The organism is Rhodococcus sp. IC4_135, assembly GCF_011602025.1.
GTDB classification, from domain to species: Bacteria; Actinomycetota; Actinomycetes; order Mycobacteriales; family Mycobacteriaceae; genus Rhodococcus_F; species Rhodococcus_F baikonurensis.
Genome location: NZ_JAAOLG010000005.1, coordinates 1 through 56,117 on the forward strand (window position 1 = coordinate 1; position 56,117 = coordinate 56,117).

Annotated in this window: 58 protein-coding genes (1 of these 58 running past the window's edge); 30 read left to right on the forward strand and 28 right to left on the reverse strand. The window is 62.7% G+C overall.

The genetic code is table 11. The annotated features are described in order from the left end of the window. Position 1 precedes the first annotated feature (1 nt). From G8767_RS11965 to G8767_RS11975, 3 genes are all read left to right on the forward strand, one after another. Entirely contained in the window at positions 2 to 1,222 is a 1,221-nt protein-coding gene (locus G8767_RS11965) for an LCP family protein (RefSeq protein ID WP_172436508.1), read from the forward strand. Positions 1,223 to 1,321: 99 nt separating this feature from the next. Next, on the forward strand, positions 1,322 to 1,792 hold the full coding sequence (locus tag G8767_RS11970; protein ID WP_166810264.1) for a hypothetical protein: 471 nt from the start codon (positions 1,322 to 1,324) through the stop codon (positions 1,790 to 1,792). Between the two features lie 37 nt (positions 1,793 to 1,829). After that, a complete protein-coding gene (locus G8767_RS11975; RefSeq protein ID WP_095969459.1) occupies positions 1,830 to 2,378 on the forward strand; it encodes a ferritin in 549 nt (182 codons plus the stop codon). 19 nt (positions 2,379 to 2,397) lie between these two features. Here G8767_RS11975 and G8767_RS11980 read toward each other — a convergent pair whose 3' ends face one another. Next, positions 2,398 to 3,339, reverse strand: coding sequence for a cytochrome c oxidase assembly protein (locus G8767_RS11980; protein ID WP_166810265.1), 942 nt, complete (start codon positions 3,337 to 3,339; stop codon positions 2,398 to 2,400). A gap of 126 nt (positions 3,340 to 3,465) precedes the next feature. Between G8767_RS11980 and G8767_RS11985 the strand changes: the two genes are divergently transcribed. Beyond that, a complete protein-coding gene (locus G8767_RS11985) occupies positions 3,466 to 4,110 on the forward strand; it encodes a thioredoxin domain-containing protein (protein ID WP_166810435.1) in 645 nt (214 codons plus the stop codon). On the opposite strand, the gene G8767_RS11990 is transcribed toward G8767_RS11985, so the two are convergent. The 3 genes from G8767_RS11990 to G8767_RS12000 are packed head-to-tail and all read right to left on the reverse strand — an operon-like array spanning position 4,111 to position 6,066. Next, positions 4,111 to 5,058 carry a M56 family metallopeptidase gene (locus G8767_RS11990; protein WP_166810266.1) on the reverse strand — a complete coding sequence of 316 codons (948 nt, stop codon included), beginning with the start codon at positions 5,056 to 5,058 and terminating at the stop codon, positions 4,111 to 4,113. Beyond that, positions 5,055 to 5,414 (reverse strand): BlaI/MecI/CopY family transcriptional regulator, encoded by a 360-nt coding sequence (locus G8767_RS11995; RefSeq protein WP_019746375.1) that lies wholly within the window; start codon positions 5,412 to 5,414, stop codon positions 5,055 to 5,057. The genes G8767_RS11990 and G8767_RS11995 overlap by 4 nt, the downstream gene beginning before the upstream one ends. Before the next feature lie 28 nt (positions 5,415 to 5,442). After that, entirely contained in the window at positions 5,443 to 6,066 is a 624-nt protein-coding gene (locus G8767_RS12000) for a M23 family metallopeptidase (RefSeq protein ID WP_095969456.1), read from the reverse strand. Positions 6,067 to 6,245: 179 nt separating this feature from the next. Between G8767_RS12000 and G8767_RS12005 the strand changes: the two genes are divergently transcribed. Together G8767_RS12005 and G8767_RS12010 are read left to right on the forward strand one after the other, a co-directional pair. Further along, positions 6,246 to 7,172 (forward strand): cation diffusion facilitator family transporter, encoded by a 927-nt coding sequence (locus G8767_RS12005; RefSeq protein WP_095969455.1) that lies wholly within the window; start codon positions 6,246 to 6,248, stop codon positions 7,170 to 7,172. Positions 7,173 to 7,326: 154 nt separating this feature from the next. Then, positions 7,327 to 7,872, forward strand: a complete 546-nt coding sequence (locus tag G8767_RS12010) for a ferritin (protein ID WP_024487904.1) — start codon at positions 7,327 to 7,329, stop codon at positions 7,870 to 7,872. Here the strand turns inward: G8767_RS12010 and G8767_RS12015 are convergent. Genes G8767_RS12015 through G8767_RS35785 form a run of 4 tightly spaced genes read right to left on the reverse strand, consistent with a single transcriptional unit; the run spans position 7,869 to position 11,414 of the window. Next, positions 7,869 to 8,687, reverse strand: a complete 819-nt coding sequence (locus G8767_RS12015) for an alpha/beta fold hydrolase (RefSeq protein ID WP_095969454.1) — start codon at positions 8,685 to 8,687, stop codon at positions 7,869 to 7,871. The two genes, G8767_RS12010 and G8767_RS12015, sit on opposite strands and share 4 nt — an antisense overlap. A 53-nt stretch (positions 8,688 to 8,740) precedes the next feature. Beyond that, positions 8,741 to 9,655: a DUF5926 family protein gene (locus tag G8767_RS12020; RefSeq protein ID WP_166810267.1), complete on the reverse strand. Its 915-nt coding sequence runs from the start codon at positions 9,653 to 9,655 to the stop codon at positions 8,741 to 8,743. An 11-nt stretch (positions 9,656 to 9,666) separates the two neighbouring features. Then, the gene (locus G8767_RS12025) at positions 9,667 to 10,431 is read right to left on the reverse strand and encodes a glycerophosphodiester phosphodiesterase (RefSeq protein ID WP_095969452.1); all 765 of its coding nucleotides are present in this window, start codon (positions 10,429 to 10,431) and stop codon (positions 9,667 to 9,669) included. Next, positions 10,428 to 11,414, reverse strand: coding sequence for a DUF4328 domain-containing protein (locus G8767_RS35785; RefSeq protein ID WP_166810268.1), 987 nt, complete (start codon positions 11,412 to 11,414; stop codon positions 10,428 to 10,430). The genes G8767_RS12025 and G8767_RS35785 overlap by 4 nt, the downstream gene beginning before the upstream one ends. A 415-nt stretch (positions 11,415 to 11,829) precedes the next feature. Here G8767_RS35785 and G8767_RS12035 point away from each other — a divergent pair, with 415 nt between their 5' ends. Together G8767_RS12035 and G8767_RS12040 are read left to right on the forward strand one after the other, a co-directional pair. Further along, a complete protein-coding gene (locus G8767_RS12035) occupies positions 11,830 to 13,605 on the forward strand; it encodes a hypothetical protein (protein ID WP_166810269.1) in 1,776 nt (591 codons plus the stop codon). Between the two features lie 21 nt (positions 13,606 to 13,626). Further along, positions 13,627 to 14,556 (forward strand): LLM class F420-dependent oxidoreductase, encoded by a 930-nt coding sequence (locus G8767_RS12040; protein ID WP_166810270.1) that lies wholly within the window; start codon positions 13,627 to 13,629, stop codon positions 14,554 to 14,556. 15 nt (positions 14,557 to 14,571) lie between these two features. Here the strand turns inward: G8767_RS12040 and G8767_RS12045 are convergent, their stop codons facing one another. From G8767_RS12045 to G8767_RS12055, 3 genes are all read right to left on the reverse strand, one after another. Then, on the reverse strand, positions 14,572 to 15,168 hold the full coding sequence (locus tag G8767_RS12045; RefSeq protein WP_235171010.1) for a hypothetical protein: 597 nt from the start codon (positions 15,166 to 15,168) through the stop codon (positions 14,572 to 14,574). 112 nt (positions 15,169 to 15,280) lie between these two features. Next, a complete protein-coding gene (gene msrA / locus G8767_RS12050; RefSeq protein ID WP_166810271.1) occupies positions 15,281 to 15,994 on the reverse strand; it encodes a peptide-methionine (S)-S-oxide reductase MsrA in 714 nt (237 codons plus the stop codon). Continuing rightward, positions 15,933 to 17,111 carry an acyltransferase gene (locus G8767_RS12055; protein WP_166810272.1) on the reverse strand — a complete coding sequence of 393 codons (1,179 nt, stop codon included), beginning with the start codon at positions 17,109 to 17,111 and terminating at the stop codon, positions 15,933 to 15,935. The genes msrA and G8767_RS12055 overlap by 62 nt, the downstream gene beginning before the upstream one ends. Positions 17,112 to 17,371: 260 nt before the next feature. Between G8767_RS12055 and G8767_RS12060 the strand changes: the two genes are divergently transcribed. Beyond that, positions 17,372 to 17,995: a superoxide dismutase gene (locus G8767_RS12060; protein WP_003944189.1), complete on the forward strand. Its 624-nt coding sequence runs from the start codon at positions 17,372 to 17,374 to the stop codon at positions 17,993 to 17,995. 5 nt (positions 17,996 to 18,000) lie between these two features. Here G8767_RS12060 and G8767_RS12065 read toward each other — a convergent pair whose 3' ends face one another. The 4 genes from G8767_RS12065 to G8767_RS12080 all read right to left on the reverse strand — a co-directional run bounded on the left by G8767_RS12065 (position 18,001) and on the right by G8767_RS12080 (position 22,601). Then, positions 18,001 to 19,341, reverse strand: a complete 1,341-nt coding sequence (locus G8767_RS12065; RefSeq protein ID WP_166810273.1) for a hypothetical protein — start codon at positions 19,339 to 19,341, stop codon at positions 18,001 to 18,003. Positions 19,342 to 19,384: 43 nt separating this feature from the next. Beyond that, positions 19,385 to 20,533, reverse strand: a complete 1,149-nt coding sequence (locus G8767_RS12070) for an AI-2E family transporter (protein ID WP_095969445.1) — start codon at positions 20,531 to 20,533, stop codon at positions 19,385 to 19,387. Next, positions 20,523 to 21,095, reverse strand: coding sequence for an HdeD family acid-resistance protein (locus G8767_RS12075; RefSeq protein WP_095969444.1), 573 nt, complete (start codon positions 21,093 to 21,095; stop codon positions 20,523 to 20,525). The genes G8767_RS12070 and G8767_RS12075 overlap by 11 nt, the downstream gene beginning before the upstream one ends. 156 nt (positions 21,096 to 21,251) lie before the next feature. After that, complete coding sequence (locus G8767_RS12080) at positions 21,252 to 22,601, reverse strand: DUF1254 domain-containing protein (protein ID WP_166810274.1); 1,350 nt, start codon at positions 22,599 to 22,601, stop codon at positions 21,252 to 21,254. Positions 22,602 to 22,766: 165 nt separating this feature from the next. On the opposite strand from G8767_RS12080, the gene G8767_RS12085 reads away from it, so the two are divergent. Both G8767_RS12085 and G8767_RS12090 read left to right on the forward strand, forming a co-directional pair. Continuing rightward, on the forward strand, positions 22,767 to 23,294 hold the full coding sequence (locus G8767_RS12085) for a hypothetical protein (RefSeq protein ID WP_003944138.1): 528 nt from the start codon (positions 22,767 to 22,769) through the stop codon (positions 23,292 to 23,294). Positions 23,295 to 23,588: 294 nt separating this feature from the next. After that, positions 23,589 to 24,302: a TMEM165/GDT1 family protein gene (locus G8767_RS12090; RefSeq protein ID WP_166810275.1), complete on the forward strand. Its 714-nt coding sequence runs from the start codon at positions 23,589 to 23,591 to the stop codon at positions 24,300 to 24,302. A gap of 3 nt (positions 24,303 to 24,305) precedes the next feature. Here the strand turns inward: G8767_RS12090 and G8767_RS12095 are convergent, their stop codons facing one another. Next, positions 24,306 to 25,331, reverse strand: a complete 1,026-nt coding sequence (locus G8767_RS12095; protein WP_166810276.1) for an Lrp/AsnC family transcriptional regulator — start codon at positions 25,329 to 25,331, stop codon at positions 24,306 to 24,308. Between the two features lie 98 nt (positions 25,332 to 25,429). Between G8767_RS12095 and G8767_RS12100 the strand changes: the two genes are divergently transcribed. From G8767_RS12100 to G8767_RS12110, 3 genes are read left to right on the forward strand one after another with little or no spacing between them, the layout of a single operon-like run. Beyond that, positions 25,430 to 26,638 carry an MFS transporter gene (locus G8767_RS12100; RefSeq protein ID WP_095969440.1) on the forward strand — a complete coding sequence of 403 codons (1,209 nt, stop codon included), beginning with the start codon at positions 25,430 to 25,432 and terminating at the stop codon, positions 26,636 to 26,638. Positions 26,639 to 26,664: 26 nt separating this feature from the next. Then, positions 26,665 to 27,927 (forward strand): amidohydrolase, encoded by a 1,263-nt coding sequence (locus G8767_RS12105; protein WP_166810277.1) that lies wholly within the window; start codon positions 26,665 to 26,667, stop codon positions 27,925 to 27,927. 33 nt (positions 27,928 to 27,960) lie between these two features. Further along, positions 27,961 to 29,412 (forward strand): amidase, encoded by a 1,452-nt coding sequence (locus G8767_RS12110; protein ID WP_166810278.1) that lies wholly within the window; start codon positions 27,961 to 27,963, stop codon positions 29,410 to 29,412. 12 nt (positions 29,413 to 29,424) lie between these two features. Here G8767_RS12110 and G8767_RS12115 read toward each other — a convergent pair whose 3' ends face one another. Both G8767_RS12115 and G8767_RS12120 read right to left on the reverse strand, forming a co-directional pair. Then, a complete protein-coding gene (locus G8767_RS12115) occupies positions 29,425 to 30,438 on the reverse strand; it encodes an ABC transporter substrate-binding protein (RefSeq protein WP_166810279.1) in 1,014 nt (337 codons plus the stop codon). Continuing rightward, a complete protein-coding gene (locus G8767_RS12120) occupies positions 30,435 to 31,457 on the reverse strand; it encodes an ABC transporter substrate-binding protein (protein ID WP_166810280.1) in 1,023 nt (340 codons plus the stop codon). The genes G8767_RS12115 and G8767_RS12120 overlap by 4 nt, the downstream gene beginning before the upstream one ends. A 153-nt stretch (positions 31,458 to 31,610) precedes the next feature. On the opposite strand from G8767_RS12120, the gene G8767_RS12125 reads away from it, so the two are divergent. The 6 genes from G8767_RS12125 (at position 31,611) to G8767_RS12150 (ending at position 36,756) form a co-directional block, all read left to right on the forward strand. Beyond that, complete coding sequence (locus G8767_RS12125) at positions 31,611 to 32,501, forward strand: AraC family transcriptional regulator (RefSeq protein WP_253252804.1); 891 nt, start codon at positions 31,611 to 31,613, stop codon at positions 32,499 to 32,501. 53 nt (positions 32,502 to 32,554) lie between these two features. Beyond that, the gene (locus G8767_RS12130; protein ID WP_166810281.1) at positions 32,555 to 33,526 is read left to right on the forward strand and encodes an ABC transporter substrate-binding protein; all 972 of its coding nucleotides are present in this window, start codon (positions 32,555 to 32,557) and stop codon (positions 33,524 to 33,526) included. Positions 33,527 to 33,580: 54 nt separating this feature from the next. After that, positions 33,581 to 34,303: a GntR family transcriptional regulator gene (locus tag G8767_RS12135; protein ID WP_166810282.1), complete on the forward strand. Its 723-nt coding sequence runs from the start codon at positions 33,581 to 33,583 to the stop codon at positions 34,301 to 34,303. Next, the gene (locus G8767_RS12140; protein WP_095969432.1) at positions 34,300 to 34,950 is read left to right on the forward strand and encodes a sterol desaturase family protein; all 651 of its coding nucleotides are present in this window, start codon (positions 34,300 to 34,302) and stop codon (positions 34,948 to 34,950) included. Before G8767_RS12135 ends, G8767_RS12140 begins: the two co-directional genes overlap by 4 nt. 144 nt (positions 34,951 to 35,094) lie before the next feature. Further along, complete coding sequence (locus tag G8767_RS12145) at positions 35,095 to 35,253, forward strand: hypothetical protein (RefSeq protein WP_003944172.1); 159 nt, start codon at positions 35,095 to 35,097, stop codon at positions 35,251 to 35,253. A gap of 90 nt (positions 35,254 to 35,343) precedes the next feature. Continuing rightward, positions 35,344 to 36,756: an amidase gene (locus G8767_RS12150; protein WP_166810283.1), complete on the forward strand. Its 1,413-nt coding sequence runs from the start codon at positions 35,344 to 35,346 to the stop codon at positions 36,754 to 36,756. Between the two features lie 20 nt (positions 36,757 to 36,776). On the opposite strand, the gene G8767_RS12155 is transcribed toward G8767_RS12150, so the two are convergent. Genes G8767_RS12155 through G8767_RS12175 form a run of 5 tightly spaced genes read right to left on the reverse strand, consistent with a single transcriptional unit; the run spans position 36,777 to position 42,434 of the window. After that, positions 36,777 to 38,975, reverse strand: coding sequence for an acyl-CoA dehydrogenase (locus tag G8767_RS12155; protein ID WP_166810284.1), 2,199 nt, complete (start codon positions 38,973 to 38,975; stop codon positions 36,777 to 36,779). A 4-nt stretch (positions 38,976 to 38,979) separates the two neighbouring features. Next, entirely contained in the window at positions 38,980 to 39,846 is an 867-nt protein-coding gene (locus tag G8767_RS12160) for an SDR family oxidoreductase (RefSeq protein ID WP_007735961.1), read from the reverse strand. A gap of 41 nt (positions 39,847 to 39,887) precedes the next feature. Beyond that, positions 39,888 to 40,763, reverse strand: coding sequence for a MaoC/PaaZ C-terminal domain-containing protein (locus G8767_RS12165; protein WP_166810285.1), 876 nt, complete (start codon positions 40,761 to 40,763; stop codon positions 39,888 to 39,890). A 6-nt stretch (positions 40,764 to 40,769) separates the two neighbouring features. Continuing rightward, positions 40,770 to 41,201, reverse strand: a complete 432-nt coding sequence (locus G8767_RS12170) for an SRPBCC family protein (RefSeq protein WP_095969428.1) — start codon at positions 41,199 to 41,201, stop codon at positions 40,770 to 40,772. Between the two features lie 42 nt (positions 41,202 to 41,243). Continuing rightward, positions 41,244 to 42,434 carry a lipid-transfer protein gene (locus tag G8767_RS12175; RefSeq protein ID WP_007735955.1) on the reverse strand — a complete coding sequence of 397 codons (1,191 nt, stop codon included), beginning with the start codon at positions 42,432 to 42,434 and terminating at the stop codon, positions 41,244 to 41,246. Between the two features lie 102 nt (positions 42,435 to 42,536). On the opposite strand from G8767_RS12175, the gene G8767_RS12180 reads away from it, so the two are divergent. Continuing rightward, on the forward strand, positions 42,537 to 43,220 hold the full coding sequence (locus G8767_RS12180) for a TetR/AcrR family transcriptional regulator (protein ID WP_095969427.1): 684 nt from the start codon (positions 42,537 to 42,539) through the stop codon (positions 43,218 to 43,220). Continuing rightward, complete coding sequence (locus tag G8767_RS12185; protein ID WP_166810286.1) at positions 43,217 to 43,768, forward strand: GNAT family N-acetyltransferase; 552 nt, start codon at positions 43,217 to 43,219, stop codon at positions 43,766 to 43,768. Before G8767_RS12180 ends, G8767_RS12185 begins: the two co-directional genes overlap by 4 nt. Here G8767_RS12185 and G8767_RS12190 read toward each other — a convergent pair. The 3 genes from G8767_RS12190 to G8767_RS12200 are packed head-to-tail and all read right to left on the reverse strand — an operon-like array spanning position 43,746 to position 46,470. Beyond that, positions 43,746 to 45,203 carry an HNH endonuclease signature motif containing protein gene (locus G8767_RS12190; protein ID WP_166810287.1) on the reverse strand — a complete coding sequence of 486 codons (1,458 nt, stop codon included), beginning with the start codon at positions 45,201 to 45,203 and terminating at the stop codon, positions 43,746 to 43,748. The genes G8767_RS12185 and G8767_RS12190 overlap by 23 nt on opposite strands. Before the next feature lie 33 nt (positions 45,204 to 45,236). Then, entirely contained in the window at positions 45,237 to 45,887 is a 651-nt protein-coding gene (locus G8767_RS12195) for a DUF6308 family protein (RefSeq protein WP_166810288.1), read from the reverse strand. Further along, positions 45,880 to 46,470, reverse strand: a complete 591-nt coding sequence (locus tag G8767_RS12200; protein WP_166810289.1) for a hypothetical protein — start codon at positions 46,468 to 46,470, stop codon at positions 45,880 to 45,882. Before G8767_RS12200 ends, G8767_RS12195 begins: the two co-directional genes overlap by 8 nt. A 158-nt stretch (positions 46,471 to 46,628) precedes the next feature. Between G8767_RS12200 and G8767_RS12205 the strand changes: the two genes are divergently transcribed. After that, positions 46,629 to 47,396, forward strand: coding sequence for an SDR family NAD(P)-dependent oxidoreductase (locus G8767_RS12205; RefSeq protein ID WP_003944195.1), 768 nt, complete (start codon positions 46,629 to 46,631; stop codon positions 47,394 to 47,396). 55 nt (positions 47,397 to 47,451) lie between these two features. On the opposite strand, the gene G8767_RS12210 is transcribed toward G8767_RS12205, so the two are convergent. Continuing rightward, positions 47,452 to 49,779: a bifunctional diguanylate cyclase/phosphodiesterase gene (locus G8767_RS12210; RefSeq protein ID WP_166810290.1), complete on the reverse strand. Its 2,328-nt coding sequence runs from the start codon at positions 49,777 to 49,779 to the stop codon at positions 47,452 to 47,454. A 135-nt stretch (positions 49,780 to 49,914) separates the two neighbouring features. After that, positions 49,915 to 51,471, reverse strand: a complete 1,557-nt coding sequence (locus G8767_RS12215) for a TM0106 family RecB-like putative nuclease (protein WP_166810436.1) — start codon at positions 51,469 to 51,471, stop codon at positions 49,915 to 49,917. Positions 51,472 to 51,595: 124 nt separating this feature from the next. Between G8767_RS12215 and G8767_RS12220 the strand changes: the two genes are divergently transcribed. From G8767_RS12220 to cysD, 7 genes are all read left to right on the forward strand, one after another. Next, on the forward strand, positions 51,596 to 52,249 hold the full coding sequence (locus G8767_RS12220) for a DUF6474 family protein (protein WP_003944178.1): 654 nt from the start codon (positions 51,596 to 51,598) through the stop codon (positions 52,247 to 52,249). 14 nt (positions 52,250 to 52,263) lie between these two features. Continuing rightward, positions 52,264 to 52,779 carry a hypothetical protein gene (locus G8767_RS12225; RefSeq protein ID WP_095969421.1) on the forward strand — a complete coding sequence of 172 codons (516 nt, stop codon included), beginning with the start codon at positions 52,264 to 52,266 and terminating at the stop codon, positions 52,777 to 52,779. A gap of 52 nt (positions 52,780 to 52,831) precedes the next feature. Next, positions 52,832 to 53,500 carry a YcnI family protein gene (locus G8767_RS12230; RefSeq protein ID WP_095969420.1) on the forward strand — a complete coding sequence of 223 codons (669 nt, stop codon included), beginning with the start codon at positions 52,832 to 52,834 and terminating at the stop codon, positions 53,498 to 53,500. After that, the gene (locus G8767_RS12235) at positions 53,500 to 54,018 is read left to right on the forward strand and encodes a copper resistance CopC family protein (protein ID WP_003944137.1); all 519 of its coding nucleotides are present in this window, start codon (positions 53,500 to 53,502) and stop codon (positions 54,016 to 54,018) included. The genes G8767_RS12230 and G8767_RS12235 overlap by 1 nt, the downstream gene beginning before the upstream one ends. A 4-nt stretch (positions 54,019 to 54,022) precedes the next feature. Then, the gene (locus G8767_RS12240) at positions 54,023 to 54,964 is read left to right on the forward strand and encodes a CopD family protein (RefSeq protein ID WP_166810291.1); all 942 of its coding nucleotides are present in this window, start codon (positions 54,023 to 54,025) and stop codon (positions 54,962 to 54,964) included. Between the two features lie 122 nt (positions 54,965 to 55,086). Further along, positions 55,087 to 55,896, forward strand: a complete 810-nt coding sequence (locus G8767_RS12245; protein WP_166810292.1) for a Stf0 family sulfotransferase — start codon at positions 55,087 to 55,089, stop codon at positions 55,894 to 55,896. Continuing rightward, positions 55,893 to 56,117 carry the start of a sulfate adenylyltransferase subunit CysD gene (cysD, locus tag G8767_RS12250; RefSeq protein WP_095969417.1) on the forward strand. 690 nt of this gene lie beyond the right edge of the window, so the window shows 225 of its 915 coding nt (coding positions 1–225); it begins with the start codon at positions 55,893 to 55,895; its stop codon lies beyond the right edge, outside the window. Before G8767_RS12245 ends, cysD begins: the two co-directional genes overlap by 4 nt.

Consider the following 56,117-nt stretch of genomic DNA (forward strand, 5'->3'; position numbering starts at 1 on the left):
GATGCCGCCGGAGGGGCCGACGGTCATTCGCCGCGACGGACGTCCACCGCAGCAGAATCCGGCCAATCAGGCCTGGTCACAGGTCCCACCACAAGCGCCGCAGCAACCCAGGCGTGAGGACTGGGCGCCGACCCAACGCCCGCAGCCGTTCCAGGACGACCCCCGCCGTCGGGATCCGCAGCGCCAGGCCAAGTACGCACCCGCGCCGCCGCGTCGAACCCCGCCGAATGCCCCACCGCGCCCGCCTGAACCCCCGAAGCAGCGACGCCCGCGTAAGCGTCGTAGCTGGGGTAAACGTATCGGCATCACGTTGTTGGTGTTGCTGCTCGCGCTGGCCGGTGCGATCTATTACGTCGACAGTTCGCTCAATCGAATCGACGCGCTGCCCGACTACGCGGGACGCGTCGCCGATACTCCGGGCACGAACTGGTTGATCGTCGGCTCCGACAGTCGGGAGGGGCTCACCCCCGAGCAGGAGCAAGCTCTCGCGACGGGCGGTGACACCGGCCCCAAGCGCACTGACACGGTCATCCTGGTCCACGTCCCCAAGAGTGGGAAGACGACCATGGTCAGCATCCCCCGCGACTCGTACGTTCCGATTCCCGGCTACGGCTCCGACAAGATCAACGCCGCCTTCGCTTTCGGTGGTGCCCCCTTGTTGGTGCAGACCGTCGAGGAAGCAACGGGACTTCGCATCGACCACTACGCCGAGATCGGATTCAGCGGGTTCGCCGGCATCGTCGACGCCGTCGGTGGCGTCAACGTGTGCCTCGCACAGCCGATCGACGATCCGCTGGCCGGGATCAACCTCCCCGCCGGATGCCAGGACTTGAAGGGTTCGGACGCACTCGGGTTCGTGCGAACTCGAGCGACGGCACTCGCCGACCTCGACCGCATGAACAACCAGCGCCAGTTCATGTCGGCGTTGCTGTCGAAGGCGACAAGTCCGAGTACATTCCTCAATCCGTTCCGGTTGTGGCCGCTCGTCTCCGATACCGCAAAGTCCCTGCAGGTCGACGAGGGCGATCACATCTGGAATCTGGCCTCACTCGCCTGGGCGCTTCGCGGCGGGATGACCACCACGACGGTTCCGGTCGCCGGTTTCGAGGACGTGGACGGGTCGGGCAACGTGTTGTTGTGGGACAAGGCGCGCGCTTCGCAGTTCTTCGACGCCCTGGCCGACGATCAGCAGATTCCGCAGGATCTGATCACCACCGGGTGATCGCCCTGAGTTTCGGTAGTACCCCGGGAGGACGGGCCGAGCGAACAAATCGCTTTCCGGCAGGACGCGAAAGCTGCGGCCGAAAAATACCGTGAAGGTATGAATAAAGCGCACCGCCGATTCCGCACTGTCGCCGTCATCGCCGCCTCGGCCGGAGCGGCACTACTGGCAACGTCCTGCTCCGCAACCTTCGACAAGTTCGACGATTCCAAGGCATACAAGAAGACCGAAACCTTCTCTTTTGCACGGACATCCAACGGAATCGACACACTGCCGAGTTGGGTTCCCGCCGGCGCGACGGGTATCGACGAGGTCATCCGCACCACCGGCAACGAACGTATCCTGCGCATGACTGCGAACATCGCAGAGATAGATCACAACGTCTGCACAGCACTACCTGCTGTCGAAGCTCGTCCGGCGTCGCTGTCCGCACAGTGGTGGCCGGCGGGGGTCGAGAAGAGCAGCTCGTTCCAGTGCGGCGACTGGTACGTCGGCGAAACGGACTCGTTCGTCTACGGGTACCGACCGGAAACTCTCGGCTTCATCATCGATCAGCTCGACAAGAAGTAGCTCCCGCTCAGCGGCGACGACCCAGTAACCTGTTGGGATGACACAGGCGAAGAACTCGAGCGAATTCACCACTCTGCTGCGTCAGCAGATCCGTAACGAGTTCACTGCATCACAGCAGTACATCGCGGTAGCGGTGTACTTCGATGCTCACGATCTTCCGCAGATGGCCGCGCGCTTCTACAGCCAGGCCACCGAGGAGCGCGGTCACGCGATGATGATGATCCAGTACCTGCTCGACAACGACCTCGACGTGGACGTGCCCGGCATCGACGACGTCGTGACGAAGTTCGACAGTGTCCGGGCACCGGTCGAACTGGCGCTCGAGCAGGAGAAGACGGTCACCGAGCAGATCACGCAGTTGGCGCGCACCGCGCGCGATACCGGCGACTACCTGGGTGAGCAGTTCATGCAGTGGTTCCTCAAGGAGCAGGTCGAGGAAGTTGCAAGCATGACAACACTTCTCACCATCGTCGACCGCGCCGGCGACAACCTCTTCCACCTCGAAACGTTTGTCGCACGCGAGATGAACACCCCGGCCGCTGCCGACGCAATGGCGCCGACGCCCGCCGGCGGCGTCGGCGTCTGAGGACCACCGGGCTACCGGGCTACCGAGTCTCTGGCCGCTCGACGGCGCTCAGTGATCTGAGGAAATTGTTGTACGCCTCCAGATCACTGTCGCCGTCGATCTCGGCGCGACGGTCCAAGGCGGCATTCATCCGTTTGTCGTCGCGGTTCCAGCGCATCGCGAAGATCACGACCACCACCAGCGCGACGGGCTCACCGTACGACCACGCGAGGGCTCCGGCCAACTGCTGGTCCTGCATCACGTCCACGCCCCACTCCGGAGGCGGATCCACGAACGTGGTCAGCAGCGGCTTTGTCGCCATCATGAGTACGACGCCGATGAACACGTGCAGCGGCATCTCCACGAACAGGTCGAAACACCGGCCGAGGTAGCTCTGTCGCACCGGCAGTGGGCCGGTGGCGAGCACCGGCATGATGAAGAGCAGACCGCTGGCGAGAAAGAAGATCTCGAGCGAGACGTGTCCGGCCGGTAACGCCGAGACGGTGTCGAAGATCGGCGACAGGTAGATCCCGTAGTAACTGAACAGAAATACCGGGATCGTGAACCCGGGGTGCAGCATCCACCGCGCCGGCGGGCTACGCAATGCCGAGAGGGCAAGCGCAAGAACGCCTCTCCCTATCCCTCGGTGCGGCGTCGAACGCAGTAGCAGCAGTCCCGGCGAGCCCAGTACCCAGAGCGGCGGGATCGCCATCGAGAGCGTCAGGTGTTGGAACATCCAGACGCTGAAGAGTTCGTAGCCGTAGCTCTCGACCTTCAGTCCGGTTACCGCGATCAGCAGCAGGCATCCACCCAGGAAACACGCTGTCCGATGCCACGGCCATGGTCGCCCACTCGCGCGAACTCGCTGAGCCCCGGTCCAATACCAGAGTGCAAGAACAACTCCCAGCACAGGAAGAAGCGGGAGGGCCGAAGTATCCCACTCCAGCATCTGCCCGATCGACGGCGGCGGCGTGTCATTCACGAACGCTTCACCAGCGGGCCCTCCTTCGTCTCCATGCGGGTACCGTCGACTCTACACCTAACTACTATGTTGGATAGTATTTAGGAATTCGACGGAAGGTCCAGGTGCACAGCAGTGTCCAGAAGTATGAAGATATCCGCCGCCCCGATCGCGGTGTTCGCGGTAGCACTGATCACGTTCATCACCATCGATCCGATCAGGGCGGACAACGAGAGCACCGATCGGGCGGCACAATCCACCGCCGTCCTCACCGACGACGCGTACCGGTTGACCTCGGCCGCCGACGGCAAGGTGAATCTTGTCGAGTTCCTCGACTTCGAATGCGAAGCCTGCCGCGCGCTGTACCCGACGATGGAGCGAATCAGAGCCGAGTACGAGGATCGAATCACCTTCGGCATCAGATACTTTCCGATTCCGAGTCACACCAACAGCGCTCTCGCGGCGCAGGTCGTCGAATCCGCGTCTCGCCAGGGCAAGTTCGTCGAGATGTATCAACGGATGTACGAGACTCAGTCGCAGTGGGGTGAATCCGCCGAATCGCAGGAGGCACTGTTCCGCTCCTACGCACAAGATCTCGGCCTGGACATGACCCGATTCGAATCCGACCTCAGCAGCCGCGGAGTCCGCGAGCGGGTCGAGCGCGACTTCGAGGAAGGTCGACGCCTCGGCGTCCAGGGCACGCCGACCCTCTTTCTCAACGACGTGAAGCTGGACCAGATGCCGACCTACGAAGATCTGAAAGCCCAGATCGACTCGGCTTTGGGAGAATGATCAGGTCAGAACAGCGCAGATACCCGCGGAGACGGCCACCGTCACGGCTGCGGCAACGGCCGTCGTGACAGCGGCCGGCACACACGCCGCCACGGCGCAGGTCAGTCGCCGGGGCGACGCCACCTCGCCGTTGTCGAGGGAACGCAATCGCACCGCGGTCGCACCGCCGCGATCGCCCAAACTCCAGTCCGGCTGAGGAAGCGGCGATTTCGACACCACGGCAAGGGCGGAACGCACTGCAGCCGGACTGGTGACGCGGGCAGCGTGCCGGTCGGCCGACAGTTCCACGATCGCACCGACGGCAGCGGGCGCCGCCGCGAACAACGGCACGCGTGGCAGAACAGCGGCCAAGACTTCACACGCACCGACGATTCGGTGATGACCGCCGCTCAGGTGCGCACGCTCGTGCGCGAGGACCGCGTCACGCTCGCCCCCGGTAAGAGCGGATGACAAGCCTTGTGTCGCAACAACAAATCCAGGCTTTCCGGCGACACTGTAGGCCATCGGCAGCGGATGATCCAACCACAACACGTCGGACTCCGAGTTGTCGCGGCGCGCGACGATCGAGAGAACATCACGATGGAAATCCCGGACCCTCGCGTGCTCACGCGCTTGTTTACGTCCGGCGAGCACGATCCGAACACCGATCGAACCGACCACGCCAACGGCTGTGCCGGCGATCAGTTCACCCACCCACGAGCTCGTGCCGTGCGCGAAGGCGCTGAAACACCTAGCGATACCGTCGACCAGGCCCTCGACCGGCGCGTGGCTCGGCCACACCAGGACCAAGACCGCGGAGAGAGCGAGATACAGCGCCGACGCCATACTGCCGAGCCATGCCGCGAGCAGCACTGTCGGTGACAACGCCGAGGAGACCGCTCGCAGCACTCTCGGAACCAGGAATCCCACGAACACCGCACCGAGAAGCATCGGCAACGCCAATGTCATTGCGCACCTTCCCCGGAAAGACCCCGGCGCAGGGCCTCGTTCTCGGCGTCCGTCATGGTCTTGGCGAAGTGCAGCAGCACGGCAGCGGAATCGGAGCTGCTGTCCAACAATTCGCGCAAAGCCCTGGACGTGGCTTCTTCACGACTGCGACTCGGCCGATAGAAGTAGGCGCGACTCTTCTTCTCACGACTCACCCACCCCTTGTCGTAGAGATGAGTCACGACGGTCAGGATGGTGGTGTACGCGAGTTGTCGGCGCTCACCCAAGATCTCGACCAGATCCTTGACCGAGAGCGCGTCGTCGGACTGCCAGAGCACATCCATGACCTCGGCTTCGAGTCCGCCCAGCCCCTGCATTGCTCCTCCATCGCGTCGTGACAGAACTTCAGTCGCCCGCGGTCTTCTCCCCGAACGACACGCCCCGGGAATTCAGATACGCGAGCGGATCAGTCTTCTGCCCGTCAGATTGCCACACCTCGTAGTGCAGGTGTGGTCCCGTCGATTGTCCACGATTGCCGACGGTCGCGATCAGTTCACCCGCCCGCACCTTCTGACCGGCGACCACGAGCGCCTCGTTGATATGTCCGTAGACGCCGACGGTCCCGTCGTCCTGCTGGATGCGGACCCAGAGCCCGAACCCCGCGGCGGGTCCGGATTCGAGCACGACACCGTCGGTCGCCGAAACGATGGGCGTACCGATCGCGTTCGCGATGTCGAGACCGTAGTGGGTAGTTCCCCAGCGTGGACCGAAGTTGGACGTCATCGTCCCGCTGACGGGGGCCATCACCTGTGGCTTTTCGGCCTCGAACACCGCCCGCTCGGATTCGAGTTGTCTCGTCTTACCGAGTTGTTCGGCTATCCCGGCAAGATCCGTCGTCCGGACAAGGTCGAGAATCTCCGGCACCGACACTGCAGATGCATCCTCGACTGCAACCGGCGGCGGCGACGCGTGCCCGATCGATGTGCCAGACGCGAGGATTGCGCCCGTCGCCACGGAAACCGCAGCCATGCGCCCGCCGGGTCTGATCGGCTCGGATTTTCGATGTCTTCCCACTTCTCGGTCCTCGCGTCGATGGCAAATGAAGGTCTACGCCGCAACCTTACAACTATGTTGCATAGTTTTTAAGACATGCACTATTGCGCATATATTCATATGTGTCTAGGCTGACGTCGACGAAAGGACCTTCGATGTCACACGGACACGGGCACGGAATCTCCCCCGCCGAAGCTGCGACCAGCAACAGCGGCAAGCATGTCAACAAACTGTGGATCGCCGCCGGCCTCGGGTTGGTGACGTTCGTGCTGCAGGTGACGGTCGGCCTCTTCACCTCGTCGCTGGCACTGCTCTCGGACTCGGCGCATGTTTTCACCGACATCTTCGGCATCTTCATGGCGCTCGCCGCAATCCTCGTCGCACAGCGTGCGGCGCGGCGCCCCGACCGAACTTTCGGCATGTATCGCACGGAAGTGTTTGCGGCACTGGCCAATGCGATCCTGCTCTTCGCAGTCGCCGGGTGGGTGCTCTACGAGGCGGCCAGCCGCTTCTCGGATCCGCCCGAAGTCCCAGGCCTGCCCGTCGCGATAGTCGCCGTCGTCGGTTTGGCGATGAACGTCATCGCCTTCCTGATGCTCCGCAGCGGCGCGAAGGAAAGCATCAACATCCGCGGCGCCTACCTCGAGGTCATGGCAGACATGGTCGGATCCATCGGCGTCCTGGTCAGCGGCTTGGTCACGCTCGCGTTCGGTTGGCGCTACGCCGACCCCGTCATCGGCGTCGCCATCGGACTTTTCGTCTTGCCACGTGCCTTCAACCTGGGCCGCCATGCCGTCCGCATCTTGCTCCAGCAGGCTCCCGATCGCATCGACGTCACCTCGATCATCGAGAAGATCAACGCACTCCCGGGAGTCCTCGACGCACACGATCTGCACGTCTGGACACTCACCTCGGGGATGGAAGTTGCTTCCGTTCACGTCACCGCGGTCAGTGACGCCGATCCCACTACCGTGCTCGCGGCCACCCAAACCTTGCTGGCCGAGGATTTCGAACTGGGGCATGCCACCGTCCAGGTGGAACTACAGGGAAGTGACGGTAAATGCGCGGAACTCGCCTGGTGAAAAGGATATTTCTCAATGAAACATTCGATTTCACACCAATGGATAACCGCACCGAATTCGAAGAGAAATTAGGTCTTCTTTAGTTTGGGAACGCTTACCACAATAAGGTCAGACTGGGGTGACAGGGCCCCTGACCTGCACTATCTTGGAATTCATGACTTCTGGGGAGACTCACATGACCAAATTCCACGCACTACTCCGAGACCAGATTCGCAACGAGTTCAACGCTTCGCATCAGTACATCGCGACAGCGGTTTACTTCGACAATGCTGATCTGCCACAGCTGGCAAAGCACTTCTACAAGCAGGCTGTAGAAGAGCGTAACCACGCCATGATGATCGTTCAGTATTTCCTCGATCGCGACATCAACGTCGAACTCACCGGCGTCGACGCTGCGAAGGCCGACTTCAAGGATGCTCGTGAGCCCATCGCTCTCGCGCTGACGCAGGAGAAGACGGTCACCGAGCAGATCGTCCAGCTCGCGAGCACCGCCCGCGAAGAAGGCGACTACCTCGGCGAGCAGTTCATGCAGTGGTTCCTCAAGGAACAGGTCGAGGAAGTTGCAAGCATGACAACACTTCTCACCATCGCGGACCGCGCAGGCGCCAACCTGTTCGACCTCGAAGATTTCGTTTCCCGCGAGATGAGCACCGTCGGTGACACCACTGGTGCGCCGAACGCAGCGGGCGGAACCATCTAGCCTGCAGCACTCACAGATTTCGCCCTCGAGCCGAACGGTTCGCTTCCTGCCAGCAGGATCGAACTGATCAGCTCGGGGGCATCTGTCATCGGTACGTGCCCCAGGCCGGGCAAAACCATCAACTTCGCCTGCGGGAACGGCTTTTTCACGCGCTGCGCTTGATACACGGGCAGAATGAGATCGCGTCGACCCCACGCAACCGTCACCGGCACAGTGGGATCCACGATGGGCGGCAGCACGAAGTCCATCTCGAGACCGAGATCGACGAGTTCGTTGGACACGAGCGAACGGCAGTCGGCCAACGCCGCCGCATAACCGACGTGACTCGGATGAGCGAAGAATGCGGCGAGCGCCGGATAGCGAATCAGCTTGTACCGCAATGCGCGTGGCAGACCATCACCCATGAGCTTGGCCGTGCCGCGCAGTGCACGGAACGTGTTGATCGCACGCACCTGATCGAGGTGATTGACAAAGAACCCCGCCGGCGAAAGAGCTGTAGCCGACGCGACGTCACCGCGCGCTGCCAGCGAGAGTGCAATCCATCCGCCGAGTGAGTTTCCGGCGACGTGGGCGCGCTCCCCCGCCGGAGTCACCTCCTTGACGAACTCGCTCACATCGTCGATCAGCTGTCCCATGACATCCGGGCCGAGTTCGGGCAGCAGCGACTCTCCGTGACCCGGCAGGTCGACAGTGACGACGCGGCGGTACGGCGTCAGCTGGTCCACAAGCGAATCCCACGCCTGCCGTCGATGGACGATGCCATGGACGAGCACAAGCGTGGGACCGCTACCGGAGATGTCGTGCGACAAAGTCATGCCGCCAACATTAACCGTAACTTTGCGTAACGCCTATAGTTCTGGCGAAAAAATCAGCGCAGCGTGACCTGGCGTCCGCGCAGGCCGTCGCGCGAGCGCAACTCGGCCGAGTTCAGCGGAGCGTCGACGGCCAGCGCCTCGGCAAGACGCTCACCGAGCTCGACGGTTGCCGCTACCCACTCGTTTGCATGCTTTTCGCGGTCAAGGTCGAAGACCGGGACCAACAGGCCGTGGGTACGGAACGAGCCTGCGTAGCGCGAGCCCTCACCCAGGTGCAGCCCACCGGTCGCGTGCACGCGCGCCAGCGCGAGCATCAGATCGTCTTCGCTCTCGGGGCGAACCCAACGCAGGTGCGCCTTCTCGCCGGCGTCGACCCACCACGCGGCAACGAGGCCGTCACCTTCGAGGCGTGCAGACGGCATGATCGCCGAGTTGGCGTGCTGCACGGTGGCGGCAACCTCGGGATCGGTTTCGACGCCCTCGGGGATCCACCAGTTGAAGTCCTGGTGCACCGTGATGTCGAGCAGAGCCGAGGGATCGACAACCGCGGTGACTGCGGGTGTCTCGGAATCGGGGTTCGCGGCAGAAAGCGCGTCGCCGGGGGCTGCGTCCTTGATCCAGTTCACCGAAGCCGCGAGGTCTGCGCCGAGGTCGGCAGAGTGCGCCTGAACCTGCACACCGACAAATCCGGTGGCCGTCTCGCCCTCGTCGCGAACGAGTGCGGCAACAGCGCCGGGGAGGACCGTCGCCAACGTGACGGGACGGTCGGAGCCGATGACCGGCAACGGAGCCGTGGCGGACGGAACGAATTCGCGCAGCGCGACCAGATCGCACTCGGCGGCAAGGCCCTCGAACGGGCGGTTCACTGCGCCGGCAGCGGCTTCACGCTCTGCTTGGCGTGCCGCCAGCTTCTCTGCGCGTGCGCTGCCCTGCTTCGGTCCACTGTTTCTTTTGCTCTTCTTGGCCACGAGGGCAAAATCTACACGCTGCCCAGCCATTGCTTCGTGCGCCCGGGATGGTTGGTTGCGACCCAACTGACCCCGAGCTCACGACACAGGTCCACATCCGCCTTGTCGTCGACGGTCCAGCAGTACGTCGCGCGCCCCGCCGCGGCAGCTCGATCGACCAGATCGGGATGTTCACGCAGCGCCTTGATCGACGGCCCGATCGCCGTGGCGCCGACAGCCGTCGACGCACCACCGCCGAGGTACCGCGACGCGTCACCGAGCAGGACCGTCGGCAGCAGCGGCGCCGAACGACGCACTCGCCAGACGGCAGTAGCCGAGAAAGACATGACGACAGCGCGAGAGTGGTCGGCCGACGGCGGCGACGCGATCCCGAAGCGGTGCAATTCCGCGAGAAGTTTTGCTTCGACCAAGCCGCCGAACCGTACGGGGTGCTTGGTCTCGATGAACAGCTTCACCGGCCGCGCGAAATCCAAGGCGAGGGTGATGAGGTCGGAGAGAGTCAGCAGTTCGGCCGGTTCGCTCGTCGACCCGTAGTCCAGAGCGTTCAGCGAGTCGAGCGTCATCTCGCTGACGATCCCCGTGCCGCTGGAGGTTCGGTCGACCTTGCGATCGTGAACGCAGACCAGGTGTCCGTCGCGGGTGAGCCGGACGTCGCATTCGAGCCCGTCGGCGCCCTCCTCCAGTGCCAATTCGTACGCGGCGAGGGTGTGCTCGGGCAGCGCAGCCGACGCACCTCGGTGCGCAACGACGAGTGGACCGCGACGATCTGGACTCACAGGGCAGCGGTCTCCTTCTCTTCCAGCACCGACTTTTCTTCCAGCACCGAGCGCGGCACTGGCACCCATCGGGTTTCCGATTCGGGTTCGCCGCGCCAGCTCTTGCGCTCGATCCGGCGAATCACGACGAGCGTCAACGCCGCGGTGACGGCAGCGACCAGTGCGATGAAGGCGTTCAGCAGTACCCCGTCGGCCATTGCCTGAATACCCGGACGTGATCGCCAGTACGCGTTGACCACCAGCAACAGAGCGCTGAATCCCCAGAAGCCCCACCAGATCTTCACAAGCAGAGTTCCGCGCGGATCGCGGCGGACCAACTCGAGGACATAAACGGCCGGCATCACCAGGTTGAGGATCGGCACAGCGCAGCCGACGACCACTTCCGACGCTGTGCGTGGATCGGATTCACGGGCACCCGCGAAGTGTTCACGACGCCGACGAAGCAGCCAGCACACAGCGGCGATTGCCGCGAAGACGGAGATCAGCAGTCCACCCAGCTGAGTGAAGTAGACGGCAGCGTCGGAGACCGTGAGCAGCCACTGCGGGATCAGCGTGGTGCGGTTACGCACCAGGATCGCGTATCTGCCCAGTTCGGCGAACACAGCCAGTCCGTAGAAGATGGTCGCGAGCGTCAGCAGCGGCCCGACTCGGTCGGCCATGCGGTCCGCACGCGAGGGCGGCACCGGTGCGGTGTCGACGACGTCGTGGAGTCCCCACTGCGGGACGGCGTCGTATCGCGGCGTGGCGAGGTTACGACGCACTGGTGCGTCCCCCACTCCGCGTGGATCGGACGGGGAGCGCGCGATCCAGCGGAAGCCACGACGGTTGGGCGGTTGGTAGATCTCGGTGCGGGTGGGGATCAGCAGGACGCCGCTGCAGCGCGGGCACCACTGAGTCGGGCCGCCGACTCCGTTGCGCAGCGTTGGGCCGCCGAGGACGGGCCAGCGCGCGGCGCATCGGGCGCAGACCTGAACGACACTCACAACTTCGATTCTGTCACGCCGTATCGGTAACGGCAGCAAATGGATTCACTCCCGATTTGTGATCGAACCTCCACCCCGTTCACCTGCATTGTTCGAATAATGTGACCTCCACCACTTAAAAACTCGAGTTATCCACAGTTTCCACAGGTTCATCCACAGTTCTGGATGAATGAAACGGGCTTTATCCACAGGTCACGGGCAAGACCCTGAGAATTTGCTGACAGGTGTTAGCGAACGATGCACAGGCTCGAGGATGAATTTGACACCGCAGGTCAGTGAACTTTTGGGCGCCGGCGTCATTTTATCCCGGCAAAGTTCACAATGCATTCAGAAATTGCTCCCGAAAAGACAGAAAAGACCGTTATCCCCTTTTTGCCGAAGACCTGTTTTGACACACCTGGAAGCATGGCCGTCGATGACTTCTCCACAGCCCGAGCCAACTCTGACGTTCACCCCGAAACGGGTAGCGCAACTCGCGTTCGTGTTGATCGGATGTCAGCTCGTCATTCGTGCCTGGGTTGCCACGAGCAATTACTTCTACTGGGACGACCTCATCCTGATGGGCCGCGCAGGACGCTTCCCTCTCTTCTCGAGCGAACTCCTGCTCTACGACCACGACGGTCACTTCATGCCCGCGGCCTTCTTCTTCACCGGGTTGATCACCCGCATCGCGCCGTACAACTGGGCGCTGTCGGCGGCACTGCTCGTCATCGGTCAGGCCGCAGCGTCGTTAGCGCTTCTGCGCACTCTTCGGTTGGTCCTTGGTTGGCGACCGGCGCTGTTGATTCCGCTGGTGCTGTATCTCTTCGTCCCGCTGACGCTTCCGGCGTTCTCGTGGTGGGCAGCCGCGCTCAATGCGTTGCCGCTCCAGATCGCGCTGGCCTGGGCATGCGGCGACGCAATCAAGCTGTACCGCACCGGGCATGTGCGCTACGTGTTCTCGGGCACCGCGGTTTTTGTCGTCTCCTTGCTGTTCTTCGAGAAGGCGGTGCTCGTTCCGTTCGTGGCACTCGCTTTCCTGGTGCTGTACTTACGCACACAAGGTGAAGGAACGCCGATACGAAGTGCGATCAAGAAGTGCCGACGCCTGTGGACGGCCTGCGCCGCCGTGCTCGCGATCTGGATTCCGGTGTATCTGACCACTGTCGAATCACCGATCACCGGATACGGCCGTTCCATGTCCACCGAACTGCTGCATCACGGCACGTCTTTGGGGATGCTTCCCACTCTTCTCGGCGGCCCCTGGCGCTGGGAGCGGTGGATCCCCAGCCCCGCCTGGGCCGATCCACCGACGGCCTTGGTAGTCGCGGCCTGGGCCTTGCTGCTGACGACGGTCGTGATGACAGTGCGTGCCCGACGCGGCGCTGCCTGGATCTGGGCCTCCGCCACTCTGTACTTCCTGGCCTCCGTGGTGGCGATGACCGCTACCCGATCCGACGCCGACACCACCTACGAGTTGGCGCAGACCTTGCGTTACTTCACGGATTCAGCGACGGTGTTCGCCCTCGCCGCCACCCTGATACTCGCTGCGCCTCGGCGGCGTCCGTCTCGGATACCCGTCGCAGTCGCCGCTGGGTTGTCGGCGCTCTTCGTTGTCAGTTCGCTCGTCTCGACCGTCACGTTCGTCGACATCTGGCGCGAGAACCCGACTCGCGACTACCTCGCGAATGCGCGAATGTCGTTGTCACAGAATCAGGATGCTCCACTGCTCGAGCAACCCGTCGCGATCCAGGTGCTCCTTCCCGTCGCCTTTCCGAACAATTTGGCAAGCAACGTTTTCGCGCCGCTGCCTGATCGCCCCGAATTCTCTTCCAGCACTCCGATTCTGCGCACCATCGACGACAGTGGCCAGATCGTCGATGCCGAAGTGACCTGGACGAGAAGGATTCTCGAAGGGACGACACCGAACTGCGGCACCCGCGCCGAAGGCCCGACCGAACTACCCCTCGACGGTCCCTTGGCCGGCTGGGAATGGACGGTTCAGCTCAATTACCTCGCGAGCGCCGACGGAACGATCGATGTTGCGTTGGAAGCCGGCGACGCAGTATCCGTACCCGTGACGCAGGGTTTGCACTCGGCATTCGTGCGCCTGGTCGGCCACGGAAACAGCGTGAAGATCACGCCGACAACGCCGGGACTGACCCTGTGTTTCGGCGCCGGACAAGTCGGTGCCGTCGTCCCGACCCAGTGAAATAGTGGCAGAGTAGAAGTCATGGAGCTGCGTATATTCACCGAACCCCAGCAGGGCGCTACCTACGAACAACTACTGACTGTTGCCCAGACCGCCGAAAAACTCGGCTACGGCGCATTTTTCCGCTCGGACCACTATCTCGCCATGAATTCCGACGGCCTTCCCGGACCCACCGACGCATGGATCACGCTCGCCGGAATCGCCCGCGAAACGTCCACCATCCGCCTCGGCACTCTGGTGACGTCGGCTACGTTCCGTCACGCCGGTCCGCTGGCCATCTCGGTCGCACAGGTCGATCAGATGAGTGGTGGCCGCGTGGACCTCGGCATCGGTGCCGGCTGGTACGAGGAAGAGCACCAGGCGTACGGCATCCCGTTCCCGGCGCTCAAGGATCGCTTCGAACTGCTCGAGGAAACTCTCGACGTCGTGACCGGCCTGTGGCGTACGCCGGTGGGCGAGACGTTCGATTACGACGGTAAGCACGTGCAGATCAAGAACTCTCCCGCGCTTCCCAAACCGCACCAGGTCGACGGTCCGCCGATCCTGATCGGTGGCACGGGCAAGAAGAAGACTCCGGCGCTCGCCGCTCGGTTCGCGAACGAGTTCAACATCCCGTTCAAGTCCCTCGAGGAAACGAAGGCCATCTTTGCGCGGGTACGTCAGGCTTGCGTCGACATCGAGCGTGATCCGAACGAATTGGTGTACTCCAACGCTCTCGTCCTGTGCTGTGGCCGCGACGAGGCGGAGATCAAGAAGCGCGCCGAGGCTATCGGACGCGACGTGGACGAGCTACGTGAGAACGGTCTGGCCGGAACGCCTTCGGAGCTGGTCGACAAGATCGGCACTTTCGCCGAGGCCGGTTCACAGCGTGTGTATCTGCAGACTCTCGATCTCGCCGACCTGGATCATCTCGAACTCGTCGCAAGCGAGGTCATGCCCCAACTGCAGTGAGAAATGGGCCGGGATCTACAGCGCGTTCGCGTCGAGGAACGCGCGTAGGTCTCGGTCCCACTGGGCCGAGCGGGACCGGTCGAGAAATACCCGCACCAGCATGAACGCGATGACCAGCAAGGACATCACGCTGAACCAGGTGAAAACCCCGGTCACCACGGCTGCGACGTCGGCAGCGCTCTGAGTGATCGGCGCTACGGTCTTGTCGCCCTTGTCGTTGACGTAGATAGAGATCTCGGTACCGGCCGGCGTCGTGGAGTCGACGGTGATGTCACCCGTGTGAACCTGACCGTTCCAGTTCCACTGCGCGCTGGCCATTTCGGTGGTCGGCGCAATGTAATCGGCTGTCGATGCGGTGGTCTGCGTCGAATCTGCGGTCGTCGTCGCCGTGATGCTGTGCAATTCGGCGGATTGTTTGGCGATCAGTGCGTTCTGGCTCGAGGCCGTCGCAGCGCCCGCCCATACTGCGATAGGCAGCAGAAGAATCGCGAAAATGATCAGACCGAAGGACATGAATCCTTCGATCCGATCACTGCGGCGAACCATCGGATCGTGGCCTACATGAATGGTGCGTCGGAGCAGCGACGCAGTTCCTCGCGTACTACCTGACATTATGAGCTCAGTTCTCTCGACGACACACTCTTACATCGAGATTCCCTTTGTTTCGATCTAGTTGCAAGTGTTAACGAGCTGAATCACATGTGTCCTCCAACACCTGTTCCAGTTATTCGCTCGGCGGAAGGATGTCCGTCTGCGCCGGGACCTGGTCCTGACGGAGCAATCCGACCGGGCAACTGACGCCGGTGGCATGCACCGGGCAGTAACCGCCGGGATTCTTCGCCAGATATTGCTGGTGGTAATCCTCCGCGTAGAAGAAGTCGCGCAGCGGACCGATTTCGGTGGTGATCGCGCCGTATCCGGCTTCGGCAAGTCGTTCCCCGAAAGCGACAGCCGACGCATGAGCGATTTCTTCCTGCTCCGCGGACGTCGTGAAGATTGCCGACCGGTACTGCGAGCCCTGGTCGTTACCCTGACGCATCCCCTGCGTCGGATCGTGGTTCTCCCAGAAGTGCGCCAGGATCTGCTCGTACGAGATCACTGCGGGATCGAAGACCACCAGCACCACTTCGGTGTGACCGGTACGGCCGGAGCACGTCTCTTCGTACGTCGGATTGGGAGTGAAGCCGCCCGCGTAACCCGCAGCAGTCGTGTACACACCGGGAAGCTGCCAGAACTCCTTCTCGGCACCCCAGAAACAACCCAAGCCGACGACGACGGTCTGCAGTTCGGCCGGAAACGGCGGCGTCAACGGATGCCCGTTGACGTAGTGCGCGGTAGGTACCGGCATTTTCTGCTCTCGCCCGGGGAGAGCGTCCTCAGGCGCGATCAGCGTGGATTTTGCGGACGCTCGTCCCAGAATGTCGTCGTACCAGCTCATGCTTCGATGCTACGCGCGAGCGACTGTTTCGCCACGCCGTGATCGCGCGGGCGCCGGGCAGTTCCACCCACCGGTAGCCGATTTCTGCTACCGCGGCCGTGGCCAGAAGGAATAATGCAAACGCCAGCGTCGGTCCGACGTATAGAACAGTGTTCTCGACGACGCGGTACAGGATCAGCGTGTGCACGAGATAGATGACGTAACTGCGCGTCGAGAGCCACGTCACGACCGGCCAACGCGTCGGGACGCCGTCGTAGCGGCCGATGAGGACAACCGCTGCGGCGACTACCGAGATGGTCCACAGATAGTGCTCGCCGGCCCAGTACACGCGGAACTGGGTCGCCACGATGATGACGTGCATCTGGACGAGGACGGCGACGATCAGCCAGCGGCCGGGAGCGAGCTTCGCCCATGCGAGGTACATGATCTGGCCGAGGAAGACGGCAGGCAGCGTCGCGGCGATCTTGGACAGCATCGGCACGGTGTACGGCAACGGCGCGTAGACGTTGTAGAGCAGAACCAGTGAGCAGAGCGCACCACCGGCGAGCGGCATGACGATCGGGCGCAGGCGCAGTATCGGTCGAGCCGCGACGCAAGCGAGATAGAAGAGGAATTGGACGGTGAGCGTCCAGGTCACTCCGAGAACTGCCACCTCGGGCTTGAGAAAGAATCCGCCGAGAAAAAAGCTCATCAACGCTTCGGTATCGGAAATACCTTCCTGACCGCTGAACATTCCGTTGATTCCGAGGCGGACCAGAAGAATGGCAATCGCGGTTGCCACCCAGAATGCGGGCAGCAGTCGACTGAATCGGTTGGTCAAGAACTTTCCGGGACCGTCGCGAATCGCGGACCGCGTCACCAGAGCACCTGTGAGCATCATGAATACCGCGACGCCGACAAAAGAGAGATGTTGGTTGAGTTCGGCCGGCTCGATCAAAACGCCGTAGACGACGTCGATCACCCACCAACCCGAGCCGAGATCGTCGATGACGTAGAAAGAGATGTGGGAGTAGATCACGGCGGCAACCGCCAGGGCTCGCAGCAGGTCAGCGCCCGGAAGATTCACCCGAGGCGCGGCCGCCTCTGGTGATTCCGGGAGGAAAACTGGTGCGGGCATCGCGCAAGTTTAAGGTTCCGTTCACCTTTACGACGAATTTGCGCATATTAGCTTACCCTTAGATTGGACTGAGTTCGGTTTCCCGAACTTTATTCTTTGGTGATTACTACCTGAGCCGGACTGTTGCGGACGGTGTACGAATGTTATTGGGTGGAAACCCGAAGAATGATTTGCACATACGCGAGTGACGTCACGCCGTGACCGGTGATCGACGCACTCTAAAGCACCAGGGCTCACCAGCCCGCAAAGAAGGGACCCTCGTGTCTGTTTACACGCTGCCGGAACTCCCCTACGACTACGCAGCCCTCGAGCCGCACATCTCGGGCAAGATCATGGAGCTGCATCACGACAAGCACCACGCGGCTTACGTTGCCGGTGCCAACGCTGCACTCGAGAAGCTGGCCGAGGCTCGTGAGAACGACACCATCGCAGCGCAGGCCAACCTGCTCGAGAAGAACCTGGCGTTCCACCTCGGTGGCCACACCAACCACACCGTTTTCTGGAACAACCTCAGCGCTGACGGTGGCGACAAGCCCGAAGGCGAACTCGCCGCAGCGATCGACGACAACTTCGGTTCGTTCGATCTCTTCCGCGCTCACTTCTCCGCGAACGCCAACGCCATCCAGGGCTCCGGCTGGTCCATCCTCGCGTGGGACTCGATCGGACAGCGTCTGATCATCGTCCAGCTCTACGATCAGCAGGGCAACATCTCCATCGGCCTCACGCCGCTGCTGCTCCTCGACATGTGGGAGCACGCTTTCTACCTCGATTACCAGAACGTCAAGGGCGACTACGTCAAGGCATTCTGGAACATCGTCAACTGGAACGACGTTTCGGCTCGCTTCGACCGTGCACGTACCCAGACCGCAGGTCTGATCGTCTAGTCACGTTATTCTTGCGAACGGCGGCGCCTCACCAGGGGCGCCGCCGTTCGTGTCAGCAAAGCACCACCGAGCAGAACCGTCGTCGCTCCGAAGACCAATGCCAGTGTGCGAGTTCCGGAGTCACCGCTGCTCGCGCTGGTCTGATTCACAGCCACCGGATCCGACAGCACCGAGGTCAGCTGAACCTGCTGCGGAGTAGTCATCGCGGGAATACCGGATTTCGCCCCGTCGAGGCCCGTGACCAATGACTTGGCGATCCCTTGCAGCGTCGTGAATCCCTGGGTGATCTGATCGGTCACGTCACCGAGCATCTGCGGCGCCTGATCGGCGATCGGGATGAGGCCGTCGTTCAACTGTCCGGCAGCACTGCTCAGTTGATCGCTTGCTCCCTGCAGCTGCCCGACAGCGGTGCGGACTAGATCACCGAGCTCCGTATCGGGTCCGACGGAGCCACCCAACAGCGCCGGAACGGTGCCCAATTGCGCATTCAGCGCACCGAGATCCGAACTCACACCGGCCAGTTGCGCTGTCACGTCAGGCGGGATCGGAAGGCCGTTCAGCGCAGTCTGCAGCGTGTCGATTCGTGTCTTCAGTTCCGCGGTTTGCGACGACGCCTCCCCCAGCGTCAGGCCCAGTGAGTCCGCGCGCGTGGCCAGCTCTTCCGCCGATCCCGACGCCTGATCGACAACGCCGGACACCTGATCCGCGACGCTCATCAGCTCCAACGCCCCAGACCGTGCGGTCTCGAGGTAAGGCAGCAGAGTGCCTGCGCCTGCTTTCACCTGATCGATGGACTTTCCGGCCTCGTTAGTTCCGGCGACCAGAATCTGTGCGGTGGTGAGGTTTTGATCGATCGAGCGTCGGGCCGCCGACGTCTGAGCCAGCAGCCCCTTGATGCCGTCCGCGCCGACCTGCGCCGATACGGCCCGAGTCAGCTCGGCCGACTTCTCCGGATCCGAGCCCTTCACCTCGAGGTCGACGCTCGCCTGCCGTGGATCCATGCCGAACATCGACGCGACGGTTTCGCTGAAGTCTTCCGGCACCGTCAACGTCGCGAAGTAGTTGCCGTCGGGGTTGTCGACCACCTGGAAGTCGAAATCTTCGTTCTTGCCCAGGGTGTCCACCAGCGTCTCGCCCGCCCGAAGTTCCTTGCCGTCGAGCGTGGTTCCCGTGTCGGCGTTCACGATCGCGACGGTGTTCGAGGTGTCGGCACCGCCCGCGAAGATCACGAACCCGATCCCCGCCACCGCAGCCGCGACGATCGCGGCCACACCGCCCACCGCCAGCCGTCGACCGAGGCGTGACGGCCGGCGGTGGGAGTTTTCGGTGGTGTTCTCGGCGCTCATGGGCGAGACGATAAAGCAACAACTTGTAGAAACACTGAGAGCCCTAGTGTGCGGGCGTTGCCGGCTTTTCGGGCTCCTCGGGTTCCTCCTTCGGCATGTCCCGAGGCCCACTGATCAGAATATCCGCCCAGCGTGTGGCCGGGTCGATGTCGAGCAGGACGGCCTTCACCAACAACGAGAGCGGGATCGCCAGCAGCGCTCCGAGCGCCCCGAGAACCCACGACCAGAAGACAAGTGAGAGGAACGTCATCGTCACCGACAGCCCGACGGCGTCACCGACGAACTTGGGTTGAATGATGGACTGGATGACGAAGTTGATAACGGAGTAGACGACGATCACCCACAGCATCAGCCACGGCCCGCCCTGCAGGAGTCCCAGTAGCGCCGGCGGAATCACGCCGATGACGAACCCGATGTTGGGGATGTAGTTGGTGATGAAGGACAGCAATGCCCACAGAACGGGTAGCTGAATGCCCATGAGCCACAGCGCGCCACCGTCGAGTACCGCAACGATGAGGCCGAATACCGTCGAGACAACCAGGTACTTGCGGGTTCCGGCGGCAAAGGTGGAGAGCGCGTAGGAGATTTCGGGACGTTGCTCGGACAGCACGTGCAAACGCGAGCGGATGCTCATGCCGTCGAAGGCCATGAACAGCAACAGCGCGAGGATGAACACCAGATCCGACAGAATGCCGAGCAGGCCCTCCAGTCCGCTTTCGAGTACGCCCACCACCTTCGTGAGATCGATACTGCTGAGCGTGCTTTGAATCTGTTCCGTGCTCACTCCGAAGTCGGCCAACTTGTCGCGGCCCTCGTTGAGGAGATTGGTCATCTCCTCGGAGTACTGCGGCAGGATCGTCGCCAACTGGGCTGTCGACACGATCAACGACGCCGCCAACCCGAGCAGAATCAGGTACACGGTGACCAGTGAGCCGAGCATTCCGACCCACTTGGGCCACCCACGTCGCTGCGACCAATCCTGAATGGGCTGAACGGCAATCGTCAGCACCAGCGCAAGGAACACCGGTCCGAGGATGCCGCCGAACACCTTCATTCCACCGACGGTGACCACGGTGGCCGCGAGACCCAGGAGGACGATCAAACCACGAGGGATCGACCAGTTCTCACTGCCGGACAGCGTGGGGATCGGAGCGGGAGCCGCGACGGCCGGCTTTCCCTTCTTAGAGAACACCGGCTTCCTTTGCCCGGCTCCTGATCTGGAATGCACCCACGATCATGAAGAGGCCGAACAAGATTGCGTACCAACCCAACAACCAGATGAGGCTGATGATGCCCTCGCCTGGCGCGATGAGGAGAATGATGCCGAAAATGACCGCGAGCACCGATGCGGCGAGCAACCAACCCCAACTGGATCCGGGCAGCGCCTTCATCTTGAAGGCGCCGACAATTCCGAAGATTCCGAACATGATGGCGTAGAAGGCAATTATGTACAGCAGGACCAGCGCAGTGATGCCGGGCCAGACCAGCGCGACGATACCGGCGCCCACCGAAACGACGCCGGTGAATACCCACCATCCCCACGAACTCAGGTGTTCACGGTCCCTGATGGCCCGAACGATCGTGATCAAGCCGTCGGCAACGGAGTAGATGCCGAACAGGAAAACCAAGGCCACCACGGTGATTCCCGGCCACACGAGTGCGATGATTCCGAAGATCACGCCGAAGATTCCGCGGATCAGGATCATCCACCAGATCTCTTTGCCGTACTGCACGAACGGGTTCTGCGTGACCATCAGTAGCCTCCGAAGCAAGCGGGTGTCTCTGACCGATTCAACAGCTCTTCAAACAGGGCAATACCGACAGATCGTAGGGCGAGCGTGACCTTTCCGCCCGTCGAAACGCGCGGCTGATACCGAGTTGTGCTCTTCGGGTACGAAGCGAGAGGACCTTCAGCCTGCTTCCCGGATATTTGCTTCCCGAATACCGGGCGCGGTCCACGATCCCGAGAGGACTGCAGCCTTCGGCCAGTACAGGCGCAGAAAAACGTTGAAGTCACCGGACGGGGCCGGCAGCCAGTTCCGCTCCTTCTCACCACCAGGCGATTCGTGCTGGAGGTAGATGTCCAGGGAACCGTCGTCGGCAAACACCAGATCGCTTCGATCTCCGATGGCGTATCGGTCGATCGGGTTGTCCACGAAGAACTGTCGCTCGTTCATCATGGTGAGTGACCAGAATCCCTCGACCGGCGGCAGCTCGTCCTTCTCGAAATGCAGTACGTACTTCTTCGTGCCGGTCAGCGGCTTCCCGTCGACGTCCGTGGTGGCGTGCGGGTACACGGCATCAGCGTCGAGGTTGGCCCCGAAACCGAGCCAGACGATCAGAGCACGCTGAGCGTAATGAGTTCCGTAATGCCCCAAGCCGCGGTGCATCGTCCACCCGTTCTTCGGACTGCCCTCGGCCTCTTTGGCGATCTCACTGAGCACGTCCATCCCGGTTCGCGCCGCTCGGTCGAGCGCATCACGCACCTCTTGCGGACGCGACTTCCAGGGCAACGAGGAGCCGATTCCTATGTCGGAGAGCTGTTTCATCATCTCGGTGTCCTCCGGACGCGGAGGATTGTCGTCGAGAAGTGCATCGAGAGTGGTGAAGAAGGCCTCGCCGTCCATTGCGGCCACCTGGTCCACCGGCGGTGTGCGCGTGTCGACGGCAGGGTTCACCGGCACTTCCCCGGGCGTGTAGTCCTGTGGGTCACCCGTCCACTCCGACAGAGGAGTGAGTCGCGTCCGGTCCTGCAGGCTGTGCACTTCTGCCAGATCCGTTCCCCCTGCGGTCGCGTAGCGAGCGACTATCCAGTTCATCGCCGTCGGAGAACGCAGCAGCGTCAAACCCTTGGGCACGTTGCCTTTCCAATCCGGCCCGGCTACCAGATACGGTCCTCCGGTCCGCCCCACCGTCCGAGATCCCGGCACCGTGAACACGTCGCTCCACGCGTCGAGGATGGGTACAAGCCAGTACCGCGTGCCGAAGTCCGGCAGTGAGAGCACCTGCGGTTCCGTCGACACGTCCAACCACCCCGACGAATAGAGAGTGTCCGCATTGGGTGAGACGACATCGGTGAAGGACGCATCCGGCGTCGTTCGCGCGTAAGCGAACTGGTTGAGCGGGGCTTTCATCGCCACCGGCGAAGGCACCGCCGTCATGACATCCCGCGATACTGCCGCAATCAACAGTGGATATCCGAAGATCCACGCCTGCGTCGCCAGGTCTTCCAGCCGAGAACGGTTCTTCGACAGAGTCATGCCTGCGCATACCACCGCCCTCACCAGCGCAAACCTGGCTGGCACTCTCCCTGTCTTGTGTGCCAGTACCGAATGGGTGCATATTTCGATTACCCAACGAGGTGTGCCGGACCGACGCATGCGCGTCTGCCCGAGATTTGCCCCAGCACCGAGGGAGGAACAGAAATGAACAGAAACGAAGCAATAGGCATTTCTCCGTTCCAGGCAGCCGGATCGTTGCAGGGGTTCGTCATTTCCGGTCGTTGGCCGGACACCACCCAGGAGTGGGCGCAGCTTCTCGCATTGGCTGTCCGAGTGGCCTCGATGCCGGGTTTGTTGCCGACGACGACGGTCTTCGGGGTTCGCGAGGACGTTCCCGAAGACCCGCAGCCGGGCACCGTCGGTCTGGTGGTTGCCGAGGGGCCGGTGCTGGGCGATTTCGCCCTGACGCCCGGCCGCTTCTCCGATCATCAGCCACCGGCACTGATCATGCTGCACCCACCGTCGGAAACCACGCCCAGCCTGCCGGAATGCGAGGGCAGCGCATCGGGATGTGTACTACTTCCCGGCCTTCCCTACCTGGGTTTGGAGCATCGGGCGGCGTGGGTCGAAGCAGAGCCGGACGGCACTGTCGTTTCCATGATCAGTCGCGTCGGCATCGATCCGATCAGCGATCCCGACACCGCTGTTTTGGCCATGCTCCTCGCTTCGTGACGGTCTCGGTAAGCGATAAGTTCGGACTCCCAAACTTGCTGTGCGCTTTGCCAATTCGTTTCGACCGCGCTAACGTGGGTGGCAACGAAGGGGAGTAGCCCCCAATCGCCTGTGTCGACATACTGGTTCGACGCGCTCCGTCATGTGCGGATCGCGAAGCACCCGGCCTGGCGAACCGAAGGTCCTGAGGCCTCGGTGGGCGAGACCTTCGGCCGGACAAGCGCACCCACTGCGCCTGCCCAGGCCGGAGGCTCGCATTTTTCCTCCGACCCACACCGACCGGAGGAGTAAATCTTGCTTGCCGCAATACTTTTGAGTTTCGGCGTCATCTTCGTCGCGGAACTCGGCGACAAGTCGCAACTGATGGCAATGACGTTTGCCTTGCGCTATCGCTGGTGGGTTGTTCTCGGCGGTATCACCGTCGCCACCACTCTTGTTCACCTGGTTTCGGTCGCCGTGGGTCACTACCTGGGCGTCGCGCTTCCGACTGCGGCAATCTCCATCGTCGGCGGTATCGCGTTCCTGATCTTCGGCCTCTGGACCCTACGCGGTGACGATCTCACCGACGACGAGCAAAGCAAGGCCGGTCGCGTCACGCGATCCGCCTTCATTGCCGTCGCCTCGGCCTTCTTCCTGGCAGAACTCGGCGACAAGACCATGCTTGCCACCATCACCCTTGCGACCGACAACGACTGGATCGGCGTCTGGATCGGGTCGACGGTAGGCATGGTGGCGGCCGACGCTCTCGCCATCATCGTCGGCTCGGTGCTGGGCAAGCACCTTCCGGATGGATTCATCAAGATCGGCGCCGCGGTGCTGTTCTTCGTCTTCGGTGTCTGGCTTCTGCTCGAGGGCATCTTCCCGGACTCGTCGGCCGGCATCATCGGCGGTGGCGTTGTCCTGGCCGTGTCCGTGGTGGGTGCACTGGCTCGGATGATCTGGAAGCGCTCCCGTGCAACCGACACCGATACGCACCTCGTCGACGACAACCGGACCCCGATCGACTGAGGCTCAACGAAGCATGTCGCCGGCACCCCAAATCGCGACCGGCACATGACCTTCTGCCACCCCACTCGGTCCGAGCAGCTGCCCGAACCGCTTCATCGGGTACAGCGAGACACGTCGATCGAGGATCCGCACATTACCGATTCGACGTAGCCGATCCTCGACGACAAGACTCTGTGCGAGGCTGCTCAGCCACACGCTGATCAACATGTTGGCTGTTCCGGTGGTCGCCACCAGCAGCCGGGTCTCCGGCCAACTCGACACGAGTTGGCCGAGTTCGTCGGTGGAGCCGTCCACAGCGACGTCGAAGATCACTTCGAACGGTGAGCCGACGGCCTGTTGCGATACATCGCAACGAAAGATCAACTGGTGCGACGCGGTCAGTTGCGCCAGGCGCCGTCGAATCGCGGTCTCGTTCGTTTCACAGATCGCGGCCAGGCGCGCATAGCTGGCACGTCCGTCGCGGCCGAGCGCATCCAACAGGACACCGTCGGACTCGCGGAACACTGCCGGTGCCTCCGCCGCCTTTGTCGATGCCGGTGCCAGCTGAGCGCGACCGGCTTGCCCCAGAGCCCCCGGCTCCCAACTGAAGCCGTCTCGGTACACCTTCACCCCGACCCGGCTTCTGATCGACAGAATTCCAAGATCAGCAGCAAGGTGCTCACACACCAAAGCGTCCAAACTCTTCTGATCGGCGGCCACCACACCGACGAAGTACTCGAACTCGCCTTCCGTCCTGGCCAACAGATAGGCACAGGACAGTTGACGTAACCGCGCCCCCACCTCGGCAACCGAGTCCTGGGTGGAACTGATCATCAGATAGCCGAAGATGTGGGCTCGCCCGATGGCAACCGCGTTCACCCAGGCATGGCCGTCGGCGACGAGACGACGCCACCGCCGGGCGATCGTCGTCGAATCCATGTCGAGTACCGACGCCAGCTCAGTCCACGACGCGCGGGGGTTGAGCTGAAGTGCGTTGACGATCTCCAGGTCAGATTCCGCGATCACAAATGTGTCGGATTCCGGCTTCATCGGTCCAGTATTGCCGGATTGCTGCATTCTGACCGTTGATCACTGCGCATTTGCCAAAGATATGTGAATCACTTCACAGGTTCACGTTTGGAGGCTCGGTGCTTCGCTCCACGAAAGTCACGGTTGCGCTGCTGTTCGTCGCCTACGCGATCGACTACATAGACCGGCTCGCGATCAATCTCGCTCTACCCCTGCTCGGTGAAGAGTTCGATCTCGACTACTCCCAGCGCGGATTGATCATTTCCACGTTCTTCATCGCGTACACCTTGGCCCAGCTGCCCGGTGGACTGCTCGCCGATCGATACGGCGCAGTCCGGATGGCACTGATCGGATTGGTGGCATGGAGTGTCTTCACCGGCCTCACCGCTCTTGCGTGGTCCTTCGGGACGCTTCTGGTTGTTCGCTTTCTCTTCGGACTCGCGCAGGGCGTGTTTCCAGCCGCCGCTGTGAAGCTCGTTGCCGAACGCAGCATCCCGGAGCAACGGGCCACTGCCACGGGCTGGATGAACAGCTCCAACGCGGTCGGCACACTGCTCGCCATTGTCGTTGCGGCAGCACTCCTCCCGTTGATCGGCTGGCGTGGGATGTTTCTGGCCGTCGCGGTGCTCGGAGTACTGTCGCTCGTCAGCATCAAGTTGTGGCTTCCGCCCGCACTGCCGGCGGAGATCGACCGCGGTCCGGATTCCTCGTGGAGCAACATGCGCACCGTGCTTCGCTCACGAGCGATGTGGCTCTTCGCCTTGATGTTCTTCGGGTACGACTTCGTGATCTGGGGAATGTCGTCCTGGGTTCCGTCCTACCTCCACGACGAACGTGGAATCGCCCTCTCGAGCGCAAGTCTCCTCCTCATCCCGGCAACGGTCGTGGCCGCCGTGACCACGGTCATCGGGGGGCGGATCTCGGATCGGTTGGCAGGCAACAGTCGTATCGTCGTGATCCCGTCCATGCTCGCGTGCATAGTCATGCTCGCGTCAATACCCTTCGTCTCCAATACAGCCTTGTTCGTCGTTCTCGTCACCCTCGGATCTGCCGCTGCCTCTTTCGCTTTCATGCCGTGTTTTGCACTACCACTGCGGGCCCTGCCCTCGTCGGTGGTCGGGGCAGCCTCGTCGATGATCATTTTCGGCGGCATGGTCGCCGGAATAGTCGCGCCGCTCGTGTTCGGATTCATCGTCGACCATCTCTCCTGGTCAGCGGCATTCGTATCGCTCGCGCTCGGGCCAGTCGTGGCGATCATCGCGGTTATGGCAGCACCCCAGACCCGCGAGAAAATGCTGGACCTCGTTCAACTGAAAATCGCCAACTGAACACCACCATCGAAAGAAGATCGACCATGAACCAACTACTTTCGAACCTTGAATTCGGAGACCCGTCGCGGCTGCGAACCGTCGAGCCGCACTGGTTCGATCTGTACCAGGACCTGCATGCACACCCAGAGTTGTCCGGTGACGAAACTCGCACTGCTGCAATCGTTGCCGAGGAACTTCGGCGAATCGGCGGCTGGGACGTCACTGTCGGGGTCGGCGGTACGGGTGTCGTCGGAGTACTCACGGGGAGCAGCGGTCCGGTGATCCTGCTGCGCGCCGACATGGACGCGTTGCCGGTGGCAGAAGACACCGGTCTGTCCTACGCCTCCCAGACGGATGGCGTGATGCACGCATGTGGACACGACGTCCACGTAACCGCGCTACTTGCCACGTGCGCAGCGCTTTCCGCAGATCCGGCAGCGATCACGGGGACAATCGTTGCCGTCTTCCAGCCTGCCGAGGAGACCGGCTCCGGCGCTCGTGCGATGGTCGACGACGGAATCTTCGACCGCTTCCCGCGACCGGACCTCTGCCTGGGCCAACACGTGGGGCCGACTCCTGCGGGGATACTGGTCAGCAAACCCGACATCTTGATGGCCGCATCCGACACGATTCGAGTGGTCTTTCACGGCCGCGGTGGCCATGCGTCCTCGCCGTACGCATGCATCGACCCCTTGTTGATGGCAGCATCTTTCGCGCTGCGCATTCAAGGTCTGGTCGCTCATGAGGCGGCAACTCCGACAGCACCCGTGCTCACGGTCGGAGCCTTGCACGCCGGCACAGCTGCGAACATCATCGCCGACGACGCCGAACTACTGCTCAGCCTGCGAACTTTCAACGCATCGTCGCGCGAACACATGCTCGAATCGGTGGGACGGATCGCTCGTGCAGAAGCGGACGGAGCCGGCGCCGTCGAACAGCCGGACGTTCATGCGTACAACGGCTTTCCGGCTACGGTCAACACTCCGGACGCAACGTCCACGGTGATGTCGGACCTACGCCGGGCCGGGTTGGGAATGTACACTCTGCCGCAACCGCTTTCAGGCAGCGAGGACTTCGGCGTCTTCGGCACTGCCGCCCAGTGCCCCTCCGTATTCTGGCATTTCGGCGGGACCGCGCTTCAGAGTTTCGACGAAACTGCCCTCGCCGCGCTCGCCGAGGGACGGATTCCTCCCGGCACGCCGTCGAATCATTCACCGCGCTTTGCGCCCGATCCGTCCGCGGCTCTACCCGAAGGTGTCACGGCCATGACTGCTGCCGCGTTGGGTGCCCTTGCACGAAGCGCGTGATTCCTACCAACACCCCTCCAGGGAGATAACGTCATGACAGACGAACTGCATTACCTCAGCGCCACCGAAGCGATTGCCCACTTCCGCACGCGAGAACTGTCTCCGGTCGAACTGCTACAAGCAGTAGTCGCCCGAACGGAGAAGTTCGAACCGCACATCAATGCTTTCACCGAGGAGATGTTCGACGAGGCACTCGTCGGCGCTCGGGAGGCAGAGCGCCGCTACGGCGGCCAAGGACCAGACCCGCGGCCGCTGGAGGGAATTCCGGTAGCTGCCAAGGAAAAACATGCCATCGCCGGAAAGTCACTGACCGAGGGCTCACTGGCTGGGCGCGGCAACATCGCCCGCGAGAACGCGCCGGTGATCGATCGAGTTCTGGCAGCAGGCGGCCTGATCCATGCCCGCACGACGACGCCGGAGTTCTGCGTTGCGGCGTTCACCCACTCTCCACTGTGGGGGGTGACTCGTAATCCCTGGAACCTCGAGTACAGCCCTGGCGGCTCCTCGGGAGGAGCGGGCGCTGCGCTGGCCGCCGGAACTACCACTCTGGCAACAGCATCCGATATCGGTGGGTCGACTCGAGGCCCGGCGGGTTTCACCGGCACCGTCGGCCTCAAAGCGTCGTACGGACGCATTCCCGGGGTCGCCCCGCTCTCCATGGATTCCTACCGCGGCGACGGTCCCATGGCCAGAACTGTCGACGACGCGATTCTGTTGGCCAACGTTCTGATCGGGCCGGACCCGCGTGATCATTCTTCGCTGAGGCCGGCGATCACGCTGCCGCACGAGTACCCGTCGGTCGAGGGAATGCGAATTGCCCTGTGCCTGCGGCTCGGTGACTTCCCCATCGAACCTGACATCGAGGCGAATACACGGGCGCTCGCGCAGTCGTTGGTCGACGCAGGAGCGATCGTCGAGGAGATCGAACTGCCGTGGACTCGCGATTCGATGGCGGCAGCGGTGAAGGTGCATTTCGGAACGATCATGGGGGCATCCGTCGCGGAAGTTGCTCGCGCCCACGGTGATCTTCTTGCCGATTACACGCTCGACAATGTCGCGATCACGTCGAAGGGCGCTGCGGAAATGTCATTTCTGGACGGCCTCCGCAAGGAAACGCAGATGCAACGAGAGCTCGCCGAGGCAATGGCTCCTTTCGATGCGCTGATCTGCCCGACTTCGGGCACCATTGCGTTCCCGGCAGGCGAGTCTTTGCTCGACGGCCTCACTGTGGCGGGCCAGCACGTGAACACCACCGCCGAAGCACTTCTCACGTTGCCGTTCAACGTCGCCAATCGGTGCCCCGTATTGGCGGTACCCAGTGGACACGCACACAACGGCGTTCCCACGGGCGTCCAGATCGTCGGCCGCACCTACGACGAACCGACCGTGTTCCGGATCGGCAAAGCACTGGAGAAGATCCGCCCGTGGGCATACACCGAGAAGCATCAACCGAGACTGGATGTGGTGACGCCGGCTTCCTCTTGATCGCTGAGGAGGTCAGAGCTTGGCTCTGATCTCCTCGGCGATCGGCTGGAACTGCTCGAGGAACGTCAGGGCCCAACCGAATGACGCGACGCCCTCGTAGTCGAACGAATACACCTGATCGTTCTTGACGGCGCGCAGACGCTGGAAGATGGTGTCGTTCGCCAACTTCTCGTCGATGGGACCCTTGCCACTGTTGGTGATGATGACGTCGGCCTCGTCGAGCAGCTCCAACTGCTCCTTCGGGAACCACTCGTTGCTGCCGGCAGGGATTGCGAGTGAGCGGTCGTTGAACTGGAACCCGGCTTCGCTGATGACCGTCGTCTGATACTTGGTCGGCGAGTACAGCGAGAAGCCACTTTCCTCGAAGTACGTGGTGTAGACGACCTTCACCTTGCTCAACACATCAGCGTTGTCGCTACGGAACTTGGCGATCCGCGCCTGGTAACGATCTGCCAACTCCTGAACCTTCGCGCTCTGGTTGAGCGCGTCCGCGACTCCGAGGGCGCGCTCCTTCCACGCGTACTGCCCGTCTTCGGCAAAAACCGCGGTCGGGGCGATCGACCGGATCTGCTCGTAGAGATCCGGGTTGTTCTCCGACAGCAGGTTGGTCATCACGATCAAGTCGGGAGACAAAGCCGCAATCGCCTCGGCGTTCGGCTCGTACCAACGCCCCACCTTCGGGAGGGACCGCAGCGCAGACGCGTACGGTTCCGGGACACCGTCGGCGTTCTCGTAGTCGACCGGCAGTCCGACGGGTGTGAATCCGACGTCGAACATCGCGGGGCCCGTGTAGTAATCGGCGCTGACCACCCGTTGCGGATTGGTGGGAACCTCCATCTGGCCCAGAGCAGTGTTGATGGTGCGCATCGAGCCCTCGGCAGATTCACCGGAGCTGGTTCCACAGGCCGTGAGCAATCCGATCCCGGCCAGCGCGCCGGCGCCGAGAAAACCTCGCCGGGTCAGTGCAGTGGTGATGCGAGCGAACTCGGCATCGGTGTCGGATGTAGGTAGGAGAAGTGATGTCATGAAAGTGCCTCCAAGGCGCCGGATTCGAGTTCGCTGAGCCAATTGATCGCTGTGCCGTAGTCGGTGACCTGTGTGCTGATTCCGAATGACTGCCCGGACGCGATCGCAGGAATGCGGCTCCACAGCGGGTTGGCGAAGATGGATTTCATTCCCGCAGAATCGGTTCCGTCGGGTTGCTTGGGGTAGATCACCACGGTGACGTCCCGCAGCATTTCGAGTTGTTCGAAGGGAAAAGCCTCGAAGCCGGTGGACGGATTGAGATCAGGGATGAACTCGCCGCGGGTCACGTCGAGGTCGGCGAGCATCGCTCCCGTGACGCCGGTCGGATACAGAATCGAGAAGAGTCCTTCCGAGCCTCCGATTGCGACCTGGGCCCAACGGTTGCCCCGAAGCTGAGCGGAGTATTCGGTGCGGATTCGCTCCTGCATCGCCTGGTATTTCTCGCGGTTCGATGTCAGAGCCGAACCCTTGTTGACCGCGTCTGCCACTCCCTCGGCGACGGTACGCCAGTCCGATCGATTGGTGCCCGAATACACTGCTGTAGGAGCAATTTTCGAGAGCTCGCGGAACATGTCCTCGTCGATCTCGTAAGCATCGCCCACGATGAGATCGGGCGCAGCAGCGACGACCGCTTCGCGGTTCACCTCGAGAAAGACCCCCACTGAGGACAAACCGTCGATGAACTTCTGCTGCGCGGGCGTGAACTGGTCGATGTACGCGCTGTAGTCGAGCGTCGCCACGGGTTGGGCGCCGACGGCCTGCAGCTGCCACGGAGTGTTGTACGAGACGGCGACGATGCGCTGCGGATCGACGGGAACATCCACGGGGCCGTAGTGGGTCTGCACCGTCCTAGTTTCGCCGTCCGCACCGTCACCGGCGTCCCCGCTGCTACATCCGGCAAGAGCGAGCATGGACAGTGCGGCGGCACTTCCGCCGAGAAAGCCGCGACGAGTCAGTGCAGCGGTGATGCGAGCGAACTCGGCATCGGTATCTGGCGTCGGTAACAGGAGTGGTGTCATGGGTTTCCTGACGGTCTTCCGAATTAGGGCTACCTAAAACTACTCTCACCTGCGCTGTTTCGGTGAAGCATCATGGCCAACCACTATTTCGATCGAGCCATGGATACGCGTGCCCCCTCGGTCGACGGCAGGAAGCCGGTACGTTCTTGGTTCGTGACGCCATCGCGACAGGACTTCTCCGGCATCATGTTGTGGGGAGCCCCGACCCTGGAACCGGCGACGTGGAACGAGCCGGTGTCCACCCCGGACCGGATCGTCGCGGAGCCGTGGTCCGTCAGCACCATCCGGTTCGAGAGCACGGCAACGGGCGTCTGGGATTTCCATACCCACCACGAACATGAACTGCTGTGGTCGGCGGGTGGGACCGTCACACTCGAAGCGTCCGAACACCTCTGGATGGTTCCGCCGATGCTCGGCATCTGGATACCCGCAGGCACGCCACATAGAGTTCGCTCCGATCACGGCGCCGTCATCTTCGCGACGTACCTGAATCCGGATCATGTCGAGGCCGACCGGACGACAGTGGTCGGCATACCCATGACCGGTGCACTTCGGGAGGTGTTGTTACACAACGAGAACAACGCCATGCCCGACCCGAAGCGACTACGGCTTCAGCAGGTGGCAATCGACCTCATCCATCCTGTTCAGGCCGCGAGTCTCGACATTCCGTTGCCGAGAACGCCTGACCTTCTTTCGATTGCCCGGCAGATCATCGCCGATCCGGCGGACGACCGCACCACTTCCGACTGGGCGCGCACCATCGGCGTGAGTGGCCGGACCTTGATGCGCCGCTTCCAGGCCGACACCGGCACGACGCTCACTCAATGGCGAATTCTGGTGCGCGTCCGCGTTGCATTGATCGAGATCGCCGCAGGCAAACCTGTCGTCGCCGTGGCCCGCGGCCTCGGGTATGCCAACCCTGGAACATTCATCGACCTGTTCAGGCAGGTCATCGGCCACACCCCCGCCGCGTACTTCCGCTCGTTCTCACCTGTCACGAAACCGCATCAGAATGGCACCAAACCCGCACGGGTGACACGTTAGCGTCGTTAGGCAAGGCAAACCATGTTGCCCGAACACGTTGGAGAACACCACAAATGCACCACCGCCGCCGTTTTGCCAGGTCTATCGCGCTCGCGGTCGGCGCGATCCTGATCGGCACGCTCGCCTCGTGCAGCTCGTCCGACGACCAGCCCTCGCCTTCGACCGAGACCATCGACTACAGCTTCGCGGGGTACTCCGCCCAGATACCTGCCGACCCGCAGCGAGTGGTTGTCATCGACTCCCGGACGTCCCTCGAGTTCGCACTTCTCGCCGAATACCCGATCGTCGCCCTCGATTACGACGAGTCGAGCCATCTCGCATCCAAGGTCCCTGCCGATGCGGGGCACCTGGGCGGCAATCTCAGCAAAGAGGACGTGCTGAGCTACAACCCGGACCTGATCCTCATCTCCGTCGGCTGGTACGAGAGCTACAAGTCGAAGAACCTCACTTTCGAGGACATCGCACCGGTTCTGGTGATCCAGGACGGCAGCTCGCCCGACAAGGAGACCGAATCACTCGGCGGTCCTATGGGATTCATGGGCGAGCAACTGGCACTGCTGGGCAAGACCGAAGCCGCCTCGGCAGCACAGGCGCGCTACGAAGATGCTCTCGGCGCCGCTCGCGACGACGTCGGCTCCGTCGCGCAGACCAAGACGATCGCCTTCGTCTCGCTGATCGAGGACAAGTTCTTCGTGTTCAACACCCCGAACAACCTGACCGTCGACGTAGCGTCGTCACTCGGTTACACGATCCTGTCCAACGACGCGATCACCGCCGCCCAATCGGCCGCGGTCGGTGGCTACAGCGCCGAATTCGGTTGGGAGAATGCGGATGTGCTCGCCGACGCCGATGTCGTCGTCGCCCAGAATCTCGACTCCTGGCCGGGCAACCCGGCGTGGGATCGTGTTCCAGCCGTGGCCCTCGGCAATGTCGCACCGCTCGACTACGACGACAAGGTCGGATTCGCACTCACCTACACGGACTTCCTGAACAAGCTGACGGACATCACCCGCAGCCTGAAGTGAGGTTCACTGGTAATACCACTTGACCTCTCACCAGTGGGCGTTTACGGTCAGTACATGTTCCAACCCGTTGCACGTACCTCGGCCTCCGGCGCAGTCTTCGACCAGATTTCCGTTAAAGTACTGGCCGGAGAGCTGGCTGCAGGCGAAGCCCTGCCCAGTGAGCGGAAACTCGCCGAGGCGTTCGGCGTCTCCCGGCCCGCCGTCCGAGAAGCAATCCAGAAGCTCGCCCAGGCCGGACTGGTAGAAGTCCGCCAGGGCGAGTCCACGTCGGTGCGTGATTTCCGACGCCAGGCCGGACCCGAACTTCTCCCCCAGTTGCTGGTCAGAGACGGCGTCCCCGACCTGACCGTCGTGCGCAGCGTACTTGAAACTCGTGAACTGATGGGACCGCAGATCGCGGTGCTGGCCGCCCGTCGCAGCTCCGCAGAATCTGCCCGGAAACTCGACACGGCCGTGGATCAACTAGGGGCCACCGAAGATCCAGTGGAGTTGCAAGACCGCGCTCTGGTGTTCTGGGACGTCGTCGTCGACAGCGCGGATTCCATCGCCTTCCGCTTGATCTTCAACAGCCTGCGCGCCGCGTACGAGCCGGCCATGACTGCACTTGCCTCCGTCATGGTCGCCGAAGTCGGCCAGACCGACCTGTATCGAAAACTGGCTTCCGCCATCACTTCACACGACGAGTCAACCGCCGAGGCGTCAGCAGCGCAGCTCCTCCACACCGGCACGACTGCGATCAGCGACGCTCTCACCTTCCTGGAAGGACTGAAACCATGAGCAAGCCCCTCACTCTGGCCGACGCCGCACGGACGTTCCGCAAGTCACCGACGCCGTGGATGATCGGCACCATGCTGCTGGCCGCCGCGGCGGCGCGCATCTCGTTGGGCGACTGGCAGATCACCGACGCACTGGTTCCACTCGTGATGCTTGCCGCATTCCCCTTCGTGGAGTGGGTTATTCACGTGTTCGTTCTACATTGGAAGCCGCGGACCATTGCCGGCGTCACCCTCGATTCACGCCTGGCGCGCAGCCATCGGGAGCACCATTTCGCCCCGCGAACCGTCTCACTCATCTTCATTCCGTGGCAGACACTCCTGATCGTGATTCCTGTCCTGACGGCCGTCGCCCTCCTGGCATTTCCCCGCGTCGAACTCGGCCTGACGTTCCTGACCTGCATTTCCGTCCTCGGCCTCGGCTACGAGTGGACTCATTTCCTCATCCACAGTGACTACAAGCCGAAAACTGCTCTCTACCGGTCGGTTTGGCGCAACCATCGCAACCATCACTTCAAGAACGAACACTACTGGTTCACCGTCACCACCGCGGGAACGGCCGATCGCGTACTGGGCACGTATCCCGACCCCAAATCCGTCGAGACATCCCCGACGGCCAAGAACCTGCACGGCACCGCGTCGAAGCTGTGAACAAACGTCGATTCCTGGCCCCCAGCTGGCAATGAACTTGAACGTGACTGTGTATCAGTGATTTTCGTTGAAACTCGCCAGAACCGTGCTTAGTGTCGGTGGAGTCAGAAGTTCGAAAAACGCTGTAACCGAAGGACACAACACATGTTCAACGATGTATTCAACAACGTCATTCACCCGATGGTCACGAACTTCCAGCAGTTGGGCCCTCAGCAGTTCATCCCCCAGCAGTTCATTCCGCAGGGCGTGTTCCAGCAGGCGCCGCAAGCAGCCGAGCAGGCTGTGACGATTTTCGGTAGCTGATACCGCAATCCACAGATAGCGCCACTCAGGGGTCGTCCGTCCAATATGCTGGACGGACGACCTGAGTGCCTCCGCCTGACAAGGATCCCCATGACCGCGAACACCCCCGTCCACGCCTTCACCGACGACGCCCTGGGCGATCTCGACGCCACCGGCATCGCCGCCCGGATCGAATCGGGCGAGGTGACCGCGCGGGAAGTCATGGAGGCGTCGATCGCCCGGGCAGAGGCGGTTCAGGGCCAATTGAACGGCCTGGCCTGCACCGATTTCGACCGTGCCCTCGCCAGAAGCAACCGCCCCGCCAAGGGCGTCTTTGCCGGTGTCCCCACCGCGATCAAGGACAACACCGACAGCGCCGGCCTCCCCACCCAGCAGGGCAGCACCGCCTTCACCGCGGTCCCCGCAAAGGCCGACAGCGATTTCGCGAAACAGTTCCTCTCCACCGGGGCCATCTCGATCGGCAAGACCCGGCTGCCCGAGTTCGGATTCAGCGCGTCTACCGAATACATGGCCGAAGAGCCCGTCCACAACCCGTGGAACCCGGCGTATTCGTCCGGCGCTTCATCGGGTGGCGCTGCCGCACTGGTTGCTGCCGGAGTCCTCCCGATCGCGCACGCCAACGACGGTGGTGGATCGATTCGCATTCCCGCCGCTGCCTGCGGACTGGTCGGACTCAAACCCACTCGCGGCCGTACCATCGCCGATCCCGCCGACAAGTCGATGCCGATCCGGCTGATCGCTCAGGGCGCCGTCACCCGCACGGTTCGCGACACTGCACGATGGATGTCAGCGGCCGAAAGTTACTACCGCAATCCACGACTCGCACCGGTTCGCCTGATCGAAGGACCCAGCTCAACCCGCCTGCGCGTCGGCGTGATCACCGATTCCGTGACAGTCACCAAGACCGACGACGAGACGCGCAAGTCCGTCGAAGCCACGGCCGAACTCCTGGCCGGCCTCGGCCATCACGTCGAAGACGCGGCATTGCCCGTCGGCCCGGAATTCATCGAAGATTTCAGCATCTACTGGGGATTCCTGTCGTTTGCCATCTCCACCGGTGGCAAACGGATGCTCGGACCCGACTTCGACAAGTCCGGCACCGACAACCTCACCAAGGGCCTGTACTCGCTGTACCGGAAGAACCTGGTGAAGACGCCGCGCGTGCTCTACCGCCTGCGACGCCTCCAGCAGCAGTACAGCGCCATGTTCTTGAAGTACGACGTCGTGCTTTCGCCGGCTCTGGGGCACACCACCCCCGAGCTCGGATACCTCTCCCCCGCTCAGCCTTTCGAGGAACTCTTCGACAAGTTGATCGCGTACACGTCGTTCACCCCGCTCAACAACATCTCCGGCGGCCCCGCGATTTCGCTACCGCTGCATCAGACCAGCAACGGTTTGCCGTTGGCTTCGCATTTCTCCGCCGATCTCGGCGATGAGCGCACGCTCCTCGAATTGGCCTTCGAACTGGAAGAGGCTCAGCCCTGGAGAAGAATCCAGGACTGAGCCCCACCCGGTCAATACTGTCAGTCGCGCGGCAACCCGAGCATGCGCTCACCGATCACGTTGAGCTGCACCTCGGTTGTGCCGCCGTAAATGGTGGTGGCACGTCCCGAAATGAGCTGCTCCATCGCCTTGTCGCTGGGCTGACCTGGGATGCTGACCGCTCCGGCAGCACCCAGTTCGGCGACGACGAACTCGGCGATCGACTGGCTGATCTTCATCGCCAACAGCTTGCCGACGCTCGACGTTGTGCTCACGTCGATGCCCGAAAGTTGCTTGAGCACAACGCGAGAGCCGATGAGGTCGATCGCCTGGCTCTCGGCCACCAGCTCGCCGACGCGGTAGCGACCGATCGGGCTCAGGTCTGCCGACTTCGCGAACTTCAGCAGATCGGAGTCCGAGGCGTACGCCTCCATCTTCTGGCTCAGTGCGACGCGCTCGCCGGCCAGCGTCGTACGTGCGACGTTCCAACCGTCGTTGACCTCGCCGACCACGTTCTCGTCGGGGATGAACACGTCGTCGAGGAACACCTCGTTGAACAGCGCCGAGCCAGTCATCTCACGCAGCGGTCGGACGGTGATGCCCGGCGTCGACATGTCCAGGACGAAGTACGTGATGCCCTGATGCTTCGGCTTGGTGGCGTCCGTGCGGGCGATCAGCATTGCCCAGTCGGAGAACTGCGCAACCGTGGTCCAGATCTTCTGGCCGGTGATCTTCCAACCGCCGTCGACCTTTTCGGCCTTCGTGGACAATGACGCGAGGTCGGAACCAGCACCGGGCTCACTGAAGAGCTGGCACCACACCAGCTCACCCTGCAGGGTCGGTACTGCCAGTTCCTGCTTCTGCTTGTCCGAACCATGCGCCACGACGGCCTGCACTGCCCAGGTGCCCATCAGGAGCTGTGGCATCGAGATACCCGCAGCCTTGATCTCCTGGGAGATGACGATCTGCTCGAGCGGAGCGGCGCTGCGCCCGTAGGGCTTCGGCAGGTGCGGCTGAACCCAGCCGCCGTCGCCGAGCGCGATCAGCTGGTCGTCCTCGTCGAGATCGACCAACTTGGCAAGCTCGGCCGCGATGTCGCCGCGGATCTCCTCTGCCTCCGCCGGCAGTTCGAGAACGGAAGCCCGGCTGACACCGTTGAGCGCCTGCTGCGCAACACGATTGGCACGATCCTCGCGAGTACCGAGAATGCCGCGGATCGAGAGCGCGCGGCGGTAGTACAGGTGGGCGTCGTGCTCCCACGTGAATCCGATACCGCCGTGGACCTGCACACAATCCTGCGCTACCTGCACTGCGGCGTCCGGCACGATGACCGCGGCGATGTCGGCGGCAAAATCTGCCGTGTCGTCGCCCTTGTCCAATGCGCTTGCCGCATCCCACACAACGGCGCGTGCCTGCTCGAGCGCAATGCCCATCTGCGCGCACTTGTGCTTGACGCCCTGGAACTGGCCGATGGGTCGCCCGAACTGCACGCGTGTCTTGGCGTACTCCGACGCGGTGGAGACGCACCAGGACATGACGCCGACGTCTTCGGCACCGAGAACGACTGCGGCAATGGACCGTACCCGCGCCTCGGTGAGACCGTCGAGTATCCGTTCGGCGCTGATCTGAACATTGTCAGCTTCGATCCGCGCACTGCCGCGCAGCACGTCGATGCTGTCCTGCACGGTGATCGAGACCGCGCTGCTCTCGAGCACCGCATAGCGAACACCCTCGGGCAACTGGATCGGGACCAGCAGCACGTCGGCGTGTTCACCACCGAGCACACCGTCGAGTGCGCCCGTGATCGTGTACCCGCCGTCCGACGACTCGGCCGCCAACGGCGCACCCAAGGCGACTGCTGCCGTACGACTTCCGTCGATCAGACCGGGCAGAAACTCCAGACCCGCCTTGGAATCGGCGGCACCGAGAACTGCGCTTGCCAATACCGTCGGAACGAACGGGCCGGGAGAGACAGTGCGGCCCAATGCTTCCAGTGCCACCGCCAAGGTCAGCAGACCGGCGCCGTGACCACCCTGTTCTTCCGGAACCGCGAGGCCGAGAAGGTCCTGCCCGACCAGTGCCGTCCAGAACTGCGGGAACTTGTCCTCGGTCCTCGACTCCACCGCAGCGCGCACCTGCTCGGTGGTGATGGTGCGCTCGGCAAAGGAGCGCACCGAATCTGCGAGTGCGGTGTGCTCCTCGCTCAGCCCGAGGCCGAGTTCGTATGCGTTGCGTGCCATGCGCTTACAGACGTTCTGCGAGGTCGGCGGTGGTCCAGGGACCCTCGCTCTCGATGGTGTTCACACCGTGCCAGCCGGCGAGTTCCGTGATGGCTCCGCCCTGAACGGCGTACACCTTGCCGGTGAGCTTGCAGTCCGCGGCCGCGAGATAGGCCACCAACGGTGAGATGTTGGACGGCGCGAAGGCGTCGAACTCGCCCTCGGGTACCTCGGCGGCAAACAGTGCCCCCATGCCGGGTGTCGCCAGCGTCAGCCGAGTGCGTGCAATCGGCGCAATTGCGTTGACGCGCACGCCGTATCGATCGAGCTCGTCAGCGGCCACCAAGGTCAGGGCTGCGATGCCCGCCTTTGCGGCACCGTAGTTACCCTGGCCCGCATTGGGCATGAACGTACCCGAAGCCGACGCAGTGTTGATGACCGAAGCATTGACGGTCTCTCCCGCCTTGCTCTGGTCCTTCCAGTAGGCGGCAGCGTGGTGCAGCGTCGCCGCGTGCCCCTTCAGGTGCACGGCGATGACTGCGTCCCACTGACTCTCGTCCATGCCCGCGATGAAGGCGTCACGAAGAATGCCGGCGTTGTTGACCAGCACGTCGAGTCGACCGAACTCGCTGACGGCCTGCTTGACGAGGCCCTCCGCCCCGTCCCAGGTGGCGATGTTGTCTGTGTTGGCAACGGCCTTGCCGCCTGCAGCGACGATCTCGTCGACTACTTGCTGTGCGGGACCGGCATCTGCGCCGGATCCGTCGTTTGCTCCGCCGAGATCGTTGACCACGACGCTCGCACCCTCGCGAGCGAAGAGCAGCGCATGCTCACGGCCGATGCCGCGTCCTGCTCCGGTGATGATCGCTACGCGACCGTCGAGACTTCCCATCAGTTCAGATTCCCATCAGTTCAGTTGTCGGACATGAAGACTCATTTGTCGGCGATGACCGCGAGGCCGTCCTTGATGACGAGGTCACCGACCGCGCTGGTTTCGTACGAGTACGACGTGGCTCCGTCTGCCGAACCCGACTTGTGGAACACCGTCTCGATGTCCTGGGTCGGGAGTACGGGTTTCGCGAATCGCACTGCGAGACGGCGCAACCGCTCGGTCTCGCCGCCCGCCAGTTCGGTCAGGGCTCCCCACGACGTGAACGCCATCGTGCACAGTCCGTGGTTGATGATTCCAGGCAGTCCGGACATCCGAGCGATCTCCTCGTCGAGGTGAATCGGCATCGGATCGCCGGAAGCCGGTGAGTACCGGAACGTCTGGTCCTCGTCGATGTGCTGGTTCACCACCGCTGCTGGACTACCCGCGCGAAGAGCGTCGTCGAATCGGTGTTCGGGAGCCTTCTCGCCCAGTCCGGGGCCCGCGTCGACCTTGCGGAAGAATGCGGTCATCCACTGCTCGTTGACCAATTCACCCTTGTCGGTTTTGGTTTCGATGTAGATGACGACGGTGGAACCGTTGTCACGGCCCTCGAATCCGATGGGTTTTGCCCGGGCCACCAGATGGTCGCCGGGGTAGATCGGACGGTGGAACAGGAAGTCCTGCTCACCGTGAACGAGCTTCATCAGCAGTTCCACCGGTGCCACCGACAGCGCTGCCGGTGCCATCGACATGAAGACGGGTACCACCGCGAAGACCGGTGGAGCGATCTCGCCCTTCAGGTGTCGCTCGATGGGATCGTTGGTGGCAGCGGCATATTCGGCGATGCGCTCGGCCGTCACCTCGAAGTGCTCCGGATCAGTCCATACGTCCAGCCCGGACGTATCGAATTCGACCGCGTTGGTCTTCGGTGTTGTCATCGAGCGTTATCCGACCAACTCGGCGAACTTCGCCAGCGAGGCCTCGAGGTCAGCCTTGGCGTTCTTGGCAACTGCCTTGCCGATCGGTCCGACGATCATGGTGCCCTTGAAGCTGGCGTCGACGGTTGCCTTCGAGCCCGAACCGTCGGCCTCGACCGAGAGAACGAATTCGACGGTGACACCGGCCATTCCGGTACCGGCAATCTTGACCATCTTCGGAACCTCGACCTCTTCGACGGTCCACTCGATCTTGTTGGCCATACCCATCACGGAGACGACCTCGGTGAACTTGGCGCCCAACGCAACCTCGGTGGGGAGTTCACTCTTCCAGCCCTGGTGAATGGTGAGCCACTCTTCCCAACGAGACAGGTCGGAGAGCGCATCCCAGGTCTTCTCGGGGGATGCGGGCAGTACGGCGGAGACGGAAACGGAAGCCATGATGAAACTCCTAGTGGGTAGCTAGCGGATTGAGGGTGTGATTCAGCGTGCGTAGGGCTTGTATGCGGTCACGACAACTGCGCCGCCGAGTCCGATGTTGTGTTGGAGGGCGACCTTCGCGCCGTCGACCTGACGCTTGTCGGCGGTGCCGCGGAGCTGCCAGGTGAGCTCGGCGCACTGGGCGAGGCCGGTTGCGCCGAGGGGGTGCCCCTTGGAGATGAGGCCGCCGGACGGGTTGACGACCCAGCGTCCGCCGTAGGTGGTGTCGTCGGCGTCGACGAGCTTGCCGCCGTCACCTTCGGCGCACAGTCCGAGCGCCTCGTAGGTCAACAACTCGTTGGTGGAGAAGCAGTCGTGGAGTTCGATGACGTCGACGTCGTCGGCGGTGATCCCGGCCTGCGCGTACACCTTCTCAGCGGCCTTACGGGTCATGTCCGCGCCGACAAGACTGATCGCGCTCTTGTCCTCGAAGGTGCTGTTCATGTCGGTGACCATGGCCTGTCCGACGATCTCGATCGCCTGAGCAGCGAGGCCGTGCTTCTCGACGAATGCTTCGCTGGCGATGATCGCCGCGCCGGATCCGTCCGAGGTAGGCGAGCACTGGAGCTTGGTGAGCGGCCCGTGGATCTGGCGTGCTTCGAGGATCTGCTCGAGGGTGTACTCGTCCTGGAACTGCGCGTACGGGTTGTTCAGTGAGTGCTTGTGGTTCTTGACGGCGATCTTCGCGAACTGCTCTGCAGTGGTTCCGAAGCGTTCCATGTGCTCGACGCCGGCCGCGCCGAACATGTACGGAGCGGGCGGCATCGCAAACTCCTGCAGCTCGGCGAGAGCGAGGAGGTGCCGCATGAGTGGCTGTTCACGGTCGTCGTAGGTGGATCCGAGGGACCCGGACTGCATCTTCTCGAAGCCCAGCGCCAAGGCGCAGTCGGCCTGACCACTCTTGACTGCCTGCGTGGCGAGGTAGAGCGCGGTCGATCCCGTCGAACAGTTGTTGTTGACGTTGACGATGGGGATTCCCGTCAGACCCAACTCGTAGACAGCCCGCTGACCTGCGGTGGACTCGCCGTAGACGTAGCCGACGTATGCCTGCTCGACCTCGGTGTAGTCGATACCCGCGTCTTCGAGCGCCTTGGTACCCGACTCGCGTGCCATGTCGGGGTAGTCCCACTCGCGGGCTCCCGGCTTCTCGAACTTCGTCATGCCGACGCCGACGACAAAAACCCTGTTACTCATTGCCACTCCTGAAGAGAACGGTATCTGTGTGTGACACGCTGTCCCACCAAAGTATGTGAGACATCTTGTCCAGTCAATGGCGGGGTGAGTATCGTTCGATTTATGACAAAAACAGCCGAGTCGGCGCAGCCCGACGGGCGCAGCACTCGCTGGAACGATCACAAGGAGCAGCGCAAAGCGCGGATCCTCGACGCAGCACTCGATGCAGTCAACGAAGGCGGCGCCGACGTCGGCGTCCAGCAGATCGCCGAGCGCGCCGACGTCCCCCGTTCCGTTGTCTACCGGATCTTCAAGGATCGAGCCGACCTCGACGAGCAGCTGCGAGTCCGCATCCTCGAGATGATGATGACCGACCTGACACCCACTCTCACGCCGCAGGGCACGGTCGGCGAGGCCATCTCACGGGCAGTCGAGACCTACCTCCAGTGGATTGTGAAATACCCACGACTGCACCACTTTTTAGGCAAGGGCTCGCCGAGCACCCGGGCCACCGGTTCGAAGGTGGTGACCGGAACCAAGACGGCCATCGCCGTCCAATTGGGAAACCTCTTGGGCGCGATCCTCACCAGCCGTGGCAAACCGTCGAAGATGGCTGAGCCCTTGGCTTTCGGCGTGATCGGATTGGTCGACGTCAGCGTAAACCGTTGGCTCAGTCAGCCGGGTTCCGATGTGACCAGTGCGGAATTGGCCGAGTTCCTCGAGCGTTCCATCTGGCAGGTTCTGGACGGCAATCTTAGGAGCATCGGCGTCGACATAACTCTGTCGACTCCGATCGCCGACCTGTGACAGTCACCGAACTACCCTGGGCACTCGACGGACGTGGACTTCAACTGATCCAGGTTCCATCACTTGCCCTCCACGCGCTGGGTGAAGATAACGCGGCTCTCGCAATGGAACTCGCGCCGAACCTCCTGACCCCGTATCTCCTCGGCGAGGAATGCCAGGGCTTGTGGCGCTACCGGAGCAAGCAGATAGCAGAGAATCCCCTCGACAGCGCGTGGATCACCCGCATCGCAGTCGATGCCCGCACCTCCGCCCCGGTGGGGTTGGCCGGATTTCACGGCCGCCCCGATGCGCGCGGGATGGTGGAGATCGGATATCGCATCGACCCGGCGTTCCGGCGCCAGGGCTACGCTCGAACTGCCCTCGAGATACTTCTGGACATCGCCAGTCGCGAATCCGAAGTGCACATCGTTCGAGCGACCATCAGCCCGGACAATGCTGCGTCTCGAAACCTGATCAGCCAGTACGGTTTCAACGAAGTCGGTGAGCAGTGGGACGAAGAAGACGGTCTGGAAACCATCTTCGAAGTCAGCGCCTCTCCGGAACCGTGACAGCCGTCAACCCGCTGGTGCTGTCGGTCCAGTGAATGGCACGATCCTCCAGCATCACCGGCGTCCACAACCTGTATGTCTTCACCTGATGGTGATGACGACACAGGCATTGGAGGTTGCTCGCAATGGTCCACCCACCACGCCGCGGATCGGACGGATCGAATTCGGTGATGTGGTCGAGTTGGCACCTGTTTGCGGGCACCGAACAGCCAGGGAACCGGCAGTGACCATCGACGGCGCGCACCAAGGCGGCCAGTGCCGCTCCCGGAGCATAGGTCAGCGCACCGGGAGGTGGATCGGGCTGGGCGCCATGACCATCCGACCTTCGAACTATGTCCGGGGTTCTCGCGACCAACCGTTGCATTGCCCGAATCCGATCTCCGCAGCCTTTCGGTTCGCGACTTAGGCGATCACGTCGGGTGACAAGCGGAAGCGCAGTCGAAGCATGTTGTCGGCGCGGTCGATTCCCGGCGGCCTGGGCGCGGAAGTCGGCGAACAAAGCCTGCCAGGTGGAATCAGCAGCAAGCTCGCGAGCAAAATCGGGGTCGATCGGCCCGTATCCGTCGATGCTCGCGGGATCTGACGTCAATCCGAGAAGCGTCGCCAGGTCACACACGATGTGCAGCAGAGGCTTCCGACGTGAGGGCGCAGTCGATCGAGCTGGGGTGGATGCTGCCTCGCACGTTTCGCTGCCACACTGACAAGTCAGCCCCTGTTCGCCATGTAGGAGAGCAACCAGCGCGTCAGCCCGGCGCGTCGAGACATTTCGTGGATCGTGGTTGCAGACGCTTCCGGCGGCCTCGTTGATCAGGCCGAGCGCCTCGACGGCCTCGCTGGCGCTGAGTGTTGCCTGCAACAGTGCCAGACCGTGACGATCGGCACGCGTGCGAACGTCGCGGTGCTCCAGCATCTTCCGGCGACGTTCGGCGGCAGCATCCGGATCGTAGGCAAAGAGCTGACGTTCGATGTCACGCTCCAATTGACCGGGCGGAAGACGGTGCGCGGAGGCAAGTATTCGGCGCTCGAGTGCTGCGATCGCTTCGGGGCCGGCCCCGGTGAGCCCGTCGACAATCTTGCGCACACGCGCATAGTCCAGCTCGCCGGCAGCGAAAGCCGCCCTGGTGAGCGGAAGGAACTCGCGTAGGGCGTCACCGATCTCGATGTGGACTTCGGCAGTACGACGTGAGCACGTGAGCATGACCGCGATCTCGTTGCACGCGATCCGCCAGGCCTTGTCGACATCACCGGACACATCGAGTTCCGCATTGAATCTCGACTCCGACAACATCGATGCGCCGAGCACCTTCTGCGCGGCGAGCATGTTCTCACTCTGCGCTGTCGCAAAAAGCATGTCCGGCAACACGAGTGGGTCGACGACAGGACGGCCGTCATCTACGACTGTCCCCACACCGCCCGCCGATCGATTATCGAACATACATTCGACACTAGACCCACCCACCGACAGAAACTAAAGTGCCGGTTTGTATCCCTTCCCCTGCATCCAGGCGAGCACATCCAGCACCCGGACCGCCGGAATGGCATCACCCAGTCCGGCTCGAACGCGCAAGTCGAGCAATCGCACGTGCAACTCTCCGTCGCACAAGGCCTCTCGTACGGGTTCCAGATGGGCAGCCTTCGTTCCCAACTCCCGCCCGATGACGTCGTCGTAGATCGGGTAGAGCCGCGGACGCTTACGGGCGATGAGCTTGGATGCCATCGTGCGCCCGACGCCGTGAATCTCTCGGAGCGCCGTTTCCAAACGACACACGGGAGATTCCGGAGTGAAGGGCTCGGTTTCGTCCGAAAGATCGCGATCCGGTCCGACGTCGACCAGAAGGTGGTTCAGCTCGGCGTTGTTCTCGCCGAGAAGAAAGAAGGCTCCCTGAGCCGGAACCTGAACCGACAAAAGCGTCACCGCAACAAGATCTTCTGCGGTGAAGATGTTTGCATCACGATCGCGATTACCACTGGGATCCCAGGAATCCCACAGTGCGCCGGTTCGCAGATAACCCGTCTTGCGGAGCGGTCGCGTGAAGTATTCCTGCAGCACGTCGACCGCGCCGTCATCGTCCCCGTCTCGCAGCACACGCGGGAGCCGGATGGGCAACTGATCAACCATGGTCGAGTGACCTTTCCAGTACATATTTGGCGAACCCGGAGTTGTGGTACTGCCGAAATGGACCCTTGCCCTTGGCAACAAGATGCTCCGCGAGCGGACGAACCGTCGTCATGTCGACGGGCAGTTGCGCAAACTGCTCCAACGCATCCGAGTCCTCGAGACTGCAGTCGATCACGGTCCCGTCGCCGTCGGCCGACGCCAACTCCGTGCGTCTGATGGCGACCAGATCGTGCTTGGCATCGAGTTCTTCGATGCTGCAGCCGGTTCGCGACTCCAATGCCGAACTGGAAACGTACACGGACATGACGTGCTCGATCGGCTCACCGCCGACCAGATGGCACTCGACGCTCAGAATCTCCATCGGACCGATGTTGAGAGTGAACAAGCGATGGCGCTCCGCCGATCGATTTGTCGAAGGCAGGCAACTGATCGTCCACTGTTCGATCTCGACGGCGGCGGGCGCGTCGAACGCGTAGGAGAGAACTTCGGCAATCAGCTCGGCAAGATCTTCGAAGAGCGGGTCGCGCTGCAACCGCTCGAAATTCTCGACAGAAGCGGCGGGACGCACAGGCGCCTTGCTCACGCAGGTCCCCTCTCGTCCGGTGCTTTGCTCTCAGACCTCGCGTCCAAGGTACCCAGCCCGGCGCGGGTCTTGCGCGTTCGCCCTCACATACACCCTCGCGTTATGGTTCTCGACACGCACCACCGCCTTACCGATCGCTAACTCGAGGAGCACACGAAGTGGAAATCAAGGGAACCGCAGCACTGGTCACCGGAGCGGCATCAGGCCTGGGCGCCGCAACAGCCAAGCGCCTCGCCGACGCCGGCGCTACCGTCTTCGGCCTGGATCTGCCCGCGTCGATCGAGCGCGCAGGCGACAACGTCCCCGCCGGCGTCACCCTCATCCCCACCGACGTGACCAGCGGCGAAGAGGTCGAAGCAGCGATCAACCAGATCGTCGAATCGGGCTCCCCGCTGCGCATCGTCGTCAACTGTGCCGGTGTCGGCTGGGCCGGACGCATCCTGTCCAAGAAGGGCCCGCACGACCTCGAGCTGTTCCGCACGGTCATCACCGTCAACCTGCTCGGTACCTTCAACGTCATGCGCCTGGCCGCCGACGCCATCGCCAAGACCGAGGCCGTCGACGAGTCGGGCCAGCGCGGCGTTGTCATCAACACCGCTTCCGTTGCCGCCTTCGAAGGACAGATCGGCCAGATCGCGTACTCCGCTTCCAAGGGCGGCGTGCACGGCATGACGGTTCCGGCTGCCCGCGACCTCGCGCAGTTCGGCATCCGCGTCAACACCATCGCTCCCGGCATCATCGACACCCCGATGCTCGCAGGCGTCACCGACGAGTACCGCAAGGGCCTCGAGGCCGGCGTTCCGTTCCCGTCGCGTCTGGGCCAGCCGTCCGAGTACGCGCAGCTCGCGCAGATGATCGTCGAACACGACTACCTCAACGGCGAGACCATCCGCATGGACGGCGCACTCCGCATGGCGCCGCGCTAACCTCCCTGCTGTGCGCCTTTATTAACCGCCCGCGGTTAATAAAGGCGCACAGTTGTCAGAACGAATGAAAATACCCACCGCTGGTTTGTGCAGTTGCGCTCAGATATTCGGCCACCTCGGCCGCGGGTATCGGCCGACTGATGTAGTAACCCTGAACCAATTCGCAACCGGCGGTGCGCAGGAGCCTCAACTGGTCGGCCGTCTCCACGCCTTCTGCCAATGACTGCATTCCGAGCGCCTTCGACACCTCGACCACCGACGTGACGACTGCCGAATCACCCTCGCTCAATTCGGTGATGAACGACCGGTCGATCTTGAGAATGTCCAACGGCAGTTTCTTCAAACTCTCGAAAGACGAATAGCCGGTCCCGAAGTCGTCCAGGGCAATCGCAATCCCGGTGGCACGCAGACGATCCAGTTCGGCGACGGCAAGCTCCTCTACCGCTCCCGTCTCTGTGATCTCCAGCTGGAGCCGTTTGCTGGACAGACCGGACGCCTCCAGCGCATCGTTCACGGCCGATCCGAAGCCGGACGACATCAGTTGCACCGGAGAGACATTCACCGTCACGTAGGTGTCATCGGGCCACGTCGTCGCTTCAGCGCAGGCCATGTGTAAAACCTGAAGCCCCAGCGGGACAATCAAACCCGTCTCTTCCGCGACGTCGATGAAAATGTGCGGCGCAAGCACTCCACGCACCGGATGATTCCAGCGAAGCAGTGCCTCGAAACCCTCGACGCGGCCGGTGTCCGCACGAACCTGCGGTTGGTAGTACAGCTCGAACTGCCGAGATTCGATCGCAAGCCCAAGCTCTTGCAAGGCCGATGCTCGTTCCCTGGCCCGCGCGCGCAGGACCGGCGAGTATCTTCCGACCCGGTTCTTGCCGGCGGATTTTGCCGCATACAGCGCCAGGTCCGCGGACATGACAAGCGTGTCCGCGTCTTCGGAATCTGCCGGTGAGCTGGCATAACCGATCGATGCACGAACCTCGATGCGATTCCCCCGCACGAAAAACGGCTCACGCAATGCGCCCAGATAGCGGGCAAACACCTCGCCGCCGTCCCCTGTTCCCCGCAGGACGACGCCAAATTCGTCGCCCCCGATTCGCGCACACATGGCGCCGTCGACCACTCGATTAAGCCGTGCAGCAACGGAAATCAACAATTTGTCACCGACAGGGTGCCCCAGCGTGTCGTTCACCGACTTGAAATTGTCCAGGTCGAGGATGCCGACCAGAACCTGCTCGCCGGTCCGGACGGTGCCGAGTGCGTCGGACAGCTCCGAGCCGAACGTCCGGCGATTAGGGAGCCCGGTCAGTCCGTCGGTTGCAGCAAGCCACAGAATGCGCCGCTCGTAGTTGTACTTCTCGGTGATGTCCGAGCCCACACCTCGCCAACCCACGAACTCCATGGCCTCGGAAAGCCTGGGATGACCCGACAGAGACCACCATCGGTCGACGCCGCCGACACGAACGGGAACGACGACCTCACGAAACGGCATGAGGCGGTCGAGGTGATCTCCGATGACCTGGACCGCGGCTCGACCACTCTTCGTCGAACCGACGTCGAGCCGATCCAACAATCCGCGCAGCGACAGGGTTCGCAGGTCGGAGACGGGAACTCCCGAGATCTGTGACAGCCGAGCGGAGGTGTGCGACAACGTCCCGGTGGTGTCGACTTCCCACAGCCAGTCGCGTGACCCGCCCTCGAAATCGTCGAGAAGTAAACTGACCGTCTGGCGCTCGGCAGCAGCCTCGAACTCTGCAAGACAACGACTTCGGAACGACGCCCACAGATAGACAACGCCGACGCACAGAATGCTGATGTAGACGACGAGTTGAAACGAAAGGACGAAGTACTCGGCCGTCGCCCCGGCAAGCATGACGAACAACAATCCCAGACCGTGCACCAGAATCCAGGCCAAACCCAGCGACCGAACAGTCGACAGCGCAACTGCACCGGCACCCACCACGCCGGCGATGGTCGCGATCAGAACCAGCTTTCGCGAACCGTCTATCACCGGAAGCATCTCGGCTGCAAGGATCGTGTACAGAACGCCCAGCAGTACCACCTCGAGCATGAGTGCCCAGTAGTCGTACCGCGTCGTGTGCTTGGGCGAATAGCTCTCTCCTTGAATGACCCTCGGCAACCACACACGCACCGAATTGAGAATGACTGCGAGCGCTGCCGCTCCCCAGATCACACGGAAATCTTCGCGCCCCGGAGGCACGACATAGGCCAGCAAGGCGCATGCACTGAAGAAATTCGCGACGTTGGCCAGTGGAGCGACCGTTGTCACTTGGCGGACTTGGCGCGCGAAGAGGTCACGTCGCTCGACGTCAGACAGTTCGGCGTCGCTCGCACTCGAAGTCAGCCTGCTCAGCATTCAATACCCTCCATCGTGGAGCCGACCAGATGAAGGTAGCGCGGATACGGGTTCCAGACACACGATGACGAGAAACTTCGAATCGAAACATCCTGTTAAATAGGACGTTTCAGACAATAGCGACAGAGGTCAGTGCTACAGCTCGGAAGCCAACGGAATTTCCTTCTCCGCGCGGTCCGTCATCCACTCACGTAGGACCTTGGTGGCAATGACGTCGTCCTCGTTGTACTGCAGGATGCGTGTCCGTTGCGTCTCGTCCGGCTCACCGTCGTAGCCGACCGCCTCGCGGTACCACGCCATCGACGCTTCGCCACCTGCTTCGGCGTCACGCCAGTTGAACCCGGCCACGGGAGCAATCTTCTTGAGTCCCTTGCCGTTCGGGCAGATGAACTGATCACTCACCGCTTGATAGATGTCGACCCACTGCGGACTGTCGATGAACTCACGGATCTCGTCCTTGCTCGGAATCCCGGGTTCACCGGCAAACCTGCGCGCCGAGTCCAACAACCACTTGTCCTCCGCCGAACGCGAATAGCAGTATGCGGCAAAGGTTTTACCCGAAGCAGCCGCCGCGGCACGCTCCGCCATCAGCCAACCCCAGAACTCCGCGAACGACCGCGCCTCGTCACGCGTCGGCAGCGGATCCCACGTCGCGAATCCTCGATACATCGAGAAGCCACCGACATTGAGCAACGTTCCCCACAGGTAGGCGCCGTGCTCCTGATAGCTCTCCATGTCGACGTCGATCTCGATGTCCGCCCGGGTCACCGAGATCTTCTCGAACCGCCGCACCAACGGGGCGTCTGCCAACCACGCCTTCGCGATCACCACTGCGTCGTCGAAATTTCCGTGCGGCCAATCCTCGAGCGGCTCACCTTCCCAGGCGGCCAACTGATCGATCGTGTTGCAGCCGACATCGCGCAGAAGCTCGGCTCGCGATCCGACAGCGACGAGGCTGACGTCTCGGTTTCGGACCAACTCCTGCTTGCATTCGGTCCACCACGGGCACGATTTGCACTCGCTCACCTGTGACGGGGACGTCAGCACCTCACCGCGGGCAACAGCGATGCGGTCGGCGAAACGCTCGTCGTAATCGTCGAGAATCGCGCTGAGGTCGTGGACGAGGATGCAGTCGCCGTTGTAACCGATCGCGCCGGCTGTCAGAGACGGGCTAGCCAGCCCACGACGCTCGAGCATCCGATAGACCTGCGCGACGCGCATCTGATCGCGGACCTGACTGCGGACCTTGCGTTTGGGATCGACCGCTGGCTCCCAGTCGAAGAGCCCCGAGGCGATCGCGCCCTGTCCTGGATCGGTCACCTTGTGATTGACGACAATGACGGGGATGTACCCGCCGCCTCCCTCGTCACGGATGAGCATTTCGCATCGGCCCTTGCGGCCGGTGTCTCGCTCGACCGGCAACACGGCGCCCCAGATCCGGTCCGCGCCGGCCTCGCAGGCAGCCAGAGTGTCTCGAGCCTGAGCCGACGCCGATTGATCGGGGTTGATCTTCACCCAACGCTCGGGAGCAGCACCGATCACCAGTTCGGCGATCTCGGCACGCTTTGCGATCGCGGCATCCTGGCGTTGCTTCACGCCGGTGTCGACGGGTTCCGAAGCCGATTTCCCGGGAAACAACCCGTCCAGACGCACCCGATGGCGGCATCGGGTCAACGCCCCCGAATCGATGATCGGGAGCTGGGGCGCGGGGTTGTTAACGGAACACACGATGACGAAGATTATGTGCTCCCCTAGGCTGAAGCCGAAGCGCAGGTACCTGGCAACACACAAACACCTGGAAACGGGGTCCTTTTCGATGGGGTTGTTCAAGAAGCGAAAGTCTCGTGCCACCCGCAAGGCGGAGGCAAAGGCTCTCAAGCACAAGGCTGAGGTCGAGGCGAAGCTCAACGCCAAGAGCCAGCGTAAGCGCGACAAGGTCGAGACCAAGTCGCTCAAGAAGCTGGAGAAAGCCGAGATCGAGTCACAGCACAAGATCGAAAAGGCGCAGATCGCGACCCTGAAGGCGCAGGAGAAGGCCGCTGCGAATCAGGGCCTGACCGTCGCCAAGGTACGCAAGTACCTGGGCGTGGCACGTCTGCTTGCCCCTGTTCTCCTGCCGATCGCGTACCGCGCGGCTACGGCAGTTCGCGCCCAGCTCGACACCACGCGCGCACAGAAGATGGGCATCGCCGTCGACCAGCTCGGCGACTACACCGGTCACGGCGCGAAGTTGAGCGCTCGTATCGCCGGTGCCGAGAGCTCGGTCACCGAGATCCTCAGCCGCAAGCCCGACGACGCGGAGACGCAGCGTTTCGCGGCCGCCATCCGTGAGCGCCTCGGCGATCTCAGCACGGCAGTTCGTGCTGCCGAGCAGATGCCGCAGGCTCGCCGAAAGGCAGCTCATCAGGCAATTTCTTCCGAACTCGACGGCGTCGAAGCAGATCTGCTCGCACGCCTCGGCGTGCGCTAGACCTGAGAAAGACAGTGAGAGCAGCCGAGCAGACCGCGACCCTCCGGGGGACAGCTGTCGGTTCCGCTTCGGCTGCTCTCGCTGTCGCTGCGCACGGAATCGGTGGAGGTGAGCTGCCACAGTCGTCTTCGCTGACCCTGCTGCTCGCAGTCTGCGCAACCGTCGGTGCCGTCACAGCCACCCTCCCCGCCCTCTCGCGGGGGCCCGCCGCCTTGATCGTGGCTCTGGGCCTGGGACAGCTTGCCGCGCACACCACCATGACGCTCTCCGAGCACGCTCATTCGCCCGCTCCGGGATTGGTGATGCTCGGTGCTCACGCCGGTGCCACCGTCGCCTGTGCGCTGGCGGTCCTGGCTGCCGAGCGCCTCTACCGGGTTGTCACTCACGCTCTTCACGTCGTCCTGGCGTCCCTGGCGCCCGCCGCCGTCACTTCCCGCGGCCACACCGTCTCGACCGGAATCCATCACGGACCTGTCGACGCTCTGCTTCGCGCCAGCATCTCGCGGCGCGGTCCTCCTGCCCTGGTCTGAAGATTCGTAGAACTCCCCACCCCTTCACCAGACCAAGAGGACACTTCCCGACATGAAGAACACCCTGATTTCGCGTGCGGTTGTCACGACCGTCGCTACCGGCAGCGCCGTACTGCTGGCCGCCGGAATTGCTTCAGCACACGTCAGCGTCGTCGCACCAGGAGCTACGCAGGGCGGATACTCCGTTCTCACGTTCCGCGTGCCCACCGAATCCGACACCGCTTCGACCACCAAGCTGACGGTGGCACTCCCCGACCTCAAGTCGGCACGTACCGAACCGATGCCCGGCTGGACCGCTGTCGTGGAGAAGGACCCCACCTCGCTGGTCGCGAAGTCCGTGACCTGGACGGCCGATCCCGGCGTCGGCATCGCCCCCGGCCAGTTCCAGCAGTTCGTCCTCTCTGCCGGCCCGCTGCCGGAGCAGGAAGAGGTCGAGTTCAAGGCCGTCCAGACGTACAGCGACGGCAACGTCGTCAACTGGGATCAGGAAGAGCTTGCCGACGGCAGTGAGCCGGACAAGCCCGCGCCGACGCTGACTCTCGCCGCGTCCACCGGTGACGCGCACGGAGCGCCCTCTGCCGATAACACTGCCGAGACGTCCGCTGCCTCCGAATCTTCTTCGTCGGACAACACCGCCCGCTGGCTCGGCGGCGTCGGCCTGGTGCTCGGCGCGTTGGGCGCTGCACTCGGCCTCGGCGCACTGGTCAGGAGCAAGCGCTGATGAGTACCCGGATCAAGGTCATCGCCGTCGGCATGCTCGCGATGCTGGCCACGATGCTCGGAATGGGCACGGCCAGCGCGCACTCCGCGGTGGTCGGTTCCAACCCCGAAAACGGTGCGTCGATTCAAGTTGCACCCGATACGGTTTCGGTCACGTTCAACGAGGCCCTGCAGGCGCAGTTCGCGGCACTGACCGTCACCGGTCCCGACGGCAACCTCTGGACCAAGAGCGATCCGTCCGTCGAAGGTCCCACTGTCAGTGCAGACCTCGGCGATCTCGGGCCGACCGGCGTCTACACGATCGCGTACCGCGTCACCTCCGCTGACGGCCACCCCGTCAACGGAACCCTGACGTTCACCCTCACCGAGGCGGGGTCGGGCACTCCCGGCGCTGCCGCCGCGTCGAGTACGGGTGAGTCGGAGTCCGGCAGCATGCCGGTGTGGATCTTCATCGTCGCCGGCGTCGTCGTGTTCGGCGGTGCGCTGTTCTTCGTGCTCCGTAAGCCGAAGTCGAGCTGATCGCGTGACGGGTACGGCAAACAGGTGGTGGTTGCTGTTTGCCGTACCCACAGCTCTGCTGGGGGTACTGATCGCCTGGGGGCTCGCGAGTCCGTCAGGACCCGAATCGTCGAGCACGGTCCGCGTTCTCGCGATCGGATGCGGCTCGTTGACGCTCGGCATCGCGACGCTTGCCTGGATGGGCCGCAGTGAACGCCGCCCGGCAACATCCCCCGCCGTCATGTGGACTCAGCTCACCGCGGCGGCAGCGGTCTGGCTCGTCGCCGAGATCACGCTCCTCGTGCTCAATGCCGCAGCGGCCGAAGGCGCCCCGGTCACCTCGCTGACCATCGGACACTTCGGCGCATTCGTCTCCGAGGTCAACGTCGGCCGCGTCGGCGTCGCGATCATCGCGTGCGCGTTTGCCGTCGTCTGTTACGGCATCTACGGATTCACAAACCCCGAGACGGTGCCCGTCGCACCGGCATTGGTCGTCTCCGCGTTGGCGCTCGCTGCCCGCCCGATCACCGGGCACATGGCGCAGCAGAGCTTCGGATCGATCCTCGACGCCGTTCACGTCCTCGCGGCGGCCCTGTGGTTCGGGGTACTCGCCGCACTCGCCCTTGCCGTACCGTCGCGCGGTTCATGGGCGATCTGGTTGCCCAAGTACTCCGCCCTCGCATGGCGATGCGTCCTCGCGTTGGTCGTCACCGGTATCGTCAACGCCGTCGTGCGACTCGACTCACTCTCCGCCTTCTACGACACCGCATACGGCCGGGTGATCCTCGCCAAGATCGTGGTGATCGCGCTGCTCGTCGCCCTGGGATGGTGGTGGCGCCGGACGTGGGTGGTCGCGAGTGCTGCACACCGCATGAGTTCGGACGGATCCCTACGCCGCGCCATCGGTGAAGTTGTGTTCATGGCCATCGCTTTCGGGCTCGCCGCGGCCCTTGCGACAACTGCGTAAGACGTGCCTCAGCACAAGATTTCGTGACCCGCACATTTAACGTTTCACGTCGAGATTTAACCTCTACGTGAGTTTATTTTCCCAGCTTGCGGCGGTTTCCGGCCGCCCTTAGCGTTGCTCGCATGACGGAGGCCCAACGCTCGTTTCTCGTCTGCGCTTCGCAGCGCAGCGGCAGTACTTTGCTGGTCGAATCCCTGCGAGCAACCGGGGTCGCGGGTGAGCCGGAAGAGTTCTTCCAGTACCTCCCCGAGACCTCTCGATCGCCTCAACCGAGGCAGTGGTTCGAGGACGTCACGGACGAGTCCGTCCTGAGCCTGCTCGCCCCGTTTCACCCGGGCACGCCGGACACTCGCACCTCCGAACAGTGGCGCACACAACTTCTCGAACTCGGCCGAACCCCCAACGGAGTCTGGGGCGGCAAGCTGATGTGGAATCAGACGCCGCTCCTGCTCGATCGCGCGGCCGGACTGCCGTGGCGCAGTGGGACGGACCTACGTTCTGCACTCCACGACACCCTCGATCACGACCTGCAGTTGATCCACGTCTATCGAGAAGATGTCGTCGCTCAAGCTGTGTCGATGTGGCGCGCCGTGCAGACACAGGTCTGGCGCGACGACGCGACTCCACCGAATCTCTCGGACGGTGCGCAGTACAACGCAGTCGGAATCGCGCACCTGGTGACGATTCTCGGTGAGCAGGAACGCCACTGGAAGCGCTGGTTCGAGGAGGAGGACATCTCTCCCATCGAAGTCGGGTTCCGCGATCTCACCGAAGACCCGCAATCCGTGGTCGCAAAAACCCTCATCTCCCTCGGCCTCGACGGACAACTGGCCCCGCCACCGCCGCTGCGTCGTCAGAGCGACGGACGATCCCGCGAATGGGTGCAGCGTTACCGCAACGACGCCGAACAGAACGGATACCCCGTCACATGAGCACCGTCACCGATGTGGTCGACGAACTCCGAGTTCTCGAATCCGAAGCGGTTCACATCATTCGAGAGGTGGTGGCAGAGCTCGAAAGACCGGTACTGCTCTTCTCAGCCGGTAAGGACTCGATAGTCCTGCTTCGACTGGCCGAGAAGGCGTTTCGGCCGTCCCCGCTCCCCTTCCCGGTTCTGCACGTCGACACCGGTCACAATTTCGAGGAGGTCATC

Excerpts from the sequence above, each read along its gene's own strand:
- G8767_RS11965 (WP_172436508.1), top strand. The coding sequence starts at position 2 with ATGCCGCCGGAGGGGCCGACGGTCATTCGCCGCGACGGACGTCCACCG.
- G8767_RS11970 (WP_166810264.1), top strand. The coding sequence starts at position 1,322 with ATGAATAAAGCGCACCGCCGATTCCGCACTGTCGCCGTCATCGCCGCC.
- G8767_RS11975 (WP_095969459.1), top strand. The coding sequence starts at position 1,830 with ATGACACAGGCGAAGAACTCGAGCGAATTCACCACTCTGCTGCGTCAG.
- G8767_RS11985 (WP_166810435.1), top strand. The coding sequence starts at position 3,466 with ATGAAGATATCCGCCGCCCCGATCGCGGTGTTCGCGGTAGCACTGATC.
- G8767_RS11990 (WP_166810266.1), bottom strand. The coding sequence starts at position 5,058 with ATGACATTGGCGTTGCCGATGCTTCTCGGTGCGGTGTTCGTGGGATTC.
- G8767_RS11995 (WP_019746375.1), bottom strand. The coding sequence starts at position 5,414 with ATGCAGGGGCTGGGCGGACTCGAAGCCGAGGTCATGGATGTGCTCTGG.
- G8767_RS12000 (WP_095969456.1), bottom strand. The coding sequence starts at position 6,066 with ATGGCTGCGGTTTCCGTGGCGACGGGCGCAATCCTCGCGTCTGGCACA.
- G8767_RS12005 (WP_095969455.1), top strand. The coding sequence starts at position 6,246 with ATGTCACACGGACACGGGCACGGAATCTCCCCCGCCGAAGCTGCGACC.
- G8767_RS12010 (WP_024487904.1), top strand. The coding sequence starts at position 7,327 with ATGACTTCTGGGGAGACTCACATGACCAAATTCCACGCACTACTCCGA.
- G8767_RS12015 (WP_095969454.1), bottom strand. The coding sequence starts at position 8,687 with ATGACTTTGTCGCACGACATCTCCGGTAGCGGTCCCACGCTTGTGCTC.
- G8767_RS12035 (WP_166810269.1), top strand. The coding sequence starts at position 11,830 with ATGACTTCTCCACAGCCCGAGCCAACTCTGACGTTCACCCCGAAACGG.
- G8767_RS12040 (WP_166810270.1), top strand. The coding sequence starts at position 13,627 with ATGGAGCTGCGTATATTCACCGAACCCCAGCAGGGCGCTACCTACGAA.
- G8767_RS12045 (WP_235171010.1), bottom strand. The coding sequence starts at position 15,168 with ATGTCAGGTAGTACGCGAGGAACTGCGTCGCTGCTCCGACGCACCATT.
- msrA (WP_166810271.1), bottom strand. The coding sequence starts at position 15,994 with ATGAGCTGGTACGACGACATTCTGGGACGAGCGTCCGCAAAATCCACG.
- G8767_RS12055 (WP_166810272.1), bottom strand. The coding sequence starts at position 17,111 with ATGCCCGCACCAGTTTTCCTCCCGGAATCACCAGAGGCGGCCGCGCCT.
- G8767_RS12065 (WP_166810273.1), bottom strand. The coding sequence starts at position 19,341 with ATGAGCGCCGAGAACACCACCGAAAACTCCCACCGCCGGCCGTCACGC.
- G8767_RS12075 (WP_095969444.1), bottom strand. The coding sequence starts at position 21,095 with ATGGTCACGCAGAACCCGTTCGTGCAGTACGGCAAAGAGATCTGGTGG.
- G8767_RS12080 (WP_166810274.1), bottom strand. The coding sequence starts at position 22,601 with ATGACTCTGTCGAAGAACCGTTCTCGGCTGGAAGACCTGGCGACGCAG.
- G8767_RS12085 (WP_003944138.1), top strand. The coding sequence starts at position 22,767 with ATGAACAGAAACGAAGCAATAGGCATTTCTCCGTTCCAGGCAGCCGGA.
- G8767_RS12095 (WP_166810276.1), bottom strand. The coding sequence starts at position 25,331 with ATGAAGCCGGAATCCGACACATTTGTGATCGCGGAATCTGACCTGGAG.
- G8767_RS12105 (WP_166810277.1), top strand. The coding sequence starts at position 26,665 with ATGAACCAACTACTTTCGAACCTTGAATTCGGAGACCCGTCGCGGCTG.
- G8767_RS12110 (WP_166810278.1), top strand. The coding sequence starts at position 27,961 with ATGACAGACGAACTGCATTACCTCAGCGCCACCGAAGCGATTGCCCAC.
- G8767_RS12115 (WP_166810279.1), bottom strand. The coding sequence starts at position 30,438 with ATGACATCACTTCTCCTACCTACATCCGACACCGATGCCGAGTTCGCT.
- G8767_RS12120 (WP_166810280.1), bottom strand. The coding sequence starts at position 31,457 with ATGACACCACTCCTGTTACCGACGCCAGATACCGATGCCGAGTTCGCT.
- G8767_RS12130 (WP_166810281.1), top strand. The coding sequence starts at position 32,555 with ATGCACCACCGCCGCCGTTTTGCCAGGTCTATCGCGCTCGCGGTCGGC.
- G8767_RS12135 (WP_166810282.1), top strand. The coding sequence starts at position 33,581 with ATGTTCCAACCCGTTGCACGTACCTCGGCCTCCGGCGCAGTCTTCGAC.
- G8767_RS12140 (WP_095969432.1), top strand. The coding sequence starts at position 34,300 with ATGAGCAAGCCCCTCACTCTGGCCGACGCCGCACGGACGTTCCGCAAG.
- G8767_RS12145 (WP_003944172.1), top strand. The coding sequence starts at position 35,095 with ATGTTCAACGATGTATTCAACAACGTCATTCACCCGATGGTCACGAAC.
- G8767_RS12150 (WP_166810283.1), top strand. The coding sequence starts at position 35,344 with ATGACCGCGAACACCCCCGTCCACGCCTTCACCGACGACGCCCTGGGC.
- G8767_RS12155 (WP_166810284.1), bottom strand. The coding sequence starts at position 38,975 with ATGGCACGCAACGCATACGAACTCGGCCTCGGGCTGAGCGAGGAGCAC.
- G8767_RS12160 (WP_007735961.1), bottom strand. The coding sequence starts at position 39,846 with ATGGGAAGTCTCGACGGTCGCGTAGCGATCATCACCGGAGCAGGACGC.
- G8767_RS12165 (WP_166810285.1), bottom strand. The coding sequence starts at position 40,763 with ATGACAACACCGAAGACCAACGCGGTCGAATTCGATACGTCCGGGCTG.
- G8767_RS12170 (WP_095969428.1), bottom strand. The coding sequence starts at position 41,201 with ATGGCTTCCGTTTCCGTCTCCGCCGTACTGCCCGCATCCCCCGAGAAG.
- G8767_RS12175 (WP_007735955.1), bottom strand. The coding sequence starts at position 42,434 with ATGAGTAACAGGGTTTTTGTCGTCGGCGTCGGCATGACGAAGTTCGAG.
- G8767_RS12180 (WP_095969427.1), top strand. The coding sequence starts at position 42,537 with ATGACAAAAACAGCCGAGTCGGCGCAGCCCGACGGGCGCAGCACTCGC.
- G8767_RS12190 (WP_166810287.1), bottom strand. The coding sequence starts at position 45,203 with ATGTTCGATAATCGATCGGCGGGCGGTGTGGGGACAGTCGTAGATGAC.
- G8767_RS12195 (WP_166810288.1), bottom strand. The coding sequence starts at position 45,887 with ATGGTTGATCAGTTGCCCATCCGGCTCCCGCGTGTGCTGCGAGACGGG.
- G8767_RS12210 (WP_166810290.1), bottom strand. The coding sequence starts at position 49,779 with ATGCTGAGCAGGCTGACTTCGAGTGCGAGCGACGCCGAACTGTCTGAC.
- G8767_RS12220 (WP_003944178.1), top strand. The coding sequence starts at position 51,596 with ATGGGGTTGTTCAAGAAGCGAAAGTCTCGTGCCACCCGCAAGGCGGAG.
- G8767_RS12230 (WP_095969420.1), top strand. The coding sequence starts at position 52,832 with ATGAAGAACACCCTGATTTCGCGTGCGGTTGTCACGACCGTCGCTACC.
- G8767_RS12235 (WP_003944137.1), top strand. The coding sequence starts at position 53,500 with ATGAGTACCCGGATCAAGGTCATCGCCGTCGGCATGCTCGCGATGCTG.
- G8767_RS12245 (WP_166810292.1), top strand. The coding sequence starts at position 55,087 with ATGACGGAGGCCCAACGCTCGTTTCTCGTCTGCGCTTCGCAGCGCAGC.